The following is a 57,671-nucleotide window of genomic DNA, read 5'->3' as shown; positions in this document are numbered from 1 at the left end:
GACGATCGAAGCGAGAACGGCGCAGCTGCCGACGAACGAAACGGACAGGGACCGAACGTCGATCTCCCCGACCAGGTCCCCGATCACGTCTCCGCTGTCCACGACCGGATTTCGTCGTTCGTGAGCGGAACCCTCGACGGCTCGCTCGGTGACGCAGTCAGCGACGCCACACCGGGTGACGAGGACGAAGCCGAGAGCGACGACGAAGCCGACGACGAAACGGCTGAGGATAGTACCGACGACACCACCGAAAACGACGACGAACAGACCGACGACGAACAGACCGACGACGAACAGACCGACGACGAACAGACCGACGACGAACAGACCGACGACGAACAGACCGACGACGAACAGACCGACGACGAACAGACCGACACCGACGAGTAATCCGACACACCCCACCAATCCATGCTCCCACTCGCTGGGCCGGTCGGACTCGAGGATCGGCTCCTGACGTTCGCCGTGAGCCTGCTGGTTGGGGGCGGTGCCCTCTACGCGGGCACCTACATCGTCTCGGACGCCCGGACCTACGGTCACGCGGTGTTGACCGCGCTACTTGGCGCGCTGGTCTGGGCGCTCCTCGAGCCGGTCCCGCTGCTGGGCGGGCTGTTGGCGATCGTCGCGTGGATCGGCGTCGTCAAGTGGCGATATCGGCTTGGCTGGCTCCGCTCCGTCGGAGTCGGCGTCGCCGCCTGGGCGGCCGCCGTGGTCGTCCTCGCCGCCCTCGAGTTGCTCGGCATCGGCTCGGTCTCGGCACTCGGCGTGCCGGGTGCCTGAATCGACTCCCCGCTGACGCATCCCTCCACAGACACCGCTCCCGCTGACGCATCCCTCCACCCACACCACTCCCGCTACTACTTCTCCGCTGCCGTTCTCCGCTCTCGGGATCACTCATACTGCGACTATCCGATACTGATCGACGAGGCGAGCCTTCTCGTTTCATATTTGTCTATTGTGGGTAGTTTTCGCCGAAATACATGGACAGTTGCGGGGGATTGAACCGACAGTAAACGAAATCAACGGGGGAAGCGGGCCAATCATCGCTGGAGTATATGAGCCAGCGATGGTGGAGTAATCGTAATGCAGTCAATCGACGGGGTCGATCGACGCAATTATCTCAAACTATAGTAGCCACTGAAAGTCACTGCACACCTCATCGCACGACGACGTTTCGATGAATGTGTCCATCGTTTCAGTGGCTACTATAGCTGGTGGTGTGGCTGGCAGTACCGTTGGACTCAGCGGCCGTCTCGGCGGGAACGGAGGTACTGAAGGGCTCGGGACCCAGATTACCGATCAGCCCGGCGACATCACCGATTTCGAGCCCTGCGTCGGACGATTCAGGAAATCCGGGTCAAACCGCGTACCGACGAGGACAGCGCCAGTGACGACGACAGCTCCGAGAACGATTTCGAAGACGACGTGTAATTACCACCCTCGCTCGAGCCGAGCGGTCGAAAACGGACCGGTCGAGTATGACACAATCTATATCTGTCCGCGAAACAGATACGTATAAAATGGCTCCTTTCACCGGATCTCTCGTTGCTTTCCTCGTCGCACTACTTGTCGGCGGGTTGGCTATTTTCATCAGCGCGAAGCTCGTCGTCGGTGTCGACGACTATTCGCACGCGGTTATCACAGGTCTTCTCGGTGCGGTCGCATGGGCGCTGACCTCGTGGATACCGCTACTTGGCCCGATCATCGCACTGATCGCCTGGGTCTGGGTCATCAAGTGGCGCTACCCCGGCGACTGGGGGACAGCCGCAGTCATCGGAGTCGTCGCCTGGCTCGCCGCGCTCGGCATCCTCTTCGTCCTCAACAGCGTCCTGGGGCTCGGCGTCGGCGCGTTCGGCGTCCCCGGCGCGTAGCGGTCTCCAGTCGATAGCATCCGACCGATATTCGGCGTAAATCCAGGAAAATCCAGTCGACCGATTAGCCAGTTAATGAGGGGAGGCCGTCACCGATCGATCGTGATACAGAGACAAACGATACTGACGATCGCGGTCGCGGTGGCACTCCTCGTCGGCGCAACGGGTGCTGCGACGGCACAGCCAGCCCAGGGTCCCCCGGACGACCTCCCGGAGCCAGTTCCGGGGTTCGTCTCCGACATACTCGGAGCGATAACCGAGTTCATCGACGGCACCGTCGACTTCCTCGGTGACGTCGTTCGGGGACTCACCCCCGCCGGTAACGCAGCCGGATCGAACGGATTCGGGCCGTGATAACTGATTGACCATTTCTGAAGAGACCCGTCGAATATGACGCTATAGTGCCGCTATAGCCCCATCTTCTACTTTCGCATGTTTTAAGCGAGGTGGCAAGTACGAATTCGTATGAACGGTCGCGCCGGCTTGACGGCCGTCGTCGTCGCGGTGCTCCTCCTCGGAACGGGACCAGTGGGAACCGCCACTGGAGCGACGGCCACTGGACAGCCACAACCGAATCCGTTTGCACTCCAGCAGGACCAGATCGACGCGGACGAGGTCCGGATGGACGTCGCAGTCCAGCCAAACGGAAGCGCCGAATGGACCCTCGAGTTCTGGGTTCGCCTCGACAACAACGAGAGTACGACGGCGTTCGAATCGCTGCAATCGGACGTTCGGGACGATCCCGACAATTACACGCAGAATCTCGCCGACCGGATGGACGAGACGGTCGGTGCGGCGAGCAACGCGACGGGCCGAGAGATGTCCGCCGAGGGATTCAGCGTGAGTACCGAACGCCAGTCGCTCGCTCGCGAGTACGGCGTCGTCAGGTACACGTTTCGCTGGCACGGGTTCGCCGCCGTCGAGGGCGAGGAACTCAGGGCGGGCGATGCCATCGAGGGGATTTACCTCGACGACGGAACGCGACTGCTGATCGAGTGGCCGGAAGAATACGAGCGAACGTCGGTCACGCCCGACCCGGACGACGAACGCGACCACGCAGTGATCTGGCGGGGCGGCGAGACCGACTTCGTCTCGTCGGAACCGCGGGTCGTCGTCACCGCCGCGGGAAGCGGACCGAACACGGCGACGATCGCGGTGGCGGCGCTCGTCGCGGTCGGCCTCGGTGCCTTCGGCGTGTGGTGGTACCGCAACCGTCCGTCGACGGGGAACCAAACGGCCAGCGGAGACGGGACGGCCGATCGCGGCTCCGGCCCCGAACCCGCGTCCGGTTCCAGTTCCACGGCGTCGGGGCCGGGGACGAGCGACGGGGCGACGGGAGAGTCGGCGGCAGCCGGCGCGACCGGGCCACCTGACATGGACCTGCTCAGCAACGAAGAGCAGGTCCTCCGCCTCGTCAGAGACAACGGCGGCCGACTGAAACAACAGGCGGTCGTCGAGGAACTGGGCTGGACCGACGCGAAGACCAGCAAGGTCGTCAGCGGACTGCGCGAGGACGGGGACCTCGAGTCGTTCCGGCTCGGTCGCGAAAACGTGCTCTCGCTGCCCGAGGCGGACGACGGGGCCGCGACGAACACCGACGGTGAGGAGACGCAATGAGGCCGGCTCGTCGAGACGGGAGTGGCGACGGGACGCGGGCCCCAAAATCATCGAAATCGGCGGACGGGACCGGATCGAAAATCGCGTTGAATGGCGTTAATCGTCGTTGAACCCGGGCCATCGTCTCGAGCGTATATCAGGACGCAAATACAACACCCGACCAATGAACCGAACCACCTCGATCACACTGACGGCGCTTCTCGTCGTCGCGATGGTCGCAGTTCCCATCGCCGCGGCGAGCGTCGTCTCGAGTGGAGCTGTACAGGACGATCCCGAACCGGACGACGGGGCCGAATCGATCGAACCCGGCGAGCAGCTCAGCGCCGCCGTCGGCGTTCAGAACGCCGAGCTCGAGGGCGACGTCTCGGAACGGGCCTTCGGCATCAGGATCGCAACCGCCGAGAGCAACGAGACGAAGGCGACCGTCGTCGCCGAGCAGTTCGCGGAGAGTGAACGGCGTCTCGGGACGCTCGAGGCCAGACTCGCGGAGCTGAACGAATCCCGGACGGCGGGCGAACTCAGCGAGGGTCGCTATCGCGCGGAGGTCGCCAAAACCGTCGCCGAGATGCGGACGATCGAACGACAGGCGGCACTCGCGGAGCGGACTGCGGTGGAGTTGCCTGACGGCGCGTTCGCCGACCGCGGGGTCGACCGCGAGTCGATCCGAACGCTGCGAGAACGAGCGGGCGAGCTCGGCGGGCCGGAGACCGCGGCAGTCGCGCGGTCGATCGCCGGCGACGACGTCGGCCGTTCCGTCGGGGCCGATCGGCCGCCCGTCGGAGCCGACCGGACGCCGGACGGGGCTCCCGACACCGGATCGCGACCGGACGATGCGGGGAGACCGGAGAACGCGAGCAGCTCCGGACCGCCCCGAAACGGACCCTAATTCGGGTGGCGTTTCTCGACCACGGCCTCGAGAAACGCCACCGTCGTACGCCCACGTTCGGACTGGGGTCGGGCTAACAGTGTTCTGACGCGACGTCCCGTACTCCTATCGATCAGCGTCTCGGACCGCCAGCGTGGTGAGTCAGGTCCCGACGGCATCGGTCGCCCAGTTCCTGTCCGGCACCGAGCGATCACCGTCGATCCACCGATCGGAAACGATCACGAGTCGTCGATAAACACCACATATAGATACGGTTTCTAGATCAAACATATATCGAAGTGAGTATCCGGATCGGTTGTGGCGATGCCTCGGAAACGACCAGTCGAAGTTGCTATCATCGATCGGGTCCGTCGAAGAGCGATTTCGCCGGATTTACCGCGGATCCGTCGCATCGCCCATCTACGGTCCGCAGTCGGACCGATGCTGTGCATCGGGACTCGATTCTTCGCCTTCTCGATGACGGAAAACCACCGAGATCCGCTACAATGCCGTGAAACTCCGCCTGAGAGGAGTGGCTAGGGGACCGCAGCAGATGCGGACCGAATCCTGTGATCAAGTACTAACAGATCATATAGTAACCCAGAACGACCATATATATTATACTTTTTACGGAGCGGCTATCCCGGCGTCGTCCACCGTTCACGCTGCCATCGTGATTACCTAACGCGATTACCGTTTGAAGCATCGAGTAGCACCCGATCGCTGCCGGTCTCGAGCGCGTCGTGACGACCGTCTCGAAACAGCGAGGATTACACACATATGATAGTAAAGGAGTGCTGACCGAACCCGCGAAGGGTCGCGATAGCTGCGAGCCATTCCACTCCCGTCGGCGAGGAAGAGCCACCGGGCGGCCGCTCACGGTTCGGGGAATTCGACTCCCTCGACGCGAATGATCTCGGCCTCGACGTCCTCGAACAGCGCGCCCCACGCGCCGATCGAAACGATTCCCTCGTCGGTCTCGAGGAACAGCGTGACTTGCCCGGCGAGGTCCGTGTAGGTGGGGTTCCGTGGTGGCTCGAGTTGGCCGCCCCACGTCGCCCGGACGAGGTCGCCACGGAGATCGACGCGCTCGCCGGTTTCGGTACGGTGGCCGATCACTTCCAACGTCATTTCCGTTCCGTCGCGGAGCAACGATGCGGTGTCGTGGACGAAGCCCTCGATGCTCACGTACGTCGGCGGCTGGTCCCGATCGATCTGGAGGCGGGGGTTGTGTGCCCACAGACACGTCCGGAAGTACCAGTGCATGATAAACGAGAGGATCTCGTCGCCGATCGTGATGCCATAGGAACGGTCGCTGTGGACGGTCGGCGCGAAGAACGCGTACCGACGGTCGACGATCGCCAGGAACGGCCCCGGAATGGGACAGCGTCGGATCTCGAGGACGCCATCGATTTCGGGAACGTCGGCCCCCTCGGCCTCGTAGACCGCGATCTGAATCAGGATCCCGTTGTCGGCTGCAGTCTCGATCGTCGGCCGTAACTCCTCGAGCTGGTCGGGGGTGGCGGCCAGCGCGACGGAAACGGTCGCCTCGGCGATCGCGTCGGCAGTGCTCCGGAGTACCGTTTCCGTCCGTTTGAGGACGCTGATCCGGGATTCCTTGGGATCCGGCCGCTCCCATCGGTCTTCGATCTCCCCGGCGGCGTCCGCGAGCATCTCGCTTTTTTGCCGCAGCCGATTGAGGACGTCGACCGGTTCGCGCGGCCGTGCATGCAATCGATCGCGGTCGAGGGTCTCGACGAACCCTTCCTCCGCCAGCGAGCGAACCACGTCGTAGATCCGCGAGGACGAAATCGACGACTGCTGTGCGATGTCGACGACCGGCGACGAGCCCGACTCGAGCAACGTCAGGTACGCCTCGGCCTGTTGGCCGGTCAGTCCGGCCTCCTCGAGCGCCCGTCGGAGCGTCTCTGTGTCCATACCTTCTACTACCATCGATACTATAAAAACGTATGTACGATCGATAGTGATATTAATATAACTAGTCGTATTGAAGTATACGAAAACATACAGCTATCGGCCAGGTCACCGCGATGTCGTCCGGTTTTCGCGTGCTCTCTCGTTTCTGTCCCGGCGATACACAAACTATCCGTTAGGTACGTCTCCCGGTATTCCCTGCAGGGCCCCGTTCGCAACTCGAGACGGCCAATCGGAACGCAGTGAGAAGCCGGTCCCACCGACCGATGCGGCGAATATCAGGGCAGGTCGGCTCCGATCGGGAGAGCCGACGACGATTCATACGGTTGGCTGTCCCGGTGTCCCGATCCCGCCGGCACTGACGGACAGGTGACCGTATCAGTCCCCGTCGCTCGTCCGTTCGACCACGACCGTCGTCGAACACCCCTCACAGGAGAGTTCGAACGCACCAGGCTCGACCGTCGTTCGACCACGGGAGTCGGTGACGGCGAGTGCGTCGTTGGGAATCGTCACCGACACCGTCTTCGATTCGCCGGGCTCGAGGCTGACACGTTCGAACCCGACGTGTTCGCGGACCGGCCGAACCCGGGAACTCACTTCGTCCCGGAGGAAGAAATCGACCGCCCGGTCGCCCGCCCGGTCGCCGACGTTTTCGACGTCGATCGAGGCGGTGATCGATTCGGCCGGACCGATCCGTGGGTCGTCGACCGACAGGTCGGACGTCCGAAAGTCGGTGTAGCTCTCTCCGTGGCCGAACTCGTAGAGGGGGTCGTACGTCTCGGGGTGTTCGTCGGCACCGATCGGCGTCGGATGCGCGAACCGATTGAACGCCGACGGCAGCTCGCTCGTCGAGCGTGGGACGCTGATCGGCAGTCGGCCCGCCGGATTGTGGTCCCCGAACAGCACGTCCGCGATGGCGTCCCCGCCTTCGCTCCCCGGATAATACGAGAACAACAGCGCGTCGGCGTTGTCGGCGGTCCAGGAAAGCGCCAGCGGTCGCCCCGCAATCGCGACGACCACCAGCGGCGTTCCGGTTTCGTGGACCGTCTCGAGCAGTTCCCGCTGTGCGTCGGGCAACTCGAGTTGCGCTCGGGTCGGGAACTCCCCAGTCGGCCCGACGAGTTGCTTGGGGCCGAACTCGTGATAGTACCACCCCTCGCCGACGGCGACGACGACCACGTCCGCGTCCGCCGCCGCGTCCGCGACCGCCTCGAGGTCCCGTCGCTCCCGGAGTGTCGTCCCCTGCTCGTAGCGGACCGTCGTTCCGTCGCGAGCGCGGTCCGTGATCCCATCGAGGACCGTCGTCCCGGCGTCCGGCCCGGGATCCCGGACGCTCCACCCGCCATACTGGCTGCGAAGCGACGCCGCGTTCGGTCCCGCGACGAGGATCGAGTCGACGGTATCCGACAGCGGCAGTACGCCGTCGTTCTCGAGGAGCGTCTGCGATTCGCGGGCCGCCTGTGCCGCGGCCGACCGATGAGGTCGTACACCGACCGTCGATCGGACCGTCTCGACGTCGACGTAGGGATCCTCGAAGAGCCCCAGCGACGCCTTCAACTCGAGTATCCTGGCGACCGCGTCGTCGATGCGCGCTTCGGACAGATCACCGGATTCGACGAGATCACGCAGGTTCGCCGCGTACTCGTCGCGACCGATCGAGATCAGGTCCAGTCCCGCGTCGATGGCTAGCCGCGCCGAGCCCCGCTGGGAGGCGGTCACGCTGTGGTCCTCGTTGAGGTGGTCGATACCACCCCAGTCGGAGATCACCGCACCGTCGAACCCGAGCCGTTCGCGCAGCAGTTCGGTGAGATAGCGGTGCGAGCCGTGGGCCGGTTCGCCGTCGATGGAGTTGTAACACGGCATCACGACCGATGCACCGGCCTCGATGGCGTCGACGAACGGCGGGACGAACAGCTGGTGGACCGTGCTCGCGGAGCGATCCACCGGCGCGGCGTCCTCGCCGCCCGTCGGATCGCCGTACGCGGGGAAGTGTTTCGCCGTCGCGGCGACGCGGGGGCTGACCCTGTCGTCCTCGAGCCCGCGAACGGCTGCCCCCGCGAACGCACCGCACAACAGCGGACTCTCGCCGTGGGTCTCGAAGGTACGACCCCAGCGCGGATCGCGGGCCACGTCGCAAGTCGGTCCGTAGTTCAGGGTCGCGCCGGTCGCCCGCATCTCCGCGGCCGTCACCTCGCCGGCCGTCCGCGCGTTCGCGGGGTTCCGGGTCGCGGCGAGCCCCAGGCCGTGAGGAAACACCGTCGCCCCGTCGACGTACGCGTGGCCGTGAACGGCGTCCACGGGGAGCAACAGCGGGATTCCGTGACGCGTCTCCTCGAGTGCGACCCGCTGGAGTCGGTTCGCGATCTCGGCGACGCGTTCGGGATCGTGATACGTTGAGACGCCGATCCCGAACGCTGCGATCGTCCCGACGCCCTCCTCGCGGACGAGCGCCGCCGCGTCGTCGACGCTCAACTCGACGTCTCCCATCGAGCCGACGAACGCGCCGACGAGCTGGCCGACCTTTTCGCGAAGCGTCATCTCGTCGAGATCCGGTACTGGACATCCACCGCTCTCGGAGGGGGTCTCTTGGCTGGTCATCGTAGTTTTCAATCGTGCGGTTAGTTCTTAAAACTAGGTGGTCACCGGCGGGTCGACGGGACCTCAGTCCGTGGACGCGGTGTCGGCCGACTCGCTCTCGTCGGTCAGCGATGGCGACGACCAGTACTCCTGGTCGTCACCCTCGCGGAAGCAGGCCGCCTCGTGTCGCTCACCCACGGCGACGCGCTCGGGATCGGCCCGACGACACGCTTCGCGCGCCTCGGGACACCGGGTGTGAAACCGGCAGCCGCTGGGTGGGTCCTTCGGATCGGGCACGTCGATCGTTCGGACCGGGGGCTCCGCAGCGTCCGTGTCACCGTGGAGATCCGGCGTCGCCCACCGGAGCACCTTCGTGTAGGGGTGTTTCGGGTCGTTGATGATCCGCTCCGCGGGACCGATCTCGACCAGTCGGCCGAGATACATCACGCCGATGCGGCCACCGGCGTGTGCGGCCAGATACCGCGCGTTCGAGAGGTCGTGGGAGACGAAGACGAACGACGTATCGAACTGGCTCTGCAACTCGAGCAACAGGTCCATCATCTCGACGCGCAGCGAGACGTCCAGCGCCGAGATGGCCTCGTCGGCCAGGATCAGATCGGGATCCATCAACAGTGCGCGGACGAGCGCGACCCGCTGTTGCTCGCCACCCGAGAGCTGGTGTGGGTAGCGGCCGGCGTAGTCCTCCGGGGGCGTCATCCCGACCCGCTCGAGCATCGAGAGCACCTCCCGGCGGCGATCGCCGGCACTCATCCCGGACTGCCAGCGCTTGAGGGGAGCCTCGAGTATCTTCATCACCCGGCGGTTCGGGTTGAGCGCGCTGCCGGGATCCTGATGGATGATCTGGAGCGACCGCCGGATCTCGTCGTGGGGAATGTCGACGTCGCCGCGACCATCCTTCGCGTCCCAGACGTCCTGTCCGCGATACCGGACGCTCCCGCCGGTTGGCCGCTGAAGCCCGATCGCCGTCTTCCCGAGCGTGGTCTTGCCACAGCCCGACTCCCCGACGAAGGCGACGACGTCGTTTTCCTCGATCTCCAGCGAGACGCCGTCGACGGCTCTGACGACGTCGGGATCGCCGAACTCGAGCAAGCCCTGACTCTCCTCGAAGTGGACCTCGACGCCGTCCAGCGAGACGAGGGGGTCCCCGCTCATTGACCCTCCCCCGCGGCCGACGCCGAGCGTTCCTCGTGGGCGGCTTCGGCGGTAAACGGGACCGCCTCGGCCGCGTCCTGCCAGTGGAAACACGTGACCTCGTGCTCGCCGCTGACCGTCTCGAAGGGAGGGTCGTCCCCGACGCAGGTTTCGTCGGCGAGGGGACACCGCGGGTTGTACGTACAGCCCGCCGGAACGTCGACCGGGTCCGGTGCCGACCCCTCGATCGGTCGCATCTCCTCGAGTGGCGCGTCGAGGTTCGGCGTCGCGTTCAGCAGGGCCCGCGTGTAGGGGTGTGCGGCGTGGTGGAGGATCTCCTCGGTCGGTCCCAGCTCGATCAGTTCGAAGGCGTACATCACGGCGATGCGGTCGGCCAGTTCGGCGACCAGCGGCAGGTCGTGCGTGATGAACACCATCGTCAGGTCGTACTTCTCCTGTAGCTCCTCGAGCAGGGCGAGGATCGATCGCTGCATCAGCAGGTCCAGCGCCGCCGTCGGCTCGTCCATCACGAGCACGTCCGGCTCGAGGATCAGCGAGAGGGCGATCAACGCCCGCTGTTGCATGCCGCCGCTGAGCTCGTGGGGGTACGAATCGAGCACGCGCTCGGGCTCGAGGTGCAGGTCGGCGAGCAGCTCACGGGCGCGGTCCATACCGGCCTCGACGTCGGCGTCGTGAGCCGCGAGGGTCTCCTCGAAGTGTTCGCGGACGCCCATCGTCGGGTTGAACGAACTCATCGCCCCCTGGAACACCATGGAGATCTCCTCCCAGCGCAGTCCCTTCAGTTCGCGCTCGGAGAGTCCGAGGACGTCGACGGGCTCGCCGTCCTCGGGGTAGTAGGTTATCTCGCCGGAGAGAACGCCGGGATCGACCACCGCATCGAGCATCGACGAGGCGAGCATCGACTTGCCGCTGCCGCTCTCGCCGACGACGCCGAGTATCTCGCCGCGTTCGACGTCGAGGTCGACGGTGTCGAGGACGCGAGAGACGCCCCGGTCCATCTCGAAGTAGACCTCTGCGTCCCGTATCTCGAGGACGCGATCGGTCGCGGTGTCCGTGCTGTGCGTGTCCGTCTGCGTGAAGTGTGTGTCTTGCTCGGTCATTGGTTACGCGGGTGGATTGATTGCGGTGTCGGCGTCGTCGTCCTGAACCGTCTCCCCCGCGTGGCGCGTTCGGACACGCGGGTTGAACAGTTTGTCAGTCCCCTGCGAGAGGAGGATCAGTGCCATCGACAACAGGACGATGGGGAGCATCGGGAAGAGCAGCATGTACGACCGACCGGAGACGGAGAGGGCGTAGTTCGCATTGTGCGCCCAGTCGAGCATCACGCCCCAGTTCTCGGCCGTCGCGCCGCCGAGCAGCCCCAGGTAGTACAGCGCGATGCTGTCGTAGACGACCCGTCGGGCCGCGTAGACGAAGTTGACGGAGATATACGGCATCAGGTTCGGCAGGATGTCCTTCCGAATGATCTGTGGCGTGGAGATTCCCATCGTCCGCGAGGCCTCGACGTAGGATTCCTCGCGCAAGGAGAGCACCTGCGAGTGGATCGTCCGTGCGAGCCCGGCCCAGATGTTGATCGTGATGAGGATCCCGATCACGTACGGCGACGACGGCTGGATGATCGCCACGAGCACGACGACGAGTGGCAGTCCGGGGATCGACATCGCGACGTCGACGATCGTGTTGAGCACCGACTCGACGGTGCCGCCCTTGTATCCCGAGACCGTCCCGACGACGGTCGCCATCACCGTCGAGAAGATCCCGCCGGCGACGATCATCTGTACCATTCCGGGCGTCGCCCAGAGCATCGCCGACAGAACGCCGACGCCGTTTTTGAACGTTCCGAGCGGGTACCGCCAGGTCCGAAACGGTCGGACGGCGATCCGGTCTTGCTCGAGCCCCGCCGGGCTCCGTGGTGCCTCGAGTTGCCAGGGCGATCCACCCACTCGAAGCACGTCGTTCAACACGGTGTAGCCGAGCTGATGGAGCCAGACGAGGATCGCCGTCGCGACGAAGCCACTGATGAGAATCAGCGCGACCTTCGTTCGCCAGTCCGACCACGCCACCGTGAACGGAGCGACGACCGACTCCTCGAGCGTTTCCCGGACCTGTTGACGGCGGGTCACCTCCGTGACGGCCGACTCGCCGAACATCCCGCCGGTCCCGCCGTCGGTACGGAGGCCGCAGTCGTTTGGACCGTCGCGGTCGGGACGGTCGTCCTCAGTACGCTTCACCCTGATCACCCGATTTGATCCGCGGATCCAGCATGCTGTAGGTCACGTCCGCGACGAAGGTCGCGATCACCACACACACCGTAATGACGATGAACGTCCCCATCATCAGCGGGACATCGTTGGCGTCGATCGCCTCGTACATCCAGTAGCCGACGCCGCGGTACTGGAAGATCTGCTCGAGTACCACCGACGACCCCAGCATGAACCCGATCGAGAGCAACAGGCTGGTGTAGAGTGGAAGGACGGCGTTTCGCCCGACGTATCGGAGCGCGATCCGTCGCGAGGGGAGCCCGCGAAGCTCGGCGACCCTGACGTAGTCCTCGCCGAGAGTCTGGATGCTGTTGCCCCGCATCGAGAGCGCGAGCAATCCGTATCCAGTGACGATATACGACAGGGCCGGCAGCGTCGCGTGTCTGAGTGCACCCCAGACGAACGCGACGGTGAAGCCGGGTTCGACTTCGTGGGCAGGCGGTTTCTGTCCGCGTGGCGGAAACAGTTCCAGGATCGGCGCGTCGCTGTAGCCGATCCAGAGGATCAACAGGAACGCCGCGACGAAGTAGGGGATCGAGGTCGTGACGGTTCCCACGATCGTGTTCGCGATATCGAACCACGACCCTTCTCGGTAGGCCATGATCGCACCCAGCGCCAGGGAGATGGCGAACATTCCGAGGGTCGCCAGCGACATCACGAGCAGCGTCCACGGGACGGCTTCGGCGAGTATCGTACTGACGTCGTCACTGGCCACGAAGGAGTAGCCGAGATTGCCGTTGAGCAACTCCGTCATGTACGTAACGTACGCCTCGGTGACCGACGCATCCGGGTCGAACATCAGTCGGCTTTCGATCGATTCTCGAACGACTGCTGGCTCGATACTGCTGCTCTGGACGATCTGGTCGACGATGTGATCGACCAGGGATCCTGGAACGCTCCACGCCAGGACGAACGCGATGGTGACGACCGCCCAGAGCGTGAACAGTGCTTGTCCGGTCCGTTTGAGATACCAGTTCATAGACGGGTAACAGGAACGTCGTTCAATCGTCGAGTTTCATCAGGCCGGGCGTATCGTACCCCTCGAGGCTCTCGTCGACCTTGGGAAGCCACCACATCGGCCAGTAGGAGTAGAAGTGCGGCGAGTCGTCGGGGATCTCGAAGCGATCGCCGTTGATGAACGACTGCTCGTACTTCTCCATCACGTAGATGCAGGGGACGTCCTCGTTGACGACGCGCGCCAGCCGTTCGACGATTTCCTCCTGCTCGGATCGGTCGCTCGTCGTGGCCAGCTCCTGAAGCGCCGCTTCGATGTCGATCGTCTCCCCGTCGAGTTCGATCTCTGTCGGGTAGTTCGCGAAGTGGCCCTCGGTGTCGCGCAGCCGGTTGCGAAGGATGTAGTCCAGCGAGAAGTACGGGTGGTTCATGCGCGGTGCACCGCCCTCCGTATGCTGGTCGACGAAGACGTCGGGACCGGACCCCGCGTAGCTCCCGGGCCCGCCACCTCGAGGGTCGCCCGCCGCGTCCCAGCCGGCTTCGTTGAGGTGGTCGACGATGGTCTGGGATGCGTCCGCCCAGTCGGACCACCCTTCCGGATACGCCAGCTCGACTTCGATCTCACCCATCTCGTAGCCGGCCTCCTCGAGCAGTGCTTCGGCTCGATCGGGATCGTGATCGTAGACGGTAAAGCCATCCGGCTCGGACGAACCGAGCCAGTCGTCGACGGTAGCCCACGTGAGTCCGGTCGGAGCTGGATGTGGGCCGACCTTCGTACTCTCGCCGACGGTCGAGATCACTGCTTCGCGGTCGATCGAGTGATACAGGGCCTGGCGGACCTCACGCTGATCCCAGGGTTCGGCCTCGTGATCGAACCAGATCGCCATCCCGAAGCCACCGGGGACCTGGAAATTGCGGATGTGCTCCGGGAACGTTTCCAGGATCTCCGGCGGTGCATACAGGCTGTGTTGCCCGTGGGCTTCACCGCGTTTCAGCGACTCGTAGACGTTGTTGTTTTTCGAACGGTTCTCGGTCCGGTAGCCGTCCCAGTTGTAGTGATCGGCCAAATGGTGGTCGGCGTACTCCTCGAGCCCGTCGCGGGGCTCGGTCTGGGAGTAATCGTCGTTGTGTTCCGTCAGTGCGATGGGACCCGACGGATCGGGGTCTTTGATCTCGACGCCGGCAGGGTCGTCCTCCCAGTTCTCGCCCTCCCAGTCCGCGGGCGAGTAGGCGGCCTGCTCGGCCAACAGCGCGTACTCGATGAGGTCAGGATTCGTTTCCGCGGGGTAGGAGACGGTCAATTCGTACTCGTCGGTCGCTTCGACGTCCTCGATGAACTGCCAGATCGGCTGCTGGGCCGCCTCGAGAATCTCGAGTTGGAAGGCGAGGTCGTCGGCGGTGATATCGTCACCGCTGCCCCACGTGAATTCCTCGGAGAGCGTCAGCGTCATCTCGCCGTCGTCGTGCTCCCACTCCCGAACGAGGTGGGGATGGAACTCGTCGTCCTCGATCAGGTACTGCGTCCACTGTGCGAACAGCCCGAACCGGTCGTGGGGGATCTTCCACCCCTGAAGGAGATTCCAGTGATAATTACTGGCCGGAAAGTCGGTCTGTGTGCCAACGAACCAGTCGCCGTCGTCGCTGTCACCACTGAGACAGCCGGCAACCGCCGCGGCACCCGTCGCACCTGCAAGCGATACGAACTCCCGTCGGGACACGACATCGCTATAGTCCCCACTTGCTGAACTTCGAACCATACGAACCTTAATCAAGGTTTATCATACATAAGTGTAATGATGGCCTGGATAAATTCGAGGCGTAAAAGTAGCTTTTCTATCTGATTGGGAACGCCGGTTCACGTCCGCCAAGCCAGAGACGACTTCCCGGTGGCACGCCCGCAGGGTACGAGCCTGCCGGCCTCGCCCGAGGGAATCAGAGCCTGTCACACGGCCACCGAACACACCGACCGCACTCGCGCTCAGTCCGCATCGACGAGCCACTCGGCAGTGTCCGCTGCCAGCTCCCCGACTTCGCCGTCGGCCTCCTCCGCCACCGTCCGAAGCGGCTCGACCGCGTCCGTCGCTTCGGCAAACCCGAGCGCACGCACCGCGTGTGCGCGGACGTACTCGGCCTCGTCCTCGAGCCGGTCGATCACCGCGTCGATCGTCGGCTCGGCGGCCGCCGGGTCGGCCCGTGCGACGTTCGCGATCGCGTCGATGGTCGCCGCGCGGGCGAGCGGCGGCTCGTTCGAGAGCGCCGGCACGAATTCCTCGAGGCGGTCGGCAACGGCCTCGGGCGCTCTCGCCGTGACCTCGACGAGTGCGTGTGCGGTAAACTCTCGGATCCCGCGTGCACGTGCCCTGTCCGTTTCGATTTCGTCCCGGCGGGATTCCAGGCAGTCCGCCACCGAATCCCGCTTTCCGGCGGGGAATTCCGCCAACTCCGAGGGACCGGGTGCCCACACCGTCGGCGGGTCGGCCAGCACGTCGAGGAGGGCATCCGCCTCCGGCACGAACCCGGCCGGCTCCGCCTCGAGTACCGGCCCCAGTGCTCGCGCCGCCCGATAGCCGGTCCGGGGTGGGTGTTGGTCGAGCGTGTCGACGAGCGCCGGGAGCCCCGGACGGACTGCCTCGGGGTGCTCGTTGGCAATAGTCGCGAGGACGGCGGCGGCAGTACTCCTCGCGACGGGAAACTCGTCCTCGAGGCGTTCGATGACCCGCTCGCTGATCGCAGCGACGCGATCCGGGTCGTCGACCGCGACGAAGAGCGCACACCGCAACGCGACGTTGCGAACGTGCCCCCGTTCGGCGTCGAACAGCGCGACGACCGCGTCGAGATCGACGTTCTCGGGAGCGGTCCGAGCAGTCTCGAGGAGTGCCTCGTCGTCCGGGGCATGTGGAGACATAACTAGCGGACAACAGCCACGGGTAAAAGAATCTCACGGTTCGACGATTAATTGTGCGCCACCCATCGGTAATTGAAGTGCTTGGACGACTCGCTCGACTCCAGCACGCCCTACCGCCACCGAGGGGTTCAGCGCGGACGGACGGGTCGGGTAGGTGAACGGGAGGGCTATTGTGACCGACGCTTGCACTGCCACAGGACGATTGCGAGGCCGAGTCCAGTGAGTCCGAGGATCCCGAAGACGACCATCGATATCGCGAACGCTCCCTCGGATTGGTCCCCGAGTACCATCGCGACCGCGTTCAGGACGGCCATCAGCGTGACGATCACGAGCATGAGATAGAAGTACGGGGCATACGCGGACATGACGTCCCAGAACCCGTCGTACGTGTTCATCGCTTCACCACCGATCGCTGAGTCGTCCGTGAAGACATAGCTATCCGTGTTCACCGGTTAGTATTAAAACATGCCGCACGCGTCCGCGACGGAACTGAACGGATCACGACCGACAGCCGTTTTTCAGTCCGATTCGAGGACGATCCGGTTCGGTTCCGTCGCTGGGTTACGGGACGAACGGCGCGAGTAACGGCTCCCGAGCCACCAGGAGAACGACGTTGTTGCTCGCGAAGAGGGCATACATGACGACGACGGACATCACGAAGCCGACGTCAAACGGGGTCGGCAGAAGCAAGCCGATCACGACGACGAGTCCAGCGTAGATGAGCGCGGCGAGAACCACGCCGGCGACTCCGAAGACGTCGTGAAGGAAGACCGTCACGGGATTGATCTCGGTGGCATACGGGACGGAGAAAAACAGGATCGTCGCGACGAGATCGACGAACCAGACGCCGAAGAACGCGGTCCGCAGTCCGGGAGACCCCGGTCGATTCAATCCTCGGTCGGGCGCAGTTGCAGTCACCATACGACAACGGACGGGATCCGAAGGGGTAGGACTGCTACTTGCGGATTATGGCAGTGTGGATCGGTACCGATATACGAGGGGGCGACTCGTCGCGTCGGCCCGCGGTTCGGGATCGGTGACGAAGGGGCCGCCCCGAACAGTAGCCGACGGCGCACCCTCGCGGAGTGGACAGAACGGACGTGGTCAGTCTCCGAACGCCGGCCCGTCGACGGATGCCGACCGGAGACGTCGAGCCGCGAGTAGTTCGTCGCCGCGGACGACGACGTGCCGGCCGTCGACGGTCCGAGCGACGACGCCGACGTACCGGGTCGCTCCGTCGGGCCGCTCGCCGATGGCTACTCGACTCGAGGCCGACCCGGTCGGAACGTCGTCCCGGTCGGCTCGCTCAGCCGACTCGCCGGGACGTGCACTACCGCTCGCGGCAGCACCGTTCGTTCCCGAGATAGCGACCACGACCGTTCGCCGCGACAGTGGATCCGGGTCCGACGTACCGCCGTTGGCTGCGGACCGTCGGACAAATCCTCGGACGGTGCGTCGGATCGGCTGGGTCTCGTTCGATTCCGTTCCGACGACTGTTCCACGCGCAGAACGACCCAAACGTCGATAGATGGAGCTACACACAAGTTATTCGACAATAGTATCGAGGTCGAATCGAAGCCAGAATCGGCGACGGTGAGCGAACAGTAGATCTCGAGACGATGCCGGCCAGATGGGTTCTTGGGCCCACGATCGACGATCTCGTTGGGAGGAGCAGCGAAGTCGTACGCTGGTCCCGTGCACGATTTCTTCCACGAAGAACCCGACAATAGGATGGATTTCCTAGACAGTAGATCTATGAATATGTAACCGTATGAGAACCGAGGGGGAGACCAACATTACAGCCATACGATCGTCACGTTCATTGATCGATCACTCGCCATGGTCTTCCGGCAGGGACCGTCGTCGGGTCACCGACTGGGAGCACGCGAAAACGGAGAGGCATCGTTTCGTCGACCGTCCACGATCGGTTCAGCATCCGGACACGATCGTCCAACCGGCGAACGGAGTGTCCCGGAGCGTAGGCCGGATACCCCGTCCGGCGATCGAGTGTTCGGTCGATCGCCGATGGCTCGTTCGCCTTGTCGGCTCTCGAAACGAGCGTTTCGTCTGGTGAAACGCACTCCGTTACCGTTCGTCAGCCGTACGCGAGCGTGACCCTGATTTCGCCGGCCTTGTCCCGAAGCCGGGTCGGAAGGTCGTCGTGAACGTACTCGTCGGTGAATCGGCTGGTCGGTCCGAATACGGCCAGCGACCCGAGGAACTCGTCGTCGGGCGTGTAGACGGGGACGGCGACCCCACGAAGCCCGTCCATGTGTTCCTGATTGTTCACCGCATACCCCCGCTCGCGGATTCCCTCGAGTTCGTCGAATAGTTCGTCGGGGTCGGTGATCGTGTTCGACGTGATCGCCTCGAGACCCACGTCGTCGACGTAGCGGGTAACTGCGGCGTCGTCCCACTCTGCGAGAATGATTTTGCCAGAGGCCATCGAGTGGAGCGGCCGCCGGTGCCCGATCATCGTGTTCGAGAGGCTGCCATAGCGGTGGACGTAGACGGCCTCGTCGTCCTCTTCGACGATGAACACCGCGCGTTCGTCGGTCTCCTGGCCGAGTTCGAACACCGCTCGTTTGGCAGCCGTGTATCCTACTCTCCGGGAGCGGGCCTGTTCACCGAGTTCGACGAAGCGAAACCCGACGTAGTAGTCGCCATCACGTTCGATGACGTACCCCAGATCGGTCAGCGTCTGCAGATGGCGGTAGACGGTGCTCTTCGGGAGACCCGTCCGCTGGGTAAACTCCGCAATCGTGAGCCCCTCCTCGTCTTTGAGCGCCTCGAGGAGTGCGAACGTCTTCCGAGTCGTCGCAACACCCACCTCGTCCGTCTCGGTCCCGTCCCGATCCGTTCCCATGTCCGTTACTACTCATCGAACGCAATCAATGTTCCGGACACTGAAACGAGAGTGCTGGTGAGCGAAACGTCCGTCTCCGGTCGCGAACGCGAGTCGGCGAAAAAAGGCCGCGAAGGGTCGAATCGCGGGTTACTGGTAGGCGGGGATCCCGGTGAATTCCTCGCCGAGGACGAGCGTGTGGATGTCGTGGGTCCCCTCGTAGGTGTAGACGGTCTCGAGGTTAGCCATGTGGCGCATCGGCGAGTAGTCGGTGGTGATGCCGTTCCCGCCGAGCATCTCGCGGGCGATGCGGGACTGATTGCGAGCCATCCGGACGTTGTTCCGCTTCGACATCGAGACGTGCTGTGGCCGCATCTCGCCGCGCTCTTTGAGTTCGGCGAGCCGGTGGGCCAGCAGTTGGGCCAGCGTGATCTGGGTCCCCATCTCCGCGAGCTTGCGCTGTTGGAGCTGGAACCGGCCGATCGGCCCGCCGAACTGGTCGCGGTCTTTCGCGTACTGGCGAGCCTCCTCGAAGCAGTCGCGAGCGGCACCGACGGCACCCCAGGCGATGCCGTAGCGGGCCTGCGTGAGACAGGAGAGCGGGCCCTTCATGCCCTCGACGCCGGGCAGGACGTTCTCCTGGGGAACGTAGACGTCGTTGAGCCCGATCTCGCCCGTGATCGAGGCGCGCAGCGAGAGTTTGTCGTCGATCTTGTTGGTCGTAATCCCGTCACGGTCGGTTTCGACGAGGAACCCGCGAACGGGGTTGTCATCGGCCGATTTGTCGCGCGCCCAGACGATAGCCACGTCAGCGATCGGCGAGTTCGTAATCCACGTCTTCGAGCCGTTCAGGACGTAGCCGTCGCCGTCGGCTTCGGCGCGAGTCTCCATCGCCGACGGGTTCGAGCCGTGTTCGGGTTCGGTCAGTCCGAAACAACCGATCGCCTCGCCTCGTCCCATGTCCGGCAGCCACTCCGCTTTCTGTTCCTCGCTCCCGTAGGCGTGGATCGGGTACATGACGAGCGCACCCTGAACCGACGCCATCGATCGCAGCCCCGAGTCGCCCGCCTCGAGTTCCTGCATCAGGAGTCCGTAGGCCGTCTCCGAGACGTTGGGCGAGCCGTAGCCCTCGAGATTCGGGGCGTAAAATCCAAGCTCCCCCATTTTCGGGATGAGCTCTTTCGGGAAGGTCCCGTTCTCGAAGTGCTCCCCGATATCGGGTTTGACGTGTTCTTCGACGAACTCCCGGGCCGTATCCCGGATCATCCGCTCTTCCTGGTCGAGGTCTTCCTCGAGCTGAACGAAATCCAGCATACCTATACCTATGGGAATAGCACAATAGGTATTGCGATACTGATTATCACGTGAACGAGCGCCGGAGCAACGGAACGTCAGCACTTTCGACGGACAGCAGTCGATGGAATCAGCGCGGTCAGATCCGCTTGAACGGCCGCTCGTATTGGAGGCGACCATGGTGAAGGCGCTGTTGGGAGGCCCAACCGATCGGCAACTCCGTCAAACCGGGCCAGTGTATTTTTTGTCACGTACTCTTGGCTTGAACAATGTGGTAGTGGTTTTGCACATAGGTGAAATTACAGATGAAAGTTCAAACACAGGTATTGCCTCATATCGTTATCCTTATGAGTGGCTGCTATAACAATGTACGCCATGGTAGACAGCAGCAACCAAATTGGTAGCCGCACGAATCGTCGAACACTCCTCGCCGCTGGACTCGGCACCACGGCCGCACTCGCAGGCTGTCTGGACTCCCTCGACGAGGGAGTCAGTGGCGGCAGTAGCGATGATTCACAGCTCACGATCGTCACGGCGTCATCGGAAACGGGAACCTACGCGGCCAGTCAGGGGATCGCCGCGACGGTCGACAAGAACGCCGACGATATCGATGTCGAGGCACAGCCGAGCCAGGGTACCGAAGACAACATCGGTCGACTCGGTCGCGGTGAGGCCGATATCGGGATGATCCAGCATCGATCGGCTCAGAAGATCCTGAACGGGGACGAGCCCTACGGATCCCTCGACTACACCCCCAATCAGATCTTCCACTACAACGACCTCCCGTGGTTGTTCGTGACCAACAACGACTGGACGTCGATCGCCGACATCGGATCCGATGCCCGGGTTTCTCCGACGCCGGGTAAATCGGGTACCCGAGAGACGCTTACCGAGGCCCTCGGGACCGTTACCGATGACTACGAACAGATCAGCGTCAGCTACGGCGAGCAGGCCGGGGCGATGCAGGAAGGCCAGCTCGATGTCGGCGTCGTGACGATCTCGAACTTCGACTTCGAAGCCTCCTGGATTCAGGAGATGAAACAGACCGTCGACACCCGGATCCTCGAGTGGCCCGAGGACGCCCTGAGCGAACTCGAAGACAACACCGGCGTTCCGATGGAGCCCATCGACATGACCCGGGACAGCTTGAGTGGGTACGCACACGCGCCCGACGAGGCGATGGGGGTCAACATTCCGTACAACTTCATCGTCCGTAACGATCACGAGTACGACTACATCTACAGCTTCCTCGAGACGATGTACGAGTACCGCGAGTCGATGAAAGAAGACCATCCGTACCTCGGGTACTACATGGACGACGAGTGGTGGACGACGCGGATGTACGACGACTTCCCGTTCCACCCGGCCGCGGCCGACTTCTACGAAGAAAAAGGAATGTGGTCCGATGACTTCGTTCGCGGTGAGGAATAGCGAGAACACATCATGAGTGCTGCCACACCACGGGACCGGCTTCGGGACGCCCTCCCATCCCCGCGTGAACTCAGCGCCGTCGACGTCCTGACCGGACTCATCTATCTCTTCGGCGTCGCGCTGACGGTCCTGACTATCGACTACGCGCGGACGCTTCGGTTCCCGGAGCCGATGGTATACGCGAACATCTTCCTCGGTATCGGGTTGACCCTGTATTATTTGATGCAGGCCAAAGAGTATCTCGTCAAGGAACCGTTCACGGGACGCGTCTCGGACGCAATCGTTCCCGACTCGCCGGCCGTCCGACGCAACGGCGCTCGACTCCTCGCAGTGATCGCCGTCGCGATCGCGATCGCATCGCTGCTCGTGACCGGGTACGTGCATTCCAACTTCGGCAGACTCCAGTCCGCCTACACGGTCGGTTACACGACGCTGGATATCTTCGTTGGGCTGGGTATCATCCTCATTTTGACCGACGCAACGCGCCGAGCCTTCGGGTACATCTTTACCTCCGTCATCGTGCTCTCGCTTATTTATGCGTTCATCGGCCCACTGCTACCCGGCATCTTCAATCACAGCGGCATGAGCATCGCCCGGATCTCCCGCGAGGGGGCGATCGGACTGATGGGGACGTACAGTTTCATCCTGCGTATCGGCTCAACCTGGGTAGCGATCTTCATCATGTTCGCCGGCATCGCGAAGGCCTACGGGGCGCTCGACTACGTACTCGGCGTCGGCCGGGAAATGGGGACGAGCCTCCGGACCGGCGTCGTCCAGATCGCCGTCGTCGCCAGCATGATTATGGGATCGATCACCGGCAGTGCCGCAGCGAACACGGCAACGACCGGCTCCTTTACCATCCCGATGATCAAAGATCAGGGCATCCGCAAGGACTTCGCGGCCGCCATCGAAGCCGTCGCCTCGAGCGGCGGACAGATGCTCCCGCCGGTGATGGGCGTGGCGGCGTTCCTGATGGCCGACATCCTCAACGTCTCCTATCTGACGATCATCCGCGCCGGGATTATTCCCGCGGCGCTATTCTATCTCAGCGTCGGAGTCGCCGTCTACCTCCTCGTGTTGAAGTTCGGCTGGACGACCGACGAGATCCAACCGTTCGACTACACCGTCCTACTGGGCGGACTGCACTTCGTGATCCCGCTTGCCGTCCTGATGTACACGCTCGTCGTCCTTCGGTACACGCCGCTGGCGGCGGGACTGTATACGATCATTACCATCGTCGGCGTGATGTACGTCCGGAACGTCCTCGTCGATGTCCTGGGCGTCGGGATCTCGAACGGCTCTCTCGAGGCCAACACTGACGGTGTGTCGCTCGGCGATATCGGCTGGAACGTTCTCGGAACGACCAAGCAGACGCTCGACGGCTTCAAGCAGGGCGGCGTGGAGATGGCACCGCTGGTCGGCATTCTGGGCTCGCTCGGAATCATCTTGCGGATGGTCGAGGGCACCGGTCTCGCGGGCGCGATCAGCCAGCAGATGGTGTCTCTCGCTGGCGGAGTCCTCTTCTTCTTGCTCGTGATGGCCATGATCTCGAGCATCCTCTTTGGACTCGGCATGCCGACGCCGGCGGCGTACATCCTCGTCGCCATGCTGATCGTCCCAAGCGTCATCGCCATCGGTATCCCGCCGATCACCGCTCACATGTTCGTGTTCTACTTCGCGATGCTGTCGGCGATTACGCCGCCGGTCGCAGTCTCCGTCGCGATCGGTTCGAGCATCGCTGACTCGAGTTTCCCCCGGTCGTGCGTGCAGGCGCTTCGGATCGGCGCGCCCGGCTTCGTGATCCCATTCGCGTTCATCACGAACAATAGCCTCATCTACTGGTCGATCCCCGAGACGATCATCGCGCTTCCGCTCGTCCTGGCAGGGACGACGGCACTGGTTGTCGCGACGATCGGGTTTGACGGCGCGCACTGGCTCTCAGTTCCTGTCCGGGTACTCTATCTCGTTGCCGCCCTCGCCGCGATGTTCGGTGGGGCGGCCTTCGCCCCGCTCCTGCCCATGACTCCCACGGTCGATCTCGGAATCCAACTCATCGGTGGACTCGTGATCGCTGCCGCGCTCGGGTACGCGAACCTCGTCATCGGCTACGATCACGAGGCGGCAATGGATCGGACCGAGTCGGCCTCGCTCCAGAGCGACTAGCTGATTCCACCGTCACTCCTCTCGACTCTCATGACAACCGAAATAAATGGGCTCGCCGAGTAACAACCCTTTTGACCACCCAGGCAGCCATACACAAGGTATGACAAACCTCGTGACGGAGGTCGAAGAGACCGTCAACGCGAACCCGGAATCGCCCGCGATCGCTTACGAAGGGACCGAACTGAGCTACGCGGAGTTCTGGGAACAGGCCGGCCAGTTCGCACAGGCCCTCGAGAACCGCGGCATCGGCGAGGGCGACCGCGTCGGCATCTACCTGCCGAACCTGCCCCAGTTCGTCACGGCCTTCTACGGCACGTTGCGCGCCGGCGGGATCATCGTCCCGATGAACCCCCAGTACAAGTCCCGTGAGATCAGCCACATGCTGGGCGACAGCGGGGCGAAGGCCGTCGTCGCACTGGCCGACCTCGTTCCCAACGTCCTCGAGGTACAGGACGACACGGACGTCGAACAGGTCGTCAGCGTCGGGGCGGACGTCGAAGGCGCGACGGAATTCGGCGACTTCCTCGCGGGGGAGACCAAGGACGTCGTCGACCGCGCGGACGACGACGTCGCGGTCCAGCCCTACACGTCGGGGACGACCGGCACGCCCAAGGGCGTCCTGCTGACCCACCACAACCTGGCCTTTACGACGCGGGCCAACGCCGTCATCCCGCCGGGGGGCTTCCAGGCCTCCGACCGACTCATCGGGACGCTCCCGCTGTTCCACATCTACGGCATGTCCGTCGTCATGAACGGCGCGATGTACAGCGGCGGCACCTACTACCCCGTCCCCGAGTGGGACGCGCCGGCGGTGATGCAGCAACTCGAGGACGACGAGATCACGATCATGTTCGCCGTCCCCGCGATGTTCAACGACATGATCAACCAGCCCGACGCCGCCGAGTACGAGTTCGAGTCCCTGCGCTTTGCCAACTCCGGGGGCTCGAGTCTGCCCCTAGAGGTCCTCGACCGATTCGAGGACCTCTGGGGCGTCCAGCTCAACGAGGGCTACGGCCTGACCGAAACCAGTCCGGTCACCCACGCCAACACGAACGAAAACCGTCGGAAGGGAAGTATCGGCCAGCCACTCGAGGGCGTCGAGGCGAAGATCGTCGACGACGATTTCGAGGCGGTCCCGCGCGTCGAGGAAGGCCCGATCGACGAGGAGGAGGCCGACCTGCACGATATCACCGGCGAGCTGGTCATCCACGGGCCGAACGTGATGAAGGAGTACTACGGGCTCCCCGAGGCCAACGAGGAGGCCTTCACCGAGGACGGCGGCAAGCGCTGGTTCCACACCGGCGACATCGGCTACTGGGACGAGGACGACTTCTACTACGTCGTCGACCGCGAGAAGCACATGATCGTCACCGGCGGCTACAACGTCTACCCGCGCGAGGTCGAAGAGTTGCTCTTCGAGCACGAGGACATCGCCGACGCCGCAGTGGTCGGGGTTCCGGACGAGCGCCGGGGCGAGACGGTCAAGGCCTTCGTCGTTCCCACACCCGACGCCGAAGCGACGCCCGAAGACATCAAGCAGTACTGTCTGACCAACCTCGCGGAGTACAAACACCCCCGCGAAGTCGAATTCGTCCAGGAACTGCCCCGGACGACGACCGGCAAGGTCCAGAAGTTCGAACTTCGCGACGAAGACGAGGAGTGATCGCCGTCGCCGACCCAGTCGGCCGGTAATCAGCGGCGATCGGCTCACCGTTTCCATGCTCGAGATTCGGCCGGTGATGCATTAACAAAAACAGATTTCGAGCATATCCGAAGCTACTTTGTAAGACGACTCCTAGTAAACAATCATGGCATTCCAGTTATCCGCCGAGCACGAGGCGATCCGTGACGCCGTCCGCGAATTCGGCGAAAACGAGATGGTGCCGGTCGCCGAGGAACACGACCGAGAACACAAGTATCCGGAAGAGCTCCGCAAGAAGGCCGCCGAGTACGACTTCGTCGCGCCGAACATCCCGACCGAGTACGACGGTGCCGGGATGAACAAGATCTCCTCGACGATCGTCACCGAGGAACTCTGGCGCGCCGACCCCGGGATCGGCTCCGCCGTCGGCTCCGCCGGATTCGGCTCGGACATGATCATCGAGTTCGGCGACGAGTGGATGAAAGAGGAGTGGCTGCCCAAGATCGCCAACGGCGAGACCGCTTCCTGTTCGATGATCTCCGAGCCCGCACACGGCTCGAACGTCGCCGGCATCGAGACGGTCGCCGAGAAGGACGGCGACGAGTACGTCCTCAACGGCAACAAGATGTGGATCACCAACGGGACCGTCGCCGACGTCGGCGTCCTGATGGCCAAGACCAGCCCCGGCGAGGGCCACAAGGGCATCACCGCCTTCCTCGTCGAGATGGACCGCGACGGCGTCTCGACGGACAAGATCACCAACAAGCTGGGCATCCGCGCCTCCGACCTCGCGGAGGTCGTCATCGACGACGTCCGCGTTCCCGAGAAGAACGTCATCGGCGAGGTCGACAAGGGCTTCTACCAGCTGATGGAGTTCTTCGCCTCCGGCCGCACCAGCGTCGCCGCCCAGGCCGTCGGTGCCGCCCAGGGTGCACTCGACGCCGCCATCGAGTACGCCAACCAGCGCGAGCAGTTCGACCAGCAGATCTCCGAGTTCCAGGCCATCCAGCACAAGATCGCGGAGATGGCGACCAAGGTCGAGGCCGCCCGCTCGCTGACCTATCGTGCGGCGACCCAGGTCGAGCAGGAGAACCAGGACATCGCCGCGCAGTACTCGAGCATGGCGAAGTACTTCGCGTCCGAAATTTCGGTCGAAGTCGCCGACGAAGGTATCCAGGTCCACGGTGGCTCGGGCTACGTCACGGACTACCCCGCCGAGCGCTACTACCGCGACGCCCGCATCACGAAGATTTACGAGGGCACCAGCGAGATCCAGAAGAACATCATCGCCGACCAGATCCTCTAACCCGGCGTCGACCGCGAAACCACTCGGTATTTTTGCAGTTGCGCCCTCGATAGCTTGTCGGCCGTCCGGGACTGTTCGAGCAGTTTCTCACCGAACGAAGAATTACTCGGGTTCGAATTTATTTTCTCCCACACATCCGTGTACGGGGACGGACGGAGCGACGCGAGAAAGCCGGAACGCGCCGGCGGAGACGGGCCGCGAGTCACTCGGGAGTTGCCCGATCGTCTACTGCTCGGGCACCCGAAGCTCGAGTGCCGCGCCCTGCCCGTAGCCGACGCACATCGTCGAGAGGCCGAGGCCGCCGCCCCGGCGCTGCAGTTCATGGATCAGGGTGACGGGGAGGCGAGCGCCCGACGCGCCAAGCGGGTGGCCGATGGCGATCGCGCCGCCGTTGACGTTGAACCGGTCGTCGTCGAAGCCGAGTTCGTCCCGGCAGTAGATCGTCTGACTGGCGAAGGCCTCGTTGAGTTCCACGAGGTCGTAGTCGTCCGCCGACCGGCCGTTTCGCTCCCAGATGCCCCGGACTGCGGGAACGGGTCCGATGCCCATGACCGTGGGGTCGACGCCCGCGACGTTGTGGTCCTCGATCTCGGCCATGATCTCGAGGCCCTCCGCTTCGGCGACCTCCCGGCTCGTGATGAGGACGCCCGCAGCGCCGTCGGAGACCTGCGAGGCGTTGGCGGCGGTGACGGTGCCGTCGTCCTGGAACGCGGGCGGCAGGCCGGCGATCTTCTCTTTCGTGGTACCCGGGCGAAGGCCCTCGTCCTCCTCGACAGTGCCGTCCTCGGTCTCGATGGGGACGATCTCGTCGTCGAACTTTCCGTCGTCGGTGGCCTCGCAGGCCCGCTGCTGGCTGCGAGCGCCGTACTCGTCTTGTTCGTCCCTGCTGATGTCGTACTCGCGGGCGACCGTCTCGGCGGTCTGGCCCATCGCGAGGCCGGCCGCGTCGTACTGCTCGGCGATGCCGTCGTAGGAGTCGATCCCCTTCCGGCGCTCGTTGCGGGACATGTTCTCGACGCCGCCCGCGACGATGACCTCGCGCTGACCAGCCCGTATAGCATCGCTCGCGCTCATGATCGCCTCCGCCGAGGACGCACAGAGCCGGTCGATGGTGGTGCCCGGCACCGACTCGCCGAGTTCCGAACACAGCGCGATGACCCGCGCGATGTTGTTGCTCTGTTCGTTGACCTGCTTCGCACAGCCCCATCGGATGTCGTCGACGTCCTCGCCCGAGAGGCCCGTGCGCTCGAGCATCTCGTCGACGAGCGGGACCGACAGCTCCTCGCTGCCGGTCTCGGCGAAGACGCCGCCGTGTTTTCCCTGCGGAGTGCGGACTGCCTGGACGATAACTGGCTGGCGATCGCTCATTGATACTGATTGACTCGCGCTCCTGAACTAAAGTAGCTCCGTTCTTCGCCATGGAACCGTGTTAGTGTGTCGGGATACGTTGAGGTGGCGCGCGCTGGGCCGCGGCGAACAGTGTGAGCCGCGGCACGACTATGCGCGAGGGATGAGCGAACGAATGGAATGAGTGAGCGAATCGGCTGGGGAGGGTGTGGAAATCCCCAGTTGCCGCTGTAAGAAGGTAGCACAATATTGTTCGAGCACACTCAGAAAGCCCCTGCCTCTTTCAATCCCGCCCGACACAGCACCACGTCCTCCCCAACCGACTGCGGTCCTCGCACGGGGTATCGACAGCGCGCGCCGTGTGATGGAATCGAGTTTCGAAGTATTGGCCCCCGAACCAACACTGGGCCGGATTGTTCGAAAGGGAACGCTTTTGATCGCTTCGTCTGTGGGTTCGCACATGCAAATCGCAGTCCTCGGAGCCGGCAGTATGGGACACGGAATCGCACAGGTCTCCGCGATGGCGGGTCACGACATCGTCCTCCGTGACATCGAGGCGGAGTTCGTCGAGGACGGCCTCGAGGGGATCCGCGCCAACCTTCAGGGCGGCGTCGACCGGGACAAAATCAGCGAGGACGAGATGGAAGCGACCCTCGAGCGCATCGAAGGGACGACGGATCTCGCAGGGGCGGTCGAAGACGCCGAGCTGGTCGTCGAGGCGGTGCCCGAGGACATGGACCTCAAACAGGAGGTCTTCGCGGACGTCGAAGCGGCGACCGACGAGGACACCGTCATCGCCTCGAACACCTCCTCGCTGTCGGTGACCGAGATGGCCAGCGCGCTCGAGCACCCCGAACGCGCCGTCGGGCTCCACTTCTTCAACCCGCCCCACATCATGGATCTGGTGGAGATCGTCATCGCCGAACAGACCGACGATCGGACCGAGGAGTTCGCCGTCGACTACGTCCGGGGCATCGAGAAGGAGGACGTCGTCGTCCGGGACACGGCCGGCTTCGCCACCTCGCGGCTGGGGCTCGCGCTGGGACTGGAAGCGATCCGGATGGTCGAGCAGGGCGTCGCCAGCCCGGCCGACATCGACGAGGGAATGGAGATCGGTTACGGGCATCCGATGGGGCCACTGGAGTTGACCGACCACGTCGGACTCGACGTGCGCCTGCACATCGCCGAACACCTCCGCGAGGAGCTGGGCGAACGGTTCAAGCCGCCCCAGTCCCTGCGCCGGAAGGTCCGTGCCGGCAACCTCGGAAAGAAGACCGGCGAGGGCTACTACGTCTGGGAAGACGGCGAACGCGTCGGCATGAGCGGCGAGTGGGGCGGAGACGAGTAACGCGGGACGCGAGGAGTACCCCCGCAGGGATACCTTACTAGGTAGGCATACCGCTTGTTTCGCCTCCCCTGCTACTGACTGCTACCGTCCGATACCACGGACGGCGGCCCCGGGGGCGCACGTGGGAAAACGACGGGGCCACTTTTCCGTTCAGCTGCCACTCCCGACAGCGGACCCCACGTGCCGGCCGGGCGGTTCGAGATCCGCCGCGCGGTCGATTCCGCGCCCCGTTCCGGTCGAACGGTCGGTAATGCGGATGCTTTTAGCCGCTCCTGTACAATGGTGGGGTATGTCACTGGAACCGAGCGCCGACCCGGCCGCCGACGGGCGAGCGAACTACGACTATCGGAGCGACGAACTCGACCGTCCGGCGCTGGTCGCGGACATCGAGGCGCTCGTCGACTGCGAGGTCCGTGCCGATTCCTACTCCCGCGAACTGTACGCTACGGACGCGAGCGCCTACGAGATGACCCCGATCGCCGTCGCCTTCCCCGAATCGACGGCCGACGTCGCGGGGATCCTCGAGTACTGTGCCAAGCGGGAGATTCCGGTCCTCCCGCGGGGTGGTGGGACGAGCCTCGCCGGCCAGACGGTCAACCGGGCCGTCGTGTTGGATTTCACCCGGCACATGAACGCGATCCGTGAGATCGATCCCGACGAACGGACCGCGACGGTCCAGCCCGGGACGGTCCTCGGGACGCTGAACGAGGCACTCGAATCCCACGATCTCAAATTCGCCCCCGACCCCGCGTGGGGCGACAAGAGCGCCATCGGCGGCGCGATCGGGAACAACTCGACGGGCGCACACTCGCTGAAATACGGCAAGACCGACGCCTACATCGAGGCGGTCGAGGCCGTCCTCGCCGACGGCACCGTCACCCGGTTCGGCGAGGTCACGCTCGAGGAGATCACCGAACGGGCCGATCCCGACGGCGACCTCGAGGCCCGGATCTACGCGGAAGTCGAGCGAATCCTCGAGGCGGACGCGGACCGCATCGAGGAGACCTATCCCGACCTCAAGCGCAACGTCTCGGGGTACAACCTCGACCGGCTCGTCGCCGAGGCTCGCGGCGAGGAACTGCCGGGCGGGGAGGACACCGGCGAACCCGGAACCGTCAACCTCGCGCGCCTGCTGGCCGGCAGCGAGGGGACGCTGGCGATCGTCACCGAGGCGACCGTCGCGCTCGAGCCGGTGCCCGAGACGAAGGCGGTCTCCCTGTTGTGCTACCCGGACCTCCACGAGGCGATGCGGGACATCGAGCCGATCCTCGCACACGACCCCGCGGCGGTCGAAGTGTTAGACGACGTGTTGATCGACCTCGCTCGCGACACCGCGGAGTTCGGTCCCGTCACCGAGATGCTCCCCGAGGGGACCAACGCCGTGTTGCTCGTGGAGTTCTACGCCGCGGACGAAGACCACGGGAAGGAGCAGGTCGCCGGGCTCCTGGCCGACCGCGTGCCGTCGGCCACGCCGGCGGGCGAGCCAGCCGACGACGCCCCGAGCAGCGAATCCGAGACGGTCGCGATCGAGGCGCTGGAGGCCTACGACGACACTGAGCGCGCGAAGCTGTGGAAGCTGCGCAAGTCCGGCCTCCCGATCCTGCTCTCGCGGACGACCGACGCGAAGCACATCTCGTTCATCGAGGACACCGCGATCCCGCCCGCGAAGCTCCCCGAATTCGTCGAGGGGTTCGAGGAGATCCTCGAGAGCCACGACACCTACGCCAGTTTCTACGCCCACGCCGGCCCCGGCGTGCTCCACGTGCGGCCGCTCGTAAATACGAAGACCGAGGTGGGCCTCGAGCAACTCCACGGGATCGCGGACGACGTGACGGACCTCGTCGTCGACCTCGGCGGATCCGTCTCGGGCGAACACGGCGACGGCCGCGCCCGCACGCAGTGGAATCGGAAGCTCTACGGGGACGAACTCTGGGAAACGTTCCAGGACCTCAAGACCGCCTTCGACCCCGACCGGATCCTCAATCCGGGGCAGGTCGTCTTCCGCGACGACGATCCGACGGATCTGCGGGAGCACCTGCGATTCGACCCCGACTACGAGTTCGAGGCCGGCTTCGAGCCCGCCCTCGAGTGGGAGAACGACAACGGCATGCAGGGGATGGTCGAGCTCTGTCACGGCTGTGGCGGCTGTCGCGGCGAGCAGTCGACCACGGGCGGCGTGATGTGTCCGACCTACCGGGCGAGTCGGGAGGAGATCACGGCCACCCGGGGCCGGGCGAACGCGCTCCGCCAGGCCATGAGCGGCGATCTCGAGCCCGACGAAGCCGTCTCCGACGAGTTCGTCGAGGAAGTGATGGACCTCTGTATCGGCTGCAAGGGCTGTGCGATCGACTGCCCGAGCGAGGTCGACATGGCGAAGCTCAAAGCCGAGGTCACCCACGAGTACCACCAGCGAAACGGCGCGAGCCTCCGGGATCGCCTCTTCGCCAACGTCGGGACGCTCTCGAAGTGGGGCTCCCGGCTCGCGCCGCTGTCCAACGCCCTGCCGAAGCTGCCGGGTGCACGAAAGGCGCTCGAGGTGGCCGTCGGGATCGATGCCGACCGAGCGCTGCCGACGTTCCACGCGAAGACGTTTCGAGATTGGTTTCACGAGCGAGGCGGCGAAGCCGCCTCGAAAAAGCGAGCGGCGGCGGCGCAAGCAGAGCGAGGCGGCGCTCGCATCGGCGAGGGCGAGGCCACCCGCAAGGCCGTCCTCTATCCCGACACCTACACCAACTACAGCCACCCCGACGCCGGGAAGGCGGCCGTCCGCACCCTCGAGGCCGCCGGCGTCCACGTCGCCGTCCCCGACGGGCTCGGCGACACGGGCCGGCCGGCGTTCTCGAAAGGGTTCCTCGAGAAGGCCAGGGACGCGGCCCGGGAGAACGTCACTGCGCTCGCGCCGCGGGTCGCGGAGGGCTGGGACGTCGTCGTCATCGAACCCTCCGACGCGGTCATGTTCCAGTCCGATTACCTCGATCTGCTCTCGACCGAGGCCGCCGAAACCCTCGCGAACGCCACCTACGGCGTCTGCGAGTACATCGACACCTTCCGGCTGGACGAAGCGATCGCCTTCGACGAGCGCGCGGCGACGGCGGACCTCGTCTATCACGGTCACTGCCACCAGAAATCGGTCGCGAAGGACCACCACGCCGTCGGCGTGCTTCGACGAGCGGGGTACGCCGTCGACCCGCTCGATTCGGGCTGCTGTGGGATGGCGGGCTCGTTCGGGTACGAGTCCGAACACGCCTCGATGAGCGACGCGATCGCTCAGATCCTCTACGGGCAGGTCGACGACAGCGACGGCGAGCGCGTCGTCGCTCCCGGTGCCTCCTGTCGGACCCAACTCGAGAACAGACCCGGTGCATCCGAGGAGCCCCCGACGCCGATCGAAGTCGTCGCCGAGGCCTTGGAGTGAGACCCGGGCACCGTCGAGCGGGTCAACGAGGCGAGCGGCGGCGTCTCATCGGTCGGTACGGGGCGGGCGGACGACGTTCTCGAGGGCGTAATCGCCAAGCAGGAGGACGAGAACGGCACCGATGAGGTTGAAGAGGAGATCGAGCGCGGTGTCAGTCTTGCCGTAGGTGACCAGTACCGGTTCGAGTCCGAGACGGTTCGCTATCGCGTGGATCGTGTACTCGAGGAGTTCCCAGCAGAGGCCGGCGACGGCGACGACGGCGACGACGCGCGGGCGAGGGTCGTCGCCGCGGCGACGAGCAGCCACGAACGCTGCGCTGCCCACGAGCGTCGCCGAGTGGGCGTGTGTCAGGTGGTCCCACCACCAGACGTCGTCGTAGGGACCGAGCATTCCGATCGCGTGGGTGAGCATCGCGACCGCGACGTACGCGCGTTGCCACGGTCGGAACTCGAGTCCGTAGACGCGTTCGACGATCCGAGGCACGTACGTCGCCGCGAACGCCACGACGGTGTTGACGATCGCACCCGGATCGCGTCGGCGAACGCCGGCGACGAACACGGCGACGAGCGCCCATCGAACGCCGCGTTCGGCCGTCTGCTCTCGTGTCATTGCGGAATCGTTTGATACCGATACTGTTCGTCGCGCATAAAGATGCCGTGTTCGCGCCGCGTTCGATCCGTGGAAATAGAGTCCGCCGCGAGCCGTGACCGGTCGCGGCTACAGATACCGCGCCGGGACGTAGGGGCGAGCCGACGCCGGGAGGAGGGCGACCAGCCGCTCCGCGACGGTCGCCAGCGATTTTCGCAACAGGACGTAGACGGCAGACACCGCGACGAAGGCGATCGCGAGCGCGGCCACGCGGTCGCCGCCGAGCGCGACGAGTGGCACCGCCGCGAGCCCGGTCAGGAGGAGGTCTTCGGGGGACCCGTCGTACCGGATCCACCGCCGGGGGCGGATCCAGCGGCCGTGATAGTGACTGAACACCGCCCGCTCGGAGGCACCGTTCCAAGGCCGTAGCTCGAGACCGCTCCCGAAGACGTCCGCGACGGCGTGAAGGGCCGCGGCCGCAAGCCCGACGGCGAGCGCGACCGTTATCGGAGTGGGCACGAGCGCTGCGAGGGCCAGTGCCGGAGCCGTCGCGACCGACGCGTACACGGGGTAGTGAAGCGTCTTCCGGTGGCCGGTATAGAGGTCGAGGTCGGGAGCCAGTCCGCCGACGAACCCCGCGACGAACGCGACCGGTGCGAGTTCCGGGGCGACCGTCAGCACGGGAAGCGCGAGCACCAGCCCTATCAGCGCGTGGGTTGTCGCCATCATCGTGACCTTTCGTAAGCGACGGAAGGTGAAATACGTTTCCCAGCCCGCGAGCGACGCTACGGTCCGACCAAATCGTCGTAGCGCGCGCCGGTCTGTTTCAGCGTCTCGGTCGAGTAGAGCCGCTCGTGGTCGACGGGGAGGTAGTCGGCGGCGAGTTCGTCGATTTTGGCGTCGACGGCCTCGGGGTCGCGCCCGTGGATCATCGTGAACAGGTTGTACGGCCAGTCCTGATCGGGCCGGCGGGGTCGGTGGTAACACAGCGTGACGTAGGGCAGTCCACCGGCCCGCTCACCCCGCACGTCGAGTTCGTCGTCGGGGACGTCCCAGACGACCATGCAGTTGGCGTCGAAGCCGGTCACGACGTGGTTGATCACACAGCCGATCCGCTTGAGACAGCCCGTCTCGAGCAGGCGTTCGACGGCCCCGAGCACGTCCGTGACGGCGTAGCCGAGTTCGCCGGCGATATCCCGGTAGGGCGTAGCCGACAGCGGGAACCCGTCCTGGATCTCGAGGAGCAGTTCGGCCTCGAGCGTCGAGAGATCCCCAGTCGCCGCCTCGCTGATCCGGGTCGCCGAGGAGTCGGTGCGCTCCGCGAGGGATTCACGTGCGAACCGATCGCCGTTGACGACGGGAAACTCGAGATCGATGTAGTAATCGGTCAGCATCGGCAGGTTCAGCACGTCACAGCCGGTGCGGTCTTCGATATCGGCGAGGATCTCGTCGCGAGCCGCCTGCGAGCCGGCGGTGACGACGAACCACATGTTCCACTCGTGGTCGCGGGCGTAGTTGTGGTTGACCTGCCGGTAGTCGTTGATGATCCCCGCGATCTCGTCGAAGCGATCCGCCGGTGCCTGAACCGCGGCGAGCGTCGACGAGCCGATGACGGGCGGATTGAGGACGGCACCGAACCGGCGGACGATCCCCGCTTCCCGAAGCGCGCGGACCCGGTCGACGGCAGCCGATTCGTCGATCTCGAGGTCGGCCGCGAGACGACGGAACGGCCGCTCCGTGACCGGAAAGCCGCTCTGATAGCCGTCGATCAGTGCCGCGTCCACGTCGTCGATGGCCTCACGCCAGTTCCCCGACAGGGTACTCATTGGTTGTCCTAGGGAGAAGAGGCTCGTATCGTTTTCGGGTCCGCTCGAGTCGACTCGCAGGACACCACGGAGAGGTGTGCGATCCCGTAGCGGAGGCCGACGCTCGCCCCGCGCTCGGCGGTGTCGCCATCGCGGCAACGAGGGCAACGAGCCATCACCGATCCAAAGGGCGAGTCGCCACAGTACTACCAAAATAGAATGATACTCACTATTCATACAGTAGTGGATAGCTACAGACTATACGGTGTAATCGGGAGCACCACCGGGTATAGGAGCATCGCCCGATATTCAGGAAAATGAACGGAGCCGTCTCCGTTCGCCACCGAACGGAAGCGCCGGCAAAAACGGGGTTGAAGCCGATCGATGGGACCCATCGTATAGCCTCGATCCGTCCGTTCTCGATATGAGAGCATCCCGACGATGTTTGCCGTCGGCCGGGCCACGCAGTTCCGGCGCGGTCGCCGCCAACTCCGAATCGGAGCCGACCGGAAGCCGATAGCGGAAGCATAATATATAGTCTACTTCTTCTGAATGACCAGACTACATATAATATAGACGAGCCCCCACATCACTGACTTTCGATCCGCTCTATCGGCGCGGGGAAGTTCCGGCGAGTCCCGCGGACCAGTCTCGAGGCGAACCTGACGGACGACAATCCGCATCGTAATTACAGCCATATGGTCGTAATACCATTCGGTCGATCCGATCGGTCGACCCCGTTCAGCAGCGAGTCGTCCGGAAACGGGTTTGAAGTTTCATATAGTATTATCGATGTATTATCCGTGATCTTCTCACGGTCAGTATGCGAGACGGTCCGTGGTGACAAACCACGCTGGGGGATATCGCACCCGGTAGGCTCCGGGCAGCGTCGCAATCGCACCCGTTCGGACCCCGGACAGCGTCGCACCCGATGGGAATAGTTTCCTCCTATCGCTCGGTACTCACCACATAGTTAGAGCTCTCGAGGGCGAAGGGACGCTGAATGGCGACCCCGCGTCGGATGCGGTTCGTCCGTGGACAGCTCGCCTGGATGGTAGCGACGGTGCTCCTCCTGTCGGTGTTCGGTTCGCTCTCCGCCGAGTTGTTCTTCGCGTGTTCGCTGATCGGGTTGCTCGTCGTCACCGAACTCATCGCGCCAGGCAACGTGACGCCGACGTGGCGGTCGCGGCTGAAGTGGCTCACGGTACTCGGGCTCGTCGGGTTCGCCTCGCTCGTCGCCCGCCGACTTCTCGCGGTGGTTCCACCGGAGGTGATCCCGTGAGATGGGACGCCGGCATGGTCGACGACGGCGAACTCGTCTGGCCCCGCGTCCTCCTGTTCGCGCTCACGCTGGTGACCGTCGTCGCGCTGATGGTCGTCGCGGCGACGTCCACGGCGGCGTTCAGCCCGCACAACCCCGCCTGGGACGGCGGGACCGACCTCCGCAACGAGATCGAGTCCGACTCCGGCGTCGAGAGCGAACTCGTCCGGGATTCGACGAGGTACGAGGCGTTTTCCGACGCATCCGCCGCCAACGGAACGGTCGCGTTCGTCGTCGCACCGGCGGACCCCTACACCGACGCGGAAGCCGCGCGGATCAGGACGTTCGTCGAGAACGGCGGGACGCTCGTCGTCCTCGAGAGCGTCGGCGAAAACGGGAACGAGCTACTGGCCGACGTCGGTGCGACGGCCCGCGCGGACGGCCGCCTGCTACGCGACGAGTACGAGAACGACGGCGGGCCGGCGATGCCGGTCGCGACCGGCATCGAGAACCACTCGCTGACCGACGAGGTCGACCGGTTGACGCTCAACTACGCGACGGCGATCGAACCGGGTTCGGAGAACGCGACGGTGCTCGCCACGACGAGCGATCTCGCCTATCTGACCCCCCAAGACGATCGGCTCGAGCCGGGCGACGAACTCGGCCCGCATCCGGTCGCGACCGTGGAGAACGTCGGTCGGGGACGGGTCGTCGCGGTCGGGGATCCCAGCCTCGTGATCAACGCGATGCTCGACCGACCGGACAACGGCCGGTTCGTTCGGGAGCTGTACGCCGGTGCCGACCGCGTTCTGCTGGACGTCTCCCACGCCGCCGACCTCCCGCCGCTGGCCGCGGCGATCCTGACGATACGCGACGCCCGACCGCTCCAGGTGCTGCTCGGCGTCGGCGGCGTCGTCGCGATCGCGGCAGCGTCCGGCCAACGCGCTCGATCGGTCGGGACGCGCGCCCGGCGACTGCTATTCGGCGACCGCCCCCGACGCGCCGACCCGGGCGAGGGGGCGGGACAGTCGGTGCAGCCATCGTCCTCGATGCCCCACCCGTCCGACGCGGAGCGGGACGACGAACGGGTCCAGCATGTGAGAGGGGACGGTAACCGTATCCGTCGGGACGACGATGACCGCGATACCGTCGACTGAACGGGGCCGATCCGCGCAGCGAACGGCGGCGCGAGGAGCGGCCCTATCCGAACCGATCCGACAGACCAGACACCAGCCCACGAATGAGCGAGAACGATCCGAGAGCCGACGGCAGTCGTACAGAGACGGGCGAACCGGATGCGATCTACGACACATTACGTGCGGAAATCGGTCGCGTCCTCATCGGCAACGACGACGCGGTCGAACTGCTCACGATCGCGCTGTTGACGCGTGGCCACCTCCTTCTCGAGGGGGTTCCCGGCGTGGCGAAGACGACGCTCGCGAACCTCTTCGCCCGTGCGAGCGGCCTCGACTCCAACCGCGTCCAGATGACGCCCGACATCCTGCCGGCGGACATCACCGGCACGGAGATCTACCGGGAGAACGGAGAGACGTTCGAACTCCAGCGGGGCCCGGTCTTCGCGAACGTCGTCGTCGCCGACGAGATCAACCGCGCGACGCCGAAGACCCAGAGCGCCCTTCTCGAGGCCATGCAGGAGCGCCACGTTACCATCGGCGGGGAGACCCTGGCGTTGCCGCGGCCGTTCATAGTCATCGCGACACAGAACCCGATCGAGATGGAGGGCGTCTTCGAGCTACCGGAGGCCCAGCGCGACCGCTTCCAGTTCAAACACCGGATCACCCTCCCCGACGAGGATGCCGAACTGGACCTCGTCGACCGCTTCGACGACGAGCCGATGCTCGGGCCGACGGCGGTCGAACAGGTGGTCGACCGCGAGGAGATACTCACAGCGCGGGAGCGCGCCGACGGCGTTCACGTCGCGCGCCCGGTCAAGCGGTATCTCGTCGACCTCGTCGGGGCGACGCGAGCACACCCCGACGTCGCTCACGGAGCGTCGCCGCGCGCGACGCTCGCGTACCTCAACGGAGTCAAGGCACGCGCCGCGATCCGCGGTCGCGAGTACGCCATCCCGGACGACGTGAAAGCGCTGGCCGAATCCATTCTGGCCCATCGCCTCGTGTTGACGACCGATGCCGGACTGAGCGACCTCGCCGCGGACGACGTCGTCGCGGACGTCATCGAGTCCGTCGACGTTCCAGGGACCGAGGCCGCGATCGAGCAGGAGGCGGCAAGCGGCGACGGTACGTCGCCAGCGGAGTGACGCCGATTCGGGCGGTCGGACCTGCAAGGAACGTCACGCCGGCTCCCAGCGACAGGTGATCAGCCACTCGGGGCGGTCCTCGGCCGGCTCGACCTCGAGTTCGATCGGCCGCTCAAGGGCGTCGGCGAACCCGGCGGCGAGAAAGGAGGCGACGGGATGGTCGATCCGGTCGACGTCACCGAATGCGGCCGAGCGGACGGCGACGGTCGCGCGCCCGTCGTCGGGATCGACCGCCGGATCGGCCTCGGTCGCGAGTTCGAACTGTTCGACGAGACCGTCGGCGAGTCGCGTCGCCGCCGCCGTCGGCTCGGCCGGCAACGGACCGTCGAGCGTTCGCTCGAACGCCGCGAGGAGCCGCCCGCCGGTCGGCTCGAGGACGAGCCCTCGTTCCGCCGGCCGCGTAACGAAGGGACCAGCGGCGTCCGTCGGAGGGTCACTGTCGGCCCGCTGTGGGACGAACAGGCGGATCGACGACGGATCGGTGCCGGGGAGATAGAGGCGGTCGTCCTCGAGGGCGAGGTCGTCGACCAGGGCCTGTGCGTTCGTCGCGGCGGCGGCGTAGACGCAGTCGCCGACGGTGGCTGCGACGAACCGGCCGGGGGTGAGATAGTACGTGAGGATCGCGCCGAACAGACCCGTCGCGCCGAGGGCGAACAGGACAGTTCGCCCGTGGTGAAACAGGCCGCCGCCGAGGACGGCGACCGCGCCGACGACGGCGAGCCATCGCGCGGTACGGCGGTAGGTCCCCCGCATCGCGCGTGCGTACTCCGCCCGGAGGTGGGCGTTCTCTTCAGCCAGTCGGTCCGCTTTGGCTGCCGCCTCGGTCCGGTCTGGCGACGCCCTCGCAGCGTCGTCGCTCTGCGACGGTCGTGAATCGGTCCGCTCCGAATCGGCAGTGTTCCGGGTCATCGGTGAGTATCGGCGTCGGGTGTCGAGTCCGGGTCCGACGGCGACGAACCGACGCGCTCCGTCGCCGCTGTCGATGGATCGGCGGTCGACTCGCTCGGCCCCGGACCGGAATCGGGACGGTCGCGTACCGCTCGGTCGAGGACGAAGACGAGCCCGTATCGATGAAGGCCGTACACGCCGCCGGCGAGCGCGGCGAGCGACCCACCGGCGGCCATCCAGAGCGGCTGTCCCGCGGGACCCAGGACGGCCCAGGCGAGTCCCCCGAGACCGCCGGCGCTCACCAGCGCGGCCGCGGCGTGGCCGAGCCGAGCGTCCCTCGCCGTTCGCGGGGCCGAAGCGAGCACGAGCGCGACGAACCCGGCCTCGACGAGCGCGACCGAAAACGGATCGATTCCGGCCGGAACGAGCCCGACGAGCGCGACGTGCCCGACACCGATCGCGGACGGCGTCTCGAGTGCGCCCCAGACGACGGCGGTCGCGATGCCGGCAATCGCACCCGGTCGGCCGGCCGTGTGGGCAAACGCCGCGACGAGCGCCGCAAGCGCCAGGAGCTGCGGGACGGTGCGACCCGGCATCCGGCCGGCGACGACGGCGCGTGCGGTCCGACGTAACCCGGACGCGTCGTCAGCGTCGGCCTCGGCGGCCACGGGTTGGCGATCGCTCACCGTCGATCACCTCGCTCGCGCCCCGCCTCGAGAACGGTCGCGAGCCGATCGCCGGGCCCGACTTCGAACGCGCGGACCCGGTCGAACCGTGCGAGATCGCGGCGGAGCGCCTCGAACTCGAGGTAACGGTCGGACGCTCGCTCGATGTCGGCCAGACCGCCGGGTTCGTACAGGACTGTCGGTGCGAGAAAGACGGACACGGCGGCGTCGTTCGCACGGGCCATCGACACCGTCTCGCGAAGCGCGGCCGGATCGTCGTCGTCGGTGAAGACGACCACCCACGACGTGGACGGGTTCGCCGTCAGCACCGTCTCCACGGCATCGAAGAGCGGTCGTTCTCGAGCGAGCCGACAGTACCGCTGGGAAGCGGCGTAGAACGGACGGAGCGTCTCGGCGAAGGGGGCGGCGTCGCCCTCGAGATCGCGAACCGAGCGGCGAGCCGTCGCCCGCGTCGGTCGCTCGTGGATCGACGAGGCGGGTTCGACGGGCGGCTCGGTGGCGCGCCGGGCGGTCGGGTCCGACGGCGTCGGCTCGACGGCGAGGAGGTCGCGGCGAACCGTCGCGTAGGTCCCGGCCGTCGCGGTCGGCTCGATACAGCTCGTTACGCCGCCGTCGTCGACGGCGACGAGCCCGAGCGGGTCGTCGAGATCTCGGGCGCAGTCGGCCGTCGCGAGCATCACTGTCCGGAGGTAGTCGAGTTTCGTCCCCGCCGGCGGGCCAGTCGAGAGGGAGCGGCCGTGGTCGACCACCAGGAGGGTCTGGCGAGTCGTCTCCGTCTCGTACTCGCGGACGTGGGGCGTCGCGAGCCGTGCGGTCGTCTTCCAGTCGATCCGCTTGGCCGCGTCCCCGGGGACGTGTTCCCGTATCTCGGCCGGCTCGATCCCGCGACCCGACCGGCGCAGCGTGTGCGCACCGTACGGGCTCGCGAGCCGATCGCCGCCCTCCCCGACGTGCAGCCGCCGGGGGCCTCGCGACTCGACCGAAACCGTCGGTCGCTCGCCCGTCGCGACCGTCTCGACGAACCGACCGTCGGTCGCGGTCACTCGAGGAGCCTCGAAGCGGTGGCGACCGACGACCGGCCACGTGACGGTCACGGTCGCCGTCGCGGCCGTTGCATCCGGCTCGAGTACGAGGGCCGCGTCGCGGTCAGGCGTCGCCGCGGTCGGCAGACCGACGTCTATTTCGAGTGAAAGCGGGGTCGGGTCCGCGAGCGTCGCATCGATCGAGACCGGCGTCGACTCGCCGGCATGAACGGTCGCGGACGGGAGCGCTCGAGTGATCGAGAGACGGCGTTTCGTTCGCTCGAGCGCAGCGAGAAACGAGTACTGCGACGCGAGGGTCCATGCGCCGACCAGCACCGTCCCCGCCAGGGGAAGCGGGCGATCGATGACGACCGCGAACGCGGCCAGGAACCCCGCGAGGGAGAGACGGCTCCAGAAGGTCCGTGTCGGACGCATGTCGTTTTTCACGTCCCACAGGAACGGTGTTGAAGCTACTGGTTGTAACCGTCAGCTGCAACACCGCGACGCGGAATCGTCCGTCCCAGAGCTCACTCCTCGTCGCGGCCCTCGCTGAGGTGTTGCCAGATTTCGACACAGCCCGCACCGTCGTCGATATCGTCGACCAGTTCGTCGTCGGTCGCGTCGTCGCATCGATCACACGCCTCTGACGGCTCGTCGGAATCGCCTGTCTCGGCCATACGACCCGTGTTGTGATGCCGCCAGCAATAAATTTGATTTACTAGATCGTTATACTATTGATTTAGGAGAACGAAGATTTCTAAGGAGATGAGTAAATAACGGCCCACGGATTGTCACCGGATGTTTCCAATGGATACATTTTTTGCTATCGTTCGGATCACTATCTGGTAGCATCATGTCAATGCTGCTCACCGGTGGAGACGGATATATTGGCTGGCCTACAGCAATTCGTATCGCATCCCGAACCGACGAGCAGGTCGTTCTCGTCGACAACTTCGCGCGACGGGACTGGGTCGAAACCGTCGGATCGACGAGCGCGACGCCCGTCTTCCCGATGGCGGAACGGCTCGAGGCGGCCAGCGAGATCCACGACGGCCGCTCCCTGTCGTTCGTCGAGGGGGACCTCACCGACGGGGAGTTCGTCGACCGGCTGATTCGAATCCACGAACCCGAGACGATCGTCCACACGGCGGCGCAACCGTCGGCACCGTACTCCCAGCTCGGCCGCGAGCGGGCGAACTTCACTCAGCACAACAACCTCCAGGCGACGCGGAACCTCCTGTGGTCGCTGGGGGAACACGGACTCGAGGAGACGCACTTCATCGAGACCACGACGACCGGCGTGTACGGCGCGCCCGAGTTTCCCATCCCCGAAGGTGGGGCGACGATGGAGCACCGCGGCGAGCGCGACGAGGTTCCGTTTCCGGCGATGGCCGGAAGCTGGTATCACCTGACGAAGTCCCACGACGCAGCGAACATGCGGCTGGCACACGACCAGTTCGACATCCCGGTGTCGGACGTGCGGACGGCGATCACCCACGGGACCGAGACCGCCGAGACGGCCGCCGACCCCAGACTCGGGACGCGGTTCGATTTCGACTACTACTTCGGCGTCGTCGTCCACCGGTTCTGCGCACAGGCCGTCGCCGGCTATCCGATAACCGTCTACGGGCGCGGCGAGCAGCGCAAGCCCTTCATCGCGCTCGAGGACGCCGTCGAGGGACTGACGCGACTCGCGCTCGCCGATCCGAGCGAGCGCCCCGCGGACCACACCGTCTACAATCAGGTCACGCGGGCGATCAGCATCGTCGAAATCGCCGAGACCGTCGCCGACGTAGCGAACGAGTTCGGGCTGGGCGTCGAGGTCGAGCACGTCGAGAACCCGCGATCGGAGGACGAGACCCACGCGATGGAGATCGAGAACGATCGCTACGAGGCGCTGATCGACGGCCAGTCGACGTCTTTCGAAACGAGCGTTCGCTCGATCATCGAGACGCTGCTCGAGCACGAGGACGTCATCGTCGCCCACGAGAACCGCTTCCTCCCCGACGTTTTGAGCGAGGGCTGATCCGTGCGGATCCTGGTCACTGGCGGCTGTGGCTACATCGGAAGCGCGCTCGTCCGTCGCCTCCGCGAGAACGAGAGGGTCTCCGAAGTCGTGGTCCTCGATTCGCTCGCAGGGGGGTCACCGCGGGCACTGCTGGGTGCGATCGGGGACGATCTCGAGTTCCGGCGGGGAGACGTCAGGGACTACGCCGACGTCGAGAGCGCGATGCGCGGCGTCGACCGCGTGATCCACCTCGCGTCGATCACCGGCGCCGAGAGCACGCACGACCGCCGCGAAGAGACGCGGGCCGTCATCGTCGGCGGTACCGAGAACGTCGCGACGGCGGCGGGTGAGCGCGGCGTCGAATCGGTCGTGTACGCCTCCTCGTGCAACAGTTACGGCCGCGTCGCGGACACGCACATCGACGAGACGGCGTCACCGGCACCCCGTAATCCGTACGCCGAGGCGAAAGTCGAGGCCGAACAGGTGGTCCGCGAGGCGGCGGCCACCAACGACTTCGCGGCGACGTCGCTCCGAATGAGCACGAACTACGGCTACGCGCCCGGAATCCGGTTCAACCTCGTCGTCAACCACTTCGTCTTCCGAGGGCTGACCGGCCGACCGCTGACGGTGTACGGCGACGGCAGGAACTGGCGGCCGTTCATCCACGTGCGGGACGCCGCGCGAGCGTACGAACACGCAGCGATCTCGCCCGATCGGTGGCCACGGGCCGTGTACAACGTCGGCCACACCGAACAGAACTACCGCATCGAGGACGTCGCTCGCGTCGTCAGGGAGGAACTCGATCGGGACCTCGAGATCGTCTATCTCGAGGACGAACGGCCGGGGCCGTCCTACCACGTCGAGTTCGACCGCCTCTCGGAGACGGGGTTCGAACCGTCGTGGACGCTGCGGGCGGGCGTTCGCGAACTCGCCGATCGATTCGCGCGACAGCGTGACGCCACCGGTGTGCTGGACGCGTCGCGACCGAACTCGTCGTTGCGGGAGGTGAACGTCGATGGTCGCCGGTGAGGACGGATCCGATGCCGCATCAGTCGGCGACGAATCGCGACAGGTACGCGTCGCAGTCACCGGTGCGGCGGGCTACATCGGGAGCCGCGTCGTCGCGCTCCTCCAGTCCGAACGACCGGCGTGGTCGATCACGGCGATCGACGACTTCTACCGCGGTTCGCTGCGTCGGATCGGCGACGTCACCGTCGAGCACGTCGACGTTCGGAACCGCAATCGTCTGTGGGAAGCGCTCGAGGAAGCCGACATCGTGATGCACCTCGCCGCGATCAGCGGCGTCGAGGACTGCAAAGCGAACCCGGAGCTGGCCTACGAGATCAACGTGACCGGGACGGGCCACGTCGCACGGTTCTGTCGGCAACGCGGCGCAGCCCTGATATTCCCCGCGAGCATGGCGGTTGTCGGCGACCCCCAGGAGTTCCCGATCACGGCCGATCAGCCGCGAGCGCCCCTGAACTGGTACGGGCGGACCAAGCTCGCGGGGGAGCGGCTCATCGACGCCCTCGCCGCCGACTCGTTCCCGGCGCACCTGTTCCTCAAGTCGAACCTGTACGGCGATCACACGATCGACGGGGAGGTCATCACGAAGGGAGCGGTGCTCAACTTCTTCGTCGAACGGGCGCTCGCGGCCGAACCGCTGCCCGTCTACGAACCGGGGACCCAATCGCGGAACTTCGTCCACGTCAAGGACGTGGCACGCGCGTATCTCCGCAGCGCCGACGTGCTCGTCGATCGGCTGGCGAAGGGAGAGACCGGCGCCGAGTTGTTCACGATCGCCAGCGACGAGGACCCCAGCGTGATGGCCCTCGCCGAGGCCGTCAGCGACTGCGTCGCCGACATCGCGGGGATCGACGTCTCGACCGAACTCGTCGAAAACCCCCGCGGCGACGAGACGCTCGTCGACGCCTTCCCGGTCGAGACGACGCGGACACACGACCGCCTCGGCTGGGACCCCACGCACACGGTCGAAGACACGATCCGGCGACTCGTCGAACGGAACGCATGAGTCCGCTTCCGCCCGACCCGCTCGACGTCGCGTTGGTCGCGCTCACGGTCGCCATCCTCTACTGGGGGTTCGACCGCTACCGGCGACGGTTCGAGCGACGCGACCTCGCCATCGCGATCGCGCTCGCGAGCGGCGTCGCGTCGCTCGTGTTCGTTCCGGAGGCGTTCGACCTCGTCGGGACCGCTCTCGAGATCGAACGGCGCTACGTCGTCGTGTCGCTGCTCGCGACGCTGGTCCTGCTCGGCGTCGTCCTGTACGCCTTGAGCGTCGCCAGAGCGGCCCGCGACGAGGTCACGGCGCTGACCCGATCGCTCTCGGTCGACCGGGCCCCGCGGACGGACGGCGGCGCGGAGACGGTGTTCGTCGTGATTCCCGCGTACAACGAGAGCGATACCATCGACACCGTCGTGTCGTCGCTCCCGGAGTCGGTCCGCGGCTACGACGTCCAGCCGCTGGTCGTCTCCGACGGGTCGACCGACGGGACCGCGGCGCGGGCCGCCTCGAGCGGCGCGATGGTCGTCGAGCACCCGATCAACCAGGGACAGGGAGGCGCCCTGAAGACCGGGTTCGAGATCGCGCTCGAACACGAGGCGGCGATCGTCGTCACGGCGGACGGCGACGGGCAACATCCGTCGTCGGAGTTGGACCGGCTCGTCGCACCGATCGTCGAGGACGAGGCCGACTACGTGATGGGATCGCGGTACCTCGGCGTCGATCGGTCCGGCAACGGCGTCGTTCGCCGGACCGGCATCCGGTTTTTCACCGGCCTGATCAACGTCCTGATGGACACCGACATCACCGACTGTACGAACGGCTACCGAGCGATTCGGGGGCCGATGCTCGAGCGGCTCACCCTCACCGAGGAGCGATTCAACGCGCCGGAGTTGATCATCGAGGCCCGGAAGAACGGGCTCCGGCTCGAGGAGATCCCGGTCGAAATCGAGGACCGAAAGGACGGCGATAGCAAGAAGCCGAAACTGGGGTTTGCGGTCGGTCTGACGCGCATCATCGTGGTCGCGTGGCTGCGATGACGCCGCCGTCCAACCGAGCGCATCGCCCGCGACGGCAAAGCGACTGCACGACTGACGAATTCAGCGACCATGAGAGCAAACGAAACGCGGAAACGAAACGTCGAACGGACGTTCGAGCGCTGTATCGAGCCCCACGTCAGGGACGAGACCGTCCTCGACATCGGGTGTGTCGCACACGATTCCGCCAAACGACACGACGAGACGTGGCTCCACGACCTCGTCGTCCGGGCGGCCGACGACGCGCTCGGCGTCGACGTCCTCGAGGACGAACTCGCCGCGCTCGCGGACGCGGGGTACGACGTCACCGCGGGCGACGCACAGGACCTCGCGCTGGATGAGACGTTCGACGTGATCGTCGTCGGCGAACTGATCGAGCACCTCGTCGACTTCGACGGGCTCCTGACGTCGGTCGACGAGCACCTGGCCGACGGCGGCAAACTCGTCGTCACGACGCCGAACGCGATGGCGGTCCACTGGACCGCGCTTCGCCTCCTGGACCAGGAGTTCGTCAATACGGGCCATACGTGCTGGTTCGACGCGACAACTCTGCGCCAACTCCTCGAGCGATACGGGTTCGAACCGGTCGAGATCACGTACGTCGGCGACTGTCGACCCACGCTCGCGGACCCGCTCCAAATCGGCGGCTGGCTGTGCGAGCGCATCCTGCCGGACCGGGTCGGCAAGAGTACGCTCGCCATCGTCGCCACCCGCAGCGGCGAGTAGCCGACGACCTCGACGACGCACTCGACGGCAAGCGACCGCTTGCCGCCCGCACGGCTGCACGCGGTGTCTCGTTCCGTTCGATACGGCGCGACCCAAAAGCGACGACTACCGACGGCGGCCGGCAGCCGCCGCGAGTCGCCCGAGCCAGGTACGGAGCCCGGAACCGGCGGTCCCGCGTTCTCGAGCGACCCCGGAGAGGAGGTCGCCGATTCTATTACCCAGTTCGTCCCAGCGGTGTTCCCGGTCGACGAACGCGATACCGCGCCGGCCCATCGCCCGCCGGCGCTCCGGATCGGCGGCGAGGTCCCGAAGCGCCGTCGAGACGGCGTCCGGCTCGTTCTCGACGGCGAGTCCGGCTCCGGCGTCCGCGGTGACGGCCTCGATCTCCGTGACGGCGCTGGCGACGTAGGGTGTGCCAAGCGCCATCGTCTCGAGGAACTTCGTCGGCCGCGCGTACTCGAGGGTACGGTCCGTCTCGAGGGGCACCAGGCTGATCGCCGACGACGACACCAGCCTCGGCACGTCCTCGCGGGGAACCGGCCCGTTGATCCGAACGCGGTCGTCGATGCCGAGGTCGGCGGCCAGCGCCTCGAGTTCGGCCCGACGCTCGCCGAAGCCGTAGATGACGAGGTCGTAGTCGATATCGGCGCGTCGGAAGCCCCGCAGGAACGGCTCGAAGGCCTGTCCCTCACCCAGCTTGCCGGTGTAGATGATTCGTGGCCGGTCCTCGCTCGCGACCGCGGGATCGAAGAGGTCGTCGTCGACGCCGAACGGGATCGTCTCGATCTTGCCGTCGTCGAGATCGTACGTCCCCCTGTAGTGGGCAGCCATCGTCGGGGTGAGCGCGACCAGCCGGTCACAGCGCTCGAGGGCGACCCGTTCCATCCACCGCAGCAGTCGGTAGGCGAGCGATCCCTCGGTAGTGAATCCGAAATCGACCGCGTTGTCGAGCCAGCGGTCGTAGACATCGACGACGAGGGCGCGTCCGGTCGCCAGCGCCGCGAGGCCGGGCAGGAGCGTCGTATGCGGGCCGATCTGGACGACGACGCAGTCGTACTTTCGGCCGTGAACGAGCACGTACAGCGTCGCGAGAACCGCGAAGATCCCGTGGTTCAGGATGCGCTCGATGTCGGTCCGATCCGCGACGGGCTGGTAGGTGAACAGACGCGTGACGGGGACGCCGTCGACCCGCTCGCGCGACCACGGGCTGTATCGCCGCTCGAACTCCCCGACGGGAACGGACGGCTGCGGACAGACCACGCGCGCGTCGAGGCGGTCGGGTGCGTTCCGGAGGAGTTTCTCCCACCGGTGTGCCCCGGCCATCGACTCCGGCGGAAACAGTTGCGAGACGACCAGGACGGACGGGTCGTCGCCCCGTTCGGTCCGATCGTGCGACGACGGCGACGGTGCTGTCGTGGCGTCCCCGGTCATGGGTCGATCGGGTTCCCGACGCCGAACTGGAGCAGTTCGATGCCCGCATCGTCGAGCCACGCTCGGTGCTCCGCGAGGGCCGCCACCGTTTCCTCGTGGGGGACGAACTGGACGACGACGTCCGGCGACTCGCGCTCGAGGACCGCCCGCAACTCGTCGTAGGCCAACGCGTCGACGTGGCGGTCGTAGTGTCGGACGCGGTAGCCGTCCGCCCGCAGGTCGGCGACGATCCGCTCCGCGGGGCTGTTTCGGCGGTCGTCGACGTTCGGTTTGTACGCGGCCCCGAGCGCGACGACCGTCGGGTCCGCCAGCGGGGCCAACGTCCGGCGAACCTTCCGCGCGGCGACGGCGGGCATCTTGTCGTTGATCCGGCGGGCGGTCGTGATCAGGTTCGTGTGCTCCGGATCGACCTCGTTCAAGAACCACGGGTCGATCGGCAGGCAGTGACCCCCGACCCCGATCCCCGGCTGCAGGATATCGACGCGCGGGTGGTAGTTCGCGAGGCCGATCACCTCGCTCATGTCGACGTCGAGTTCCTCGCCGATCAGCGCGAACTCGTTTGCCAGCGCGACGTTGACGTCCCGGTACGTGTTCTCGACGAGCTTGCAGAGCTCGGCCGACAGGAGGTCGGTGTAGTAGACGCGCCCCTCGAGGAAGGGCTCGTAGAGCGCGGCGGCCCGGCGACGGCTCCGCTCGTCGATCCCGCCGATGATACGGTCGTTGGTGACGAGTTCCTCGAACACGTCGCCGGGGAGGATTCGCTCCGGCGAGTGAGCGAGTTGGATCTCCGCGCCCGGCTCGAGCCCGGCCGCCTCGAGCGCGGGGACGACCGTTTCCGCGCAGGTCAGCGGCGGCACCGTCGACTCCACGTTCACGAGGTCGCCCGGCTCGAGGTACGGCCGAATGGATTCGAGGGCGGCCTCGAGCGCGGAGAGATCCGGGCTCTTGGTCGGCTCGGTCAGCGGCGTCGGGACTGAGACGACGAACGCGTCGCCGTCGGTCGGCTCGGTCCGTGCCTCGAGGTTTCGCTCGACGGCGTCGGACTCCAGCAGCGCCTGCAGTTCGGCCTCGTCGAGGTGCAGGGTCCCCTCGTTGATCGCCCGGACCAGGTTGCTGTCGATGTCGACGCCGACGACCCGCTTACCGCGGTCGGCGAGCAACAGCGCAAGCGGCAGGCCGACGAAGCCGGTCCCGACGACGACCACCTCCTCGATCGGCTCGAGAGCCGGGGCCTCGGGCTCGCCGGGACCGGGACCGTCGCGAGTCCCGGCCGGCTCGACCCCGTCGTCGGACCGCGCCGAATCCACCGCGCCGTCGCGTCGCGGGTCACTCGAGGTCATAGTAGTCGCGCATCCAGTCGATCGTTCGCGGGATTCCCTCCTCGAGGGAGACGCGCTGTTCGTGGTCGAGGTCGCGTGTGGCCTTCTCGACGCTGGCCTTCTTGTTGAGGGTGTTGTGGTCCTCGGTCCCTCGGTACTCGACCTGTGCGTCGTCTTTGCCCAGGTAGCCGAGCACCATGTCCGAGAGGTCCTTGATGTCGTAATACTCCTCGCCGGCGATGTTGTACACCTCGCCGGGGTGGAACGAGTCGACGACGTTCGCGAGCGTGCGCACGGTGTCGTCGATGTAGGTAAACGAGCGGTGATGGTCCTCGTAGACGTGGTAGGGCAGGTCGTGTAACGCCCGATAGCAGAACTTGCAGACGACGCTCCGGTACTCGCTGTAGCGCTCGCCCGGCCCGTACGTGTTGAAAAAGCGGACCCGCACGGACTCGGTTCCGTGTCGGTCGGCCGCGTTCATGATCTGCTGTTCGTTGACCCACTTCGAGATCGCGTAATCGTTCAACTGACGCGGCCCCTCCTCGAGGGGCACGGACTCCTCCATCGCGTCGTCGTAATCGCCGTACACCTCGCTGCTCGAAGCGAAGATCAGTCGGAAATCGTGCTCGGCCTGCAGTCGGCACACGTTCTTCGTGCCGACGGCGTTGGACTGCCACATCGTCTCGTAGAAGTCCTCGCCGTTCCGGCGGCCGAACTCCGCGCCGAGGTGATAGACGTAGTCGAACTCGCGGTCCGCGAAGACCCGCTCGAGTTGTCGGTACTCGCTGACGTCACAGCGGTAGTACCGGTCGCGTTCGTTCCACGGGCGGTCGGCGACCCAGACGTCGTGGCCGCGTCGTTCGAGTTCCTCGGTCAGGGGCGCACCGATCGCTCCTAGTCCACCGGTGACGAGCACTGATGCCATACACCCACGCTCCACGAACGGTGGTAATTATCTTATGACAGTTGTCGACCGAAACGTATCGATACCCTACAGTAAGGCGTCCAAAATCCGGTCGGCAGCGTCGCCGTCCCCGAACGGGTTCGACCACGTCCCGGGGCGATCGACCATCGCCTCGGCACCCGCGACGATGGCCGATGGGTCGGTCCCGACGAGCCGGTTCGCACCGATATCGACCGTCTCCGGCCGCTCCGTGCTGTCCCGAACCGTGACACACGGCGTCCCGAGGATGCACGCTTCCTCCTGGACCCCGCCCGAATCGGTGACCGCGAGACGCGCGTGGTGCTCGAGGGTCAGGAAGTCGAGGAAGTCGAGCGGGTCGACGAGCCGAATCGGCTCCGGAACGGACAGGTCGAACGCCGCGAGCGCCTCCCGCGCCCGCGGATGGATCGGATAGACGACCTCGCGATCGGTCCGGGTCGCGAACGCGCCGACACCTTCGAGAATCCCCGCGAAGCGCTCGGGATCGTCGACGTTCTCCGCCCGATGGGCGGTCAACAGGCAGAACGCGCCGGCCTCGAGGTCGTATTCCGCGAGTACGTCGCTTTTCTCCGTCGCCAGGTCGCGGTGCTGAGAGACCGCGTCGACGATGGTGTTTCCGGTGACGCGAACGCGGTCGCCGTCGATCCCTTCCGCCGCGAGGAGTCGGGCGGACTCCTCGGTCGGTGCGAAGCAGTGATCGGCCGCGTGGTCGACCAGCACGCGGTTGATCTCCTCGGGCATCTCCCGGTCGAAGCTTCGCAATCCGGCCTCGACGTGCGCCAGCGAGGGCTCGCGTTTGCTCGCCGCGATCGCGCCGGCGAGCGCGGAGTTCGTGTCGCCCTGAACCACGACGTGGGCCGGTCGCTCCGCCTCGAGAACGGACTCGATCCCGCGGATCATCGCGGCCGTCTGTTCGCCGTGATCGTCCGACCCGACCGCGAGGTCGTACGTCGGCGTCGGTAACTCGAGTTGCTCGAAGAAGACGGCGTCGAGCGACTCGGAGTAGTGCTGACCGGTGTGGACGAGGACGTGTGGGATCGCCCGCTCGAGACACGCGCGAACGAGCGGCGAGAGCTTGATAATCTCCGGTCGAGTGCCGAGCACGAACGCTATTCGGGGGGGCGCCATGTGTGCATTCCCCAACACATCGATGGTGAAAAATGCGCAGTACGTAACGACCGGCTTCGCGAGGCAAGCCGACCGATCGCCGCTCCTATCGAACGCTTACCGACTCGATCGGCCGCGACGTCTCCGACCGGGACAGCGCCGCCTCGTACAGTTCGCGATGGCGTTCGACGCATCGGTCGGTCGAGAAGCGAGCGGTCACGCGGCGCCGCGCCGCCGCGCCTCGCCGACGCCGTTCCGCGGGGGCCGCAAGCGCCTGCCGGATCGCCGTCGCGAGCGCGTCCGGGTCGGCCGGGGGCACGAGCCAGCCGTGCGTGCCGTCCGTGAGCTGTTCGGGCACACCGCCGACCCGCGTCGCGACGATCGCCGACTCCATCGCCATGGCTTCTAAGACGGCTATCGGGCAGGCTTCCGTCACTGACGGGAGGACGAACACGTCGAACGCGGACAGAAGTCGCGGTACGTCCGACCGATGGCCGAGGAACCGAACGGTTCCCGCGAGGTCGAGGCGCGCCCGGAGGCGACGGAGGCGATCCGCGTACGCCTGCCGGGAGTCGAGCAGTTTGCCGGCAATCGGAACGGCGACCGGACCGATCCGATCGCGGACGCGGGCGATCGCCCGCAGCAGATACTCGTGACCCTTGACCGGGTTGACGTTGCCGACGGTGCCGACGATCGGGACGTCGTCGGCGACGCCCAACTCCTCGCGGAGCCCCCCCTCGTCGGCCACCGACGAGGGATCGAACGCGTCGACGTCGACCGGCGGGTACACCGTCCGCGTCGGGACCGCGTCGTCGAAGAAGTGGTCGCCGACCGCGTCCGCGGCGAGGGCGATCTCGTCCGCGGTGGCTCGAGCGAGTCGGGCGGCGACGCGGTCGAGCGGCCACGGTGTGCCGGTGTCGTTGAAGAACCACGCCAGCGGCGTGTCCGCCCGGCGGGCGGCGATCGCGGCCGGAACGGCGAGGGTCATGCTCGCGTGAACCACGTCGATCTCCCGGCGCTCGATCGTCGACGCGAGCCGGGCGACGGACGGGAGAAAGCGAGCGGCAAAGCGCGCGTTCGCGCGGACGTTCGGCGGCGGCCGCATCTGTGACGGCCCCGGTCGGACGACCTCGAATCCCTCGTCCGTCGCCATGCGTTCGAACGCGTCGTCGCCGTCGGGCAGGTGAAACACCGTCTCGATGCCGCGGTCGCGAAGCCCCGTCGCGACGGCGAGCGCGCGCAACTGGGGACCGCCCACTCGGGGATCGGCGAGGCTGTTGAGGACCCGCATTCGTGGCCTACACGTTCGATGCGGTTCGGTATAAAACGTACCGGCGGGCGGCGGGAACAGTCGTCGGTTGCCCGCCGTCGACGCCGCGCGGACGGCTCGTAGGTCGACGCTACGACGCGATCGGCGGGGCCCCGCTACGTGTCCCCAAATTCACGAAGTCGTCGCTCCGCGTCCGCCGAGAGAGCGACCCGCTCGCCGGAGACCGAATCGGCCGTCAGTCGCTCCCTCGAGCGCCGCGACGAGCGGACGGCTATAGTAGCAACTGAAACGATTTACACACTGATCACAACGCTGTCGTGCGATCAGGTGTGCAATGACTTTCAGTTGCTACTATAGGCTGGCATCTCCGCAACCGATCACCCGCTCCGTAAGGAACGTTTCGGTGGATGGCCCGTTTTCGCGGTCGGGAGGAGTAGTACGGTGTCGTTACTGACGGAAATATCCAGGCGCGATTGTGTTCGGGTCGTGTGTGAACGAAGCGGTGTCTCCGCCAGAACGGCCGCGCGCGATCAGACACCGATGACCCGTCGGCCGCGGTCTCGGGACACGGGTCGGGGGCATCGATCACGAGTATCGCGTCAAGAATTAAGGCGCGGTCGGTGGAAGCCCGGTCCAGATGCCTCCGCGTTCGATAGCGCTCGTCGTGTTCGCAGACGTATTGGATCGCGAACACGCGGCTTACCAGGACGTACAGAACTTCGTCGACGTCTACGAGGCCGACGTCGACCGGATCGCTGTCGTCGGCCCGGAGCAAATCGACATCGACCGATCGATCGTCGATCCGGTACCGGTACAGCGTCCCCGACTGAGCGTCTTCCCGTCGACGGTCGCCGAGTACGTCGGGTATCAGGTACGGATCGCGGCGGCGCTCTGGCGGGTGCGCGATCGACTCGACGCCGCGTTCTTCCACATCGGCGGGACCATGCTCCTCCTCCCCCTGCTCGCGTGTACGCTCGCCGGAGTTCGAACGCTGTTGTTCGTGACCGGCACGGTTACCGACGGCGTCTACGCCCGCCGCGGGGCAGGCCCGCTCGTCCGGGGACTCGCCGGCATCGTGAGCCTCGTCGAACGCGTCACGTGTACGCTCGCCGACGATCTCATCCTCCTCTCGAGCGGGATGGACCATCCGGCCCTCGAGTGGCCGATATCACCGACGATACGGGCCGCCAACGTCAACTACGTCGACTGCGAGGAGTTCGCGAAACGAACGCCGATCGAAGAGCGGGCGGTCGACATCGTCTTCGTCGGACGGTTCGCGGCCGTCAAAGGAATCCACGACATCCTCGGCGCACTCCCCCGCCTCGTCGCGTCGAATCCGGACATTCGGATCGAACTGATCGGCGACGGCGACCTCTCGGACGAGGTCGCGGCGTTCGTCGACCGCAACGACCTCTCGGAGAACGTGACCTGTCCCGGCTGGGTCGACCACGACGACCTCCCGGCGCGCCTCGACGACGCACGAACGCTGCTCTTGCCCTCGAGATCGGAGGGCGTTCCGAAAGCCGTTCTCGAGGCGATGGCCTGCGGAACGATCCCCGTCGCCGCTCCGGTCGGCGGCATCCCCGACGTCGTCTCGGACGAATCGAACGGGTTCCTGCTCCGAGAGACCGATCCGGAATCGATCGAGCGGACGGTGACGGCCGTCCTCGAGCGTGAGGATCTGGACGCGGTGAGCGATATCGCCCGCGACGACATCGAGCGCAACTACGCCTACGAGACGATCAGGGACCGATATCGCCGGCTCCTCGTCGAGCCCGAGGCGGACCGAGCGACGGCCGGAGCCGGTCGAGACACAGTATGACGACCGACGGACGGACGTGGAAGCGACGATGAGTCGAACCATCGTCCGACGGTTTAGCGCCGTCTTCGGTTCCAGGGTCGGCGTGTTAGCGCTGACGCTCGTCACGACCCCGATCCTGGTGCGCCTGCTCGGGAGCGGTGGCTACGGCGATTACTCGTTCCTGCTCTCGACGCTGCAGTGGGTGCTGGTGTTCGTCTACGCGGGAGCGTTCAAGGGAACGCGGAAGTTCATCGCCGAAGATCGATCCGACGACTGGACGGATCACGTGTTCGCGTTCTACGTCCGGCTCGTGTTCGTCCTCGCGGCCATCGTGGTGACCGCCGTCGTCCTCCTCTCCCGATCGTCGCACGTGACCTCGTTCCTCGGTCCGGAGTTCGCCCGCTACTTCACCGTTCTCGCACTCATCGTCCCCGTTCGAGCCTTCCTCCGGGTCGGACGAAGCGCCCTCATGGGGCTCGGCCTCGAGTCGTACTCGGAACCGCTCCAGATCGTCGACCGCGTCCTCTTCGCGGCGATGATCGTCACCGTGAGCGTCGTCGGCGGGGGCGTCACGGCCGCCCTGACGAGTCGGGTCATTTCGACCGGGATCGCGGCCCTCCTCGCGCTCGCGCTCGTCTCGCGTCGCGTCGATCTCTCGACGGTGGCGAGCCCATCGACGGGGCCGGTACCGGCGACGCGTCTCGCGATCTACAGCGGATCGACGATGGTGCTGTCGTTCCTGTTGCTTTCGCTGTATCACGTCGACATCATCCTCCTCAGACTGTTCGTCGGGAGTTCGGCGACCGGCTACTACCGCGCAGCCCTCGTCATCGCCGAGTTCCTCTGGTTCGTTCCCACCGCCATTCAGATTACCCTCCTGCACTCGACGTCGCAACTCTGGGTCGACGACCGGTACGATCGGCTCACGGAGATCAGTACGCGAGCGGTCCGGTACACCGTCCTCTGTACGGCGTTGCTGGCCCTCGGCGTCGCCGGGCTCGCCGAGCCGGTGCTCACGCTCTACTTCGGACCGGCGTTCGAAACGGCCGTCGTCCCGCTGTTGTTGCTGCTCCCCGGCGCAGTCGGGTTTGCCGTCGCCCGCCCCGTCTTCGCGATTAGTCAGGGACAGGAGAACTTGCGTCTTCTGATCGGCGTCACGGCCCTCGCGGCGCTGCTCAACGCCGCGTTGAACGTGGTCCTCATCCCAGCCCTCGGGCCGATCGGGGCCGCGATCGCGACGAGCCTCGGCTACGGGTCGATGTTCGGACTCCACGTCTGGAACGCTCGCCGACTCGGGTTCGACCCCCTCGCGGATGTCCGCGCGGTCCGGGTCGCGGGCACCGTGTTGGCCGCCGCGCTACCGATCCTCGGACTTCCCCGCCTCCTCGAGTCGGACCCGCTCTCGCTGGTCGTCGTACCGCCGGTCGGTGCCGTGGCGTTTACCGCACTCGCGTTCGTGACGGGTGCGGTACGCCCGGAAGAGATTCGACGCGTCGCGTCTGCCAGCCCCGTTCCGACGACCCGACTGGCAACGCTCTGTCCCGATCGGGTTCTCGACGCGATCGGGTCGACGGATCACGACGGCTAGGCCGACCGCGAGACGGATCGGTCCACGGGCGTCGACGCGACCACGGCCGCGCAATCAGAGATAGCCGAGGTCTTCGAGATGTTCGCGCGGCGCATCGACCGTCGCGTTCGTCCGCTCCGGCCGTCCCGCGTCGATCCGGTCTTCGAGCCAGTCACGAACCGACAGCACGTCCGTCGGCAACGGGCCGGGCTCCGTCGTGGAGACGAGCGCGTGTTCGGAGTGGACGCCGGGATCGGGGTCGTCCGTCGCCGTCGTCTGCATGCCGTGGTCGGAGAGGACGACGAGCCGATCCACGCGGGACCGAAGCCACCCGAGCAGCGAGTCGACCCGTTCGTAGATCCGGCGAAGCGCCGTCGGCCGCCGCGCGTACATGTGGCCGGTGTGATCGAGGACGTGAGCGTGGACGCCGACGATCGGAACGGACGACAGCGACTGGCCGGCGAGCCACCCGAAACAGGAGCCGGTGGTACCGAAGTGGCGACGGACGAACTCGTCGGCCGACAGGTCGCCGTCGGTCGCTCGCTCGAACCACTCGCCCTCGCGCTCCCAGACGTAACAGGGCGTCACCCCGGGCCAATTGCGGACGGTTCCGTCTTCGAAGACGGTCGACTCGTCGGTACACGGGTAGCCGCCGTCCGAAAACTGCGCTTTGAGATCGGCGAGACGCTCGTGGAGCGGATCGGGAAGCAACTGTACCGCGCTCACGACGGCGCTCAGACCGGTCGCGTTGTCCCAGCCGACGCCGTCGAGTTCGACGCCGTGGTCCGTCGGCGACAGTCCAGTCGCGATCGTCGGCCACACCTCGAGTGTCGCCGGCACGTCCAACGAGTGCGTGATCGACTCGAGTTCCCCGTGGTTCTCGAGGAGCATGTTCTCACACCCCCACCGGTTTGCGAGGCGATAGTCAGCGGCGTCGAGACCGAGGACACAAAGCGTGTC

49 protein-coding genes (2 of these 49 running past the window's edge) are annotated in these 57,671 nt (G+C 65.7%); 22 read left to right on the top strand and 27 right to left on the bottom strand.

The genetic code is table 11. The features are described 5' to 3' along the window. From CP557_RS17780 to CP557_RS17755, 6 genes are all read left to right on the top strand, one after another. Positions 1 to 390: the 3' portion of a hypothetical protein gene (locus tag CP557_RS17780; RefSeq protein WP_097381140.1), read on the top strand. The gene continues 180 nt to the left of window position 1, outside the view; the window shows 390 of its 570 coding nt (coding positions 181-570); the start codon falls outside the window, past its left edge; the stop codon is at positions 388 to 390. A 21-nt stretch (positions 391 to 411) separates the two neighbouring features. Next, entirely contained in the window at positions 412 to 780 is a 369-nt protein-coding gene (locus tag CP557_RS17775; protein ID WP_097381139.1) for a hypothetical protein, read from the top strand. Between the two features lie 740 nt (positions 781 to 1,520). Further along, positions 1,521 to 1,871, top strand: coding sequence for a hypothetical protein (locus CP557_RS17770; protein WP_097381138.1), 351 nt, complete (start codon positions 1,521 to 1,523; stop codon positions 1,869 to 1,871). Between the two features lie 102 nt (positions 1,872 to 1,973). After that, positions 1,974 to 2,225 (top strand): hypothetical protein, encoded by a 252-nt coding sequence (locus CP557_RS17765; RefSeq protein ID WP_245853053.1) that lies wholly within the window; start codon positions 1,974 to 1,976, stop codon positions 2,223 to 2,225. A gap of 111 nt (positions 2,226 to 2,336) precedes the next feature. Continuing rightward, a complete protein-coding gene (locus tag CP557_RS17760) occupies positions 2,337 to 3,488 on the top strand; it encodes a DUF7345 domain-containing protein (RefSeq protein WP_097381136.1) in 1,152 nt (383 codons plus the stop codon). A gap of 163 nt (positions 3,489 to 3,651) precedes the next feature. Beyond that, complete coding sequence (locus tag CP557_RS17755) at positions 3,652 to 4,374, top strand: hypothetical protein (RefSeq protein WP_097381135.1); 723 nt, start codon at positions 3,652 to 3,654, stop codon at positions 4,372 to 4,374. 855 nt (positions 4,375 to 5,229) lie between these two features. Here CP557_RS17755 and CP557_RS17750 read toward each other — a convergent pair. From CP557_RS17750 to CP557_RS17695, 13 genes are all read right to left on the bottom strand, one after another. Continuing rightward, positions 5,230 to 6,291: a TrmB family transcriptional regulator gene (locus CP557_RS17750; protein ID WP_169924405.1), complete on the bottom strand. Its 1,062-nt coding sequence runs from the start codon at positions 6,289 to 6,291 to the stop codon at positions 5,230 to 5,232. A 375-nt stretch (positions 6,292 to 6,666) separates the two neighbouring features. Continuing rightward, on the bottom strand, positions 6,667 to 8,886 hold the full coding sequence (locus tag CP557_RS17745; protein ID WP_097381133.1) for a glycoside hydrolase family 3 N-terminal domain-containing protein: 2,220 nt from the start codon (positions 8,884 to 8,886) through the stop codon (positions 6,667 to 6,669). A 63-nt stretch (positions 8,887 to 8,949) separates the two neighbouring features. Beyond that, on the bottom strand, positions 8,950 to 10,038 hold the full coding sequence (locus CP557_RS23415; protein ID WP_143825091.1) for an oligopeptide/dipeptide ABC transporter ATP-binding protein: 1,089 nt from the start codon (positions 10,036 to 10,038) through the stop codon (positions 8,950 to 8,952). Then, positions 10,035 to 11,138 carry an oligopeptide/dipeptide ABC transporter ATP-binding protein gene (locus tag CP557_RS23410; RefSeq protein ID WP_143825090.1) on the bottom strand — a complete coding sequence of 368 codons (1,104 nt, stop codon included), beginning with the start codon at positions 11,136 to 11,138 and terminating at the stop codon, positions 10,035 to 10,037. The genes CP557_RS23415 and CP557_RS23410 overlap by 4 nt, the downstream gene beginning before the upstream one ends. Positions 11,139 to 11,141: 3 nt before the next feature. Further along, entirely contained in the window at positions 11,142 to 12,269 is a 1,128-nt protein-coding gene (locus CP557_RS17735; RefSeq protein WP_245853052.1) for an ABC transporter permease, read from the bottom strand. After that, positions 12,256 to 13,278: an ABC transporter permease gene (locus CP557_RS17730; protein ID WP_097381132.1), complete on the bottom strand. Its 1,023-nt coding sequence runs from the start codon at positions 13,276 to 13,278 to the stop codon at positions 12,256 to 12,258. Before CP557_RS17730 ends, CP557_RS17735 begins: the two co-directional genes overlap by 14 nt. A gap of 22 nt (positions 13,279 to 13,300) precedes the next feature. Beyond that, a complete protein-coding gene (locus CP557_RS17725; RefSeq protein WP_097381131.1) occupies positions 13,301 to 15,010 on the bottom strand; it encodes an ABC transporter substrate-binding protein in 1,710 nt (569 codons plus the stop codon). Positions 15,011 to 15,231: 221 nt separating this feature from the next. Continuing rightward, entirely contained in the window at positions 15,232 to 16,158 is a 927-nt protein-coding gene (locus CP557_RS17720; RefSeq protein ID WP_097381130.1) for a HEAT repeat domain-containing protein, read from the bottom strand. A gap of 167 nt (positions 16,159 to 16,325) precedes the next feature. Further along, complete coding sequence (locus CP557_RS17715) at positions 16,326 to 16,553, bottom strand: hypothetical protein (protein ID WP_143825089.1); 228 nt, start codon at positions 16,551 to 16,553, stop codon at positions 16,326 to 16,328. A 166-nt stretch (positions 16,554 to 16,719) separates the two neighbouring features. Beyond that, the gene (locus CP557_RS17710; RefSeq protein ID WP_097381128.1) at positions 16,720 to 17,079 is read right to left on the bottom strand and encodes a hypothetical protein; all 360 of its coding nucleotides are present in this window, start codon (positions 17,077 to 17,079) and stop codon (positions 16,720 to 16,722) included. A gap of 183 nt (positions 17,080 to 17,262) precedes the next feature. After that, entirely contained in the window at positions 17,263 to 17,532 is a 270-nt protein-coding gene (locus CP557_RS17705; protein ID WP_143825088.1) for a hypothetical protein, read from the bottom strand. A 721-nt stretch (positions 17,533 to 18,253) separates the two neighbouring features. Next, positions 18,254 to 19,024 carry an IclR family transcriptional regulator gene (locus CP557_RS17700; protein ID WP_097381126.1) on the bottom strand — a complete coding sequence of 257 codons (771 nt, stop codon included), beginning with the start codon at positions 19,022 to 19,024 and terminating at the stop codon, positions 18,254 to 18,256. 129 nt (positions 19,025 to 19,153) lie between these two features. After that, entirely contained in the window at positions 19,154 to 20,317 is a 1,164-nt protein-coding gene (locus CP557_RS17695; RefSeq protein WP_097381125.1) for an acyl-CoA dehydrogenase family protein, read from the bottom strand. Between the two features lie 354 nt (positions 20,318 to 20,671). Between CP557_RS17695 and CP557_RS17690 the strand changes: the two genes are divergently transcribed. From CP557_RS17690 to CP557_RS17675, 4 genes are all read left to right on the top strand, one after another. Beyond that, on the top strand, positions 20,672 to 21,727 hold the full coding sequence (locus tag CP557_RS17690; protein ID WP_169924404.1) for a TAXI family TRAP transporter solute-binding subunit: 1,056 nt from the start codon (positions 20,672 to 20,674) through the stop codon (positions 21,725 to 21,727). A 12-nt stretch (positions 21,728 to 21,739) separates the two neighbouring features. Next, positions 21,740 to 23,890, top strand: a complete 2,151-nt coding sequence (locus tag CP557_RS17685) for a TRAP transporter permease (RefSeq protein ID WP_097381123.1) — start codon at positions 21,740 to 21,742, stop codon at positions 23,888 to 23,890. Positions 23,891 to 23,990: 100 nt separating this feature from the next. Further along, positions 23,991 to 25,553, top strand: a complete 1,563-nt coding sequence (locus CP557_RS17680) for a class I adenylate-forming enzyme family protein (RefSeq protein ID WP_097381122.1) — start codon at positions 23,991 to 23,993, stop codon at positions 25,551 to 25,553. Between the two features lie 145 nt (positions 25,554 to 25,698). Then, positions 25,699 to 26,838 carry an acyl-CoA dehydrogenase family protein gene (locus tag CP557_RS17675; protein ID WP_097381121.1) on the top strand — a complete coding sequence of 380 codons (1,140 nt, stop codon included), beginning with the start codon at positions 25,699 to 25,701 and terminating at the stop codon, positions 26,836 to 26,838. Positions 26,839 to 27,063: 225 nt separating this feature from the next. Here the strand turns inward: CP557_RS17675 and CP557_RS17670 are convergent, their stop codons facing one another. Next, the gene (locus CP557_RS17670; protein WP_097381120.1) at positions 27,064 to 28,206 is read right to left on the bottom strand and encodes a thiolase family protein; all 1,143 of its coding nucleotides are present in this window, start codon (positions 28,204 to 28,206) and stop codon (positions 27,064 to 27,066) included. A gap of 439 nt (positions 28,207 to 28,645) precedes the next feature. Here CP557_RS17670 and CP557_RS17665 point away from each other — a divergent pair, with 439 nt between their 5' ends. Both CP557_RS17665 and CP557_RS17660 read left to right on the top strand, forming a co-directional pair. Then, positions 28,646 to 29,533, top strand: a complete 888-nt coding sequence (locus tag CP557_RS17665) for a 3-hydroxyacyl-CoA dehydrogenase family protein (RefSeq protein WP_097381119.1) — start codon at positions 28,646 to 28,648, stop codon at positions 29,531 to 29,533. Positions 29,534 to 29,822: 289 nt separating this feature from the next. After that, positions 29,823 to 32,948 (top strand): FAD-binding and (Fe-S)-binding domain-containing protein, encoded by a 3,126-nt coding sequence (locus tag CP557_RS17660; RefSeq protein ID WP_097381118.1) that lies wholly within the window; start codon positions 29,823 to 29,825, stop codon positions 32,946 to 32,948. 45 nt (positions 32,949 to 32,993) lie between these two features. On the opposite strand, the gene CP557_RS17655 is transcribed toward CP557_RS17660, so the two are convergent. From CP557_RS17655 to ahbB, 3 genes are all read right to left on the bottom strand, one after another. After that, positions 32,994 to 33,557, bottom strand: coding sequence for a hypothetical protein (locus CP557_RS17655; RefSeq protein WP_097381117.1), 564 nt, complete (start codon positions 33,555 to 33,557; stop codon positions 32,994 to 32,996). 108 nt (positions 33,558 to 33,665) lie between these two features. Beyond that, on the bottom strand, positions 33,666 to 34,265 hold the full coding sequence (locus CP557_RS17650; protein ID WP_097381116.1) for a hypothetical protein: 600 nt from the start codon (positions 34,263 to 34,265) through the stop codon (positions 33,666 to 33,668). Positions 34,266 to 34,321: 56 nt separating this feature from the next. Continuing rightward, the gene (gene ahbB / locus CP557_RS17645) at positions 34,322 to 35,362 is read right to left on the bottom strand and encodes a siroheme decarboxylase subunit beta (protein ID WP_097381115.1); all 1,041 of its coding nucleotides are present in this window, start codon (positions 35,360 to 35,362) and stop codon (positions 34,322 to 34,324) included. A gap of 982 nt (positions 35,363 to 36,344) precedes the next feature. On the opposite strand from ahbB, the gene CP557_RS17640 reads away from it, so the two are divergent. The 3 genes from CP557_RS17640 to CP557_RS17630 all read left to right on the top strand — a co-directional run bounded on the left by CP557_RS17640 (position 36,345) and on the right by CP557_RS17630 (position 38,883). Next, positions 36,345 to 36,623, top strand: a complete 279-nt coding sequence (locus CP557_RS17640; protein ID WP_097381114.1) for a hypothetical protein — start codon at positions 36,345 to 36,347, stop codon at positions 36,621 to 36,623. A gap of 14 nt (positions 36,624 to 36,637) precedes the next feature. Then, entirely contained in the window at positions 36,638 to 37,759 is a 1,122-nt protein-coding gene (locus tag CP557_RS17635) for a DUF4350 domain-containing protein (protein ID WP_097381113.1), read from the top strand. 83 nt (positions 37,760 to 37,842) lie between these two features. After that, positions 37,843 to 38,883, top strand: a complete 1,041-nt coding sequence (locus CP557_RS17630; protein ID WP_097381112.1) for an AAA family ATPase — start codon at positions 37,843 to 37,845, stop codon at positions 38,881 to 38,883. A 33-nt stretch (positions 38,884 to 38,916) separates the two neighbouring features. On the opposite strand, the gene CP557_RS17625 is transcribed toward CP557_RS17630, so the two are convergent. From CP557_RS17625 to CP557_RS22690, 4 genes are all read right to left on the bottom strand, one after another. Then, positions 38,917 to 39,792, bottom strand: coding sequence for a hypothetical protein (locus CP557_RS17625; RefSeq protein WP_097381111.1), 876 nt, complete (start codon positions 39,790 to 39,792; stop codon positions 38,917 to 38,919). Continuing rightward, positions 39,789 to 40,457, bottom strand: coding sequence for a hypothetical protein (locus CP557_RS17620; protein WP_097381110.1), 669 nt, complete (start codon positions 40,455 to 40,457; stop codon positions 39,789 to 39,791). The genes CP557_RS17625 and CP557_RS17620 overlap by 4 nt, the downstream gene beginning before the upstream one ends. Beyond that, positions 40,454 to 41,914, bottom strand: coding sequence for a DUF58 domain-containing protein (locus tag CP557_RS17615; protein WP_097381703.1), 1,461 nt, complete (start codon positions 41,912 to 41,914; stop codon positions 40,454 to 40,456). Before CP557_RS17615 ends, CP557_RS17620 begins: the two co-directional genes overlap by 4 nt. 92 nt (positions 41,915 to 42,006) lie before the next feature. Continuing rightward, entirely contained in the window at positions 42,007 to 42,156 is a 150-nt protein-coding gene (locus tag CP557_RS22690; RefSeq protein WP_169924403.1) for a hypothetical protein, read from the bottom strand. Positions 42,157 to 42,332: 176 nt separating this feature from the next. Between CP557_RS22690 and CP557_RS17610 the strand changes: the two genes are divergently transcribed. From CP557_RS17610 to CP557_RS17590, 5 genes are all read left to right on the top strand, one after another. Continuing rightward, positions 42,333 to 43,505, top strand: coding sequence for an NAD-dependent epimerase/dehydratase family protein (locus tag CP557_RS17610; protein ID WP_211290225.1), 1,173 nt, complete (start codon positions 42,333 to 42,335; stop codon positions 43,503 to 43,505). A 3-nt stretch (positions 43,506 to 43,508) separates the two neighbouring features. Beyond that, positions 43,509 to 44,516, top strand: coding sequence for an NAD-dependent epimerase/dehydratase family protein (locus CP557_RS17605; protein ID WP_097381108.1), 1,008 nt, complete (start codon positions 43,509 to 43,511; stop codon positions 44,514 to 44,516). Continuing rightward, positions 44,503 to 45,519, top strand: coding sequence for an NAD-dependent epimerase/dehydratase family protein (locus CP557_RS17600; protein ID WP_097381107.1), 1,017 nt, complete (start codon positions 44,503 to 44,505; stop codon positions 45,517 to 45,519). Before CP557_RS17605 ends, CP557_RS17600 begins: the two co-directional genes overlap by 14 nt. After that, positions 45,516 to 46,550: a glycosyltransferase family 2 protein gene (locus tag CP557_RS17595; protein ID WP_097381106.1), complete on the top strand. Its 1,035-nt coding sequence runs from the start codon at positions 45,516 to 45,518 to the stop codon at positions 46,548 to 46,550. Before CP557_RS17600 ends, CP557_RS17595 begins: the two co-directional genes overlap by 4 nt. Before the next feature lie 69 nt (positions 46,551 to 46,619). Further along, positions 46,620 to 47,273 carry a class I SAM-dependent methyltransferase gene (locus CP557_RS17590; protein ID WP_097381105.1) on the top strand — a complete coding sequence of 218 codons (654 nt, stop codon included), beginning with the start codon at positions 46,620 to 46,622 and terminating at the stop codon, positions 47,271 to 47,273. 105 nt (positions 47,274 to 47,378) lie between these two features. Here the strand turns inward: CP557_RS17590 and CP557_RS17585 are convergent, their stop codons facing one another. From CP557_RS17585 to CP557_RS17565, 5 genes are all read right to left on the bottom strand, one after another. After that, positions 47,379 to 48,704 (bottom strand): glycosyltransferase family 4 protein, encoded by a 1,326-nt coding sequence (locus tag CP557_RS17585; protein WP_097381104.1) that lies wholly within the window; start codon positions 48,702 to 48,704, stop codon positions 47,379 to 47,381. Continuing rightward, entirely contained in the window at positions 48,701 to 50,044 is a 1,344-nt protein-coding gene (locus tag CP557_RS17580; RefSeq protein ID WP_097381103.1) for a nucleotide sugar dehydrogenase, read from the bottom strand. Before CP557_RS17580 ends, CP557_RS17585 begins: the two co-directional genes overlap by 4 nt. Then, on the bottom strand, positions 50,031 to 50,948 hold the full coding sequence (locus CP557_RS17575) for an NAD-dependent epimerase/dehydratase family protein (protein WP_097381102.1): 918 nt from the start codon (positions 50,946 to 50,948) through the stop codon (positions 50,031 to 50,033). The genes CP557_RS17580 and CP557_RS17575 overlap by 14 nt, the downstream gene beginning before the upstream one ends. 66 nt (positions 50,949 to 51,014) lie before the next feature. After that, on the bottom strand, positions 51,015 to 52,094 hold the full coding sequence (gene wecB / locus CP557_RS17570) for a non-hydrolyzing UDP-N-acetylglucosamine 2-epimerase (protein ID WP_097381101.1): 1,080 nt from the start codon (positions 52,092 to 52,094) through the stop codon (positions 51,015 to 51,017). 85 nt (positions 52,095 to 52,179) lie between these two features. After that, positions 52,180 to 53,364 (bottom strand): glycosyltransferase family 4 protein, encoded by a 1,185-nt coding sequence (locus CP557_RS17565; RefSeq protein ID WP_097381100.1) that lies wholly within the window; start codon positions 53,362 to 53,364, stop codon positions 52,180 to 52,182. Positions 53,365 to 53,980: 616 nt separating this feature from the next. Between CP557_RS17565 and CP557_RS17560 the strand changes: the two genes are divergently transcribed. Continuing rightward, positions 53,981 to 55,165 (top strand): glycosyltransferase family 4 protein, encoded by a 1,185-nt coding sequence (locus CP557_RS17560; RefSeq protein WP_245853049.1) that lies wholly within the window; start codon positions 53,981 to 53,983, stop codon positions 55,163 to 55,165. A 28-nt stretch (positions 55,166 to 55,193) separates the two neighbouring features. Then, on the top strand, positions 55,194 to 56,732 hold the full coding sequence (locus CP557_RS17555) for a lipopolysaccharide biosynthesis protein (protein ID WP_097381702.1): 1,539 nt from the start codon (positions 55,194 to 55,196) through the stop codon (positions 56,730 to 56,732). A gap of 54 nt (positions 56,733 to 56,786) precedes the next feature. Here the strand turns inward: CP557_RS17555 and CP557_RS17550 are convergent, their stop codons facing one another. Then, positions 56,787 to 57,671, bottom strand: the 3' portion of a protein-coding gene (locus tag CP557_RS17550; RefSeq protein WP_097381098.1) for an alkaline phosphatase family protein. It continues 6 nt past the right edge of the window; 885 of the gene's 891 nt are visible here — the last part of the coding sequence; its start codon lies beyond the right edge, outside the window — the gene reads right to left on this strand; the stop codon is at positions 56,787 to 56,789.

The sequence above is a fragment of the Natrinema ejinorense genome (genome assembly GCF_002494345.1).
GTDB lineage: Archaea > Halobacteriota > Halobacteria > Halobacteriales > Natrialbaceae > Natrinema > Natrinema longum.
This window is presented reverse-complemented; position numbering and strand designations above follow the sequence as displayed.

Bases quoted from the DNA above. Each gene is read 5' to 3' on its own strand.
- CP557_RS17630 (WP_097381112.1), top strand. From the start codon at position 37,843: ATGAGCGAGAACGATCCGAGAGCCGACGGCAGTCGTACAGAGACGGGC.
- CP557_RS17595 (WP_097381106.1), top strand. From the start codon at position 45,516: ATGAGTCCGCTTCCGCCCGACCCGCTCGACGTCGCGTTGGTCGCGCTC.
- CP557_RS17625 (WP_097381111.1), bottom strand. From the start codon at position 39,792: ATGACCCGGAACACTGCCGATTCGGAGCGGACCGATTCACGACCGTCG.
- CP557_RS17760 (WP_097381136.1), top strand. From the start codon at position 2,337: ATGAACGGTCGCGCCGGCTTGACGGCCGTCGTCGTCGCGGTGCTCCTC.
- CP557_RS17560 (WP_245853049.1), top strand. From the start codon at position 53,981: ATGCCTCCGCGTTCGATAGCGCTCGTCGTGTTCGCAGACGTATTGGAT.
- CP557_RS23410 (WP_143825090.1), bottom strand. From the start codon at position 11,138: ATGACCGAGCAAGACACACACTTCACGCAGACGGACACGCACAGCACG.
- CP557_RS17585 (WP_097381104.1), bottom strand. From the start codon at position 48,704: ATGACCGGGGACGCCACGACAGCACCGTCGCCGTCGTCGCACGATCGG.
- CP557_RS17610 (WP_211290225.1), top strand. From the start codon at position 42,333: ATGTCAATGCTGCTCACCGGTGGAGACGGATATATTGGCTGGCCTACA.
- CP557_RS17650 (WP_097381116.1), bottom strand. From the start codon at position 34,265: ATGATGGCGACAACCCACGCGCTGATAGGGCTGGTGCTCGCGCTTCCC.
- CP557_RS17635 (WP_097381113.1), top strand. From the start codon at position 36,638: ATGGTCGACGACGGCGAACTCGTCTGGCCCCGCGTCCTCCTGTTCGCG.
- CP557_RS17670 (WP_097381120.1), bottom strand. From the start codon at position 28,206: ATGAGCGATCGCCAGCCAGTTATCGTCCAGGCAGTCCGCACTCCGCAG.
- CP557_RS17755 (WP_097381135.1), top strand. From the start codon at position 3,652: ATGAACCGAACCACCTCGATCACACTGACGGCGCTTCTCGTCGTCGCG.
- CP557_RS17770 (WP_097381138.1), top strand. From the start codon at position 1,521: ATGGCTCCTTTCACCGGATCTCTCGTTGCTTTCCTCGTCGCACTACTT.
- CP557_RS17750 (WP_169924405.1), bottom strand. From the start codon at position 6,291: ATGGACACAGAGACGCTCCGACGGGCGCTCGAGGAGGCCGGACTGACC.
- CP557_RS17555 (WP_097381702.1), top strand. From the start codon at position 55,194: ATGAGTCGAACCATCGTCCGACGGTTTAGCGCCGTCTTCGGTTCCAGG.
- ahbB (WP_097381115.1), bottom strand. From the start codon at position 35,362: ATGAGTACCCTGTCGGGGAACTGGCGTGAGGCCATCGACGACGTGGAC.
- CP557_RS17690 (WP_169924404.1), top strand. From the start codon at position 20,672: ATGGTAGACAGCAGCAACCAAATTGGTAGCCGCACGAATCGTCGAACA.
- CP557_RS17695 (WP_097381125.1), bottom strand. From the start codon at position 20,317: ATGCTGGATTTCGTTCAGCTCGAGGAAGACCTCGACCAGGAAGAGCGG.
- CP557_RS17745 (WP_097381133.1), bottom strand. From the start codon at position 8,886: ATGACCAGCCAAGAGACCCCCTCCGAGAGCGGTGGATGTCCAGTACCG.
- CP557_RS17685 (WP_097381123.1), top strand. From the start codon at position 21,740: ATGAGTGCTGCCACACCACGGGACCGGCTTCGGGACGCCCTCCCATCC.
- CP557_RS17660 (WP_097381118.1), top strand. From the start codon at position 29,823: ATGTCACTGGAACCGAGCGCCGACCCGGCCGCCGACGGGCGAGCGAAC.
- CP557_RS17590 (WP_097381105.1), top strand. From the start codon at position 46,620: ATGAGAGCAAACGAAACGCGGAAACGAAACGTCGAACGGACGTTCGAG.
- CP557_RS17565 (WP_097381100.1), bottom strand. From the start codon at position 53,364: ATGCGGGTCCTCAACAGCCTCGCCGATCCCCGAGTGGGCGGTCCCCAG.
- CP557_RS17580 (WP_097381103.1), bottom strand. From the start codon at position 50,044: ATGACCTCGAGTGACCCGCGACGCGACGGCGCGGTGGATTCGGCGCGG.
- wecB (WP_097381101.1), bottom strand. From the start codon at position 52,094: ATGGCGCCCCCCCGAATAGCGTTCGTGCTCGGCACTCGACCGGAGATT.
- CP557_RS17715 (WP_143825089.1), bottom strand. From the start codon at position 16,553: ATGAACACGTACGACGGGTTCTGGGACGTCATGTCCGCGTATGCCCCG.
- CP557_RS17775 (WP_097381139.1), top strand. From the start codon at position 412: ATGCTCCCACTCGCTGGGCCGGTCGGACTCGAGGATCGGCTCCTGACG.
- CP557_RS17710 (WP_097381128.1), bottom strand. From the start codon at position 17,079: ATGGTGACTGCAACTGCGCCCGACCGAGGATTGAATCGACCGGGGTCT.
- CP557_RS17720 (WP_097381130.1), bottom strand. From the start codon at position 16,158: ATGTCTCCACATGCCCCGGACGACGAGGCACTCCTCGAGACTGCTCGG.
- CP557_RS17675 (WP_097381121.1), top strand. From the start codon at position 25,699: ATGGCATTCCAGTTATCCGCCGAGCACGAGGCGATCCGTGACGCCGTC.
- CP557_RS17615 (WP_097381703.1), bottom strand. From the start codon at position 41,914: ATGCGTCCGACACGGACCTTCTGGAGCCGTCTCTCCCTCGCGGGGTTC.
- CP557_RS17575 (WP_097381102.1), bottom strand. From the start codon at position 50,948: ATGGCATCAGTGCTCGTCACCGGTGGACTAGGAGCGATCGGTGCGCCC.
- CP557_RS17600 (WP_097381107.1), top strand. From the start codon at position 44,503: ATGGTCGCCGGTGAGGACGGATCCGATGCCGCATCAGTCGGCGACGAA.
- CP557_RS17655 (WP_097381117.1), bottom strand. From the start codon at position 33,557: ATGACACGAGAGCAGACGGCCGAACGCGGCGTTCGATGGGCGCTCGTC.
- CP557_RS17640 (WP_097381114.1), top strand. From the start codon at position 36,345: ATGGCGACCCCGCGTCGGATGCGGTTCGTCCGTGGACAGCTCGCCTGG.
- CP557_RS22690 (WP_169924403.1), bottom strand. From the start codon at position 42,156: ATGGCCGAGACAGGCGATTCCGACGAGCCGTCAGAGGCGTGTGATCGA.
- CP557_RS17700 (WP_097381126.1), bottom strand. From the start codon at position 19,024: ATGGGAACGGATCGGGACGGGACCGAGACGGACGAGGTGGGTGTTGCG.
- CP557_RS17665 (WP_097381119.1), top strand. From the start codon at position 28,646: ATGCAAATCGCAGTCCTCGGAGCCGGCAGTATGGGACACGGAATCGCA.
- CP557_RS17680 (WP_097381122.1), top strand. From the start codon at position 23,991: ATGACAAACCTCGTGACGGAGGTCGAAGAGACCGTCAACGCGAACCCG.
- CP557_RS17730 (WP_097381132.1), bottom strand. From the start codon at position 13,278: ATGAACTGGTATCTCAAACGGACCGGACAAGCACTGTTCACGCTCTGG.
- CP557_RS17725 (WP_097381131.1), bottom strand. From the start codon at position 15,010: ATGGTTCGAAGTTCAGCAAGTGGGGACTATAGCGATGTCGTGTCCCGA.
- CP557_RS23415 (WP_143825091.1), bottom strand. From the start codon at position 10,038: ATGAGCGGGGACCCCCTCGTCTCGCTGGACGGCGTCGAGGTCCACTTC.